Here is a 50,306-nt window from a genome sequence, read left to right on the forward strand (position 1 = left end):
CTTTGAGAAGAAGGTCGTCAAAAGGGTCTATAGTCTACCCACCGGAAGCGCTTTTTGAGAAGAAGGTCGTCAATCCCCTTTTTCATTCAATCAACCTCTTCATTTTAAAGCTAGGCTATCCCAAGTTAATAAAAAAGTACCTATAGAAAGGATCACTCCCCTCTATAGGTACTAGCTTTTTAATATACCTTTACCAAAACCGGACGACTCTGATTACCCGCTTTATCCATCGCAGAAACATCAAGCGTGGAGCCTGCTGCCTGTGCTTTGATCGCTGCTTTATAGTTACCGTAACTGTCGGCAACCGCTTTTCCTACCAGCGCAGTCCCTTTATAAATATAAACCGTAGCTCCAACCTCCGCTTTCCCTGACACACTGGTGGACCAATATCTCACCGTGTTCACGCTAGGAGCAGCAGGCGGGGTCTTGTCAATCACGGTTACCGAAGTACTGCTTGTATTCCCTAACTTATCGCTGGCATAAATCATCACAACCGTTCCTGCCTTCAGCGTGAATGGCATTTTGATGACAAACGTTCCAGCAGTAGTAGCATAGGTTTGCCCTAACAACGTGCTTCCGGCTTTTACGACGACCTTTGCCCCAGCTTCCGTTTTTCCGATGACCACCGTTTGTTTCTCTTTAAGTGGAGTAGTAAGTACCGGTTTGACAGGAGCAGACTTATCTACTACCGTTACCGTCACAGAACTGCTCTTAAATCCAGCAGCATCCTGGGCATAAATGGTCAGTTTGGTTCCGGCTTTTTGAACCGGGATATTTACCGAAAAGGCTCCAGTACTAGCCGCAGCCGCTTTTCCTAACACGGTCGTTCCGGACATGACAAAGACCGTTGAACCAGCTTCGGCTTTACCAGTTACCGCTGTTTGAGTATCTCCAACCGGATTAACCGTTGGTGCAGCAGGAGGGAGGGTATCTTTAACAGTAATGGATACCGTATTGCTGCTGTTTCCTGCTGCATCCACAGCATAGACAGAAAGAACAGTACCGCCGGATTGTTTAGAGATAGGTACGCTAAAATTACCTGTACCATCAGCAACAGCCGTTCCGATTTGGGTGCTGCCTTTCTTTACAGTAACCGTTGCCGCAGCCGCCGTTTTCCCTGTAACAACAGTATTTTGATCACTAACAGGGTTAACCGTTAAGTCGATCGTATCACCTAAGACCGTATAAGTGATATTTGAATCCTTATCTGTAGGCGCTGTAAATGGTAAATTGGCTACTTTCACCAACGCACCGCCGCCGTGTAAATCGGTGCCTGAACCAGTGTAGATCTTCGGAGTCAGCGCGTTAAACGCAGGGTCACCTTTAAATCCATACAAACCAGTAGGTTGCTTTAACAATAAAGCTTCTCTAAAGGAAGTCATAAACTTTCCAAACGTCATCGAAGGGCCAATATATTTTTGAATCACTGCTTCGACCGCGCGGTAATCATTGTTTGGATTTTCAAGCACTTCCTTAAAGATTTTGTCGCCTTGACCGGTTTGCACTTTGAGATATTGAGCAAACAAATAGGATAACGAATAGTTTGCTAAGACATCACCATAATCATCCCAATACAATAACGAATGGCCTGCTGTAATCGAATCAGAGTAATTGTAATAGTCAATCCGATTAGTTAGTGCTGTGCCTGTATACATCTGTTCAGCTGCCATGGCCAATCCTTCATCTAACCACGTATCCATTTGCGAGGAGCTGCCTTCGATAAAGGCCGTACGGTTAAAGTTCACCATGTGTTGGAATTCATGGGCCAGCGTACTATAGGCCTCTGTCACATCTTTTGTCGAGCCTAATCCCATGGCTGGATACGTATCGATGTAGAAGACCTCCATTTGGTTGGAGTCCGGCTGAGCAAATAAATCGTAGGGCGAGAAATAGCCTGCCACATATCCGCCGCTTCCATTAAATCCATCCTGGATATCGTAGCAAAGAATATTGACTTTCCCATTTCCATCCACATCGGACTCAGGCCCGAAATTGGTATTAACGATCGGTTTAATTTTCGCATCAAACTCCTGGCCTAGTTTTTGAGCATCGGCAGCGGTAATTTGATCATTATAAACCCATACATTGGATTTCGTCCCGCTATAGAGCAATTCAGCGTTAATTTGATAATCGGTATTGGTTTCAATATTGGACACCCAAAAGGCTTTGGTGTCTCCGATGGCAAAGGATTTAAACATCATATTTTTGCGGACTTTACTATTTTTGTATTTTGCAACATTAACAGGTTTGACGTAATCCATTTTATAAGCACTATGCTTTAATTTTTTATTAAGAGTATAGTTCTTATTGTTAATGTTAAAAGAACCCGTGTAGCCTAATCCATCACCGTTGGTGGATTCGTTATTGATAATCACATAGCCCTGGCCTGCAGTTAGAGCATGAGCTTTTTCTACAGAGGAAACAGAGATGATCAGCAGGCTGCATAGGACGATACAAAATAACCGTTTAAATGTATTCATAAGAGCTCCTCTCAAATCTTTATAATCTATCATTTTCGTTAGTAAACGGTTGCCCAAGTAGAACTACTTTGATTTCCGCCCTTATCTATGACCAGCACTTCCAGCTTGATGCCCTGTTTTTGTGCCTTGATGGCCGCTTTATAGTTCCCGTAACTGTCACTTGTGGCCTGTCCGATTAAGGTCGATCCATAGAAAATATACACCCCTGTACCCGCTTCTGCTTTCCCTGTGATCGAAGTAGAGGTATAGGTTACCTTATTGACGGTTGGCGCGCCTGGAGGAGTGACATCGCTGACTGTTACAGCATTTCCTGCACTGCGGTTTCCGGACCTGTCAATTGCATAAAAAGTTAAGACGGTGCCTGCTTTCTTAACGGATGTGAGTTTAATCGTATAGTCACCTGTACTAGAAGCCGTGGTTTGTCCGATTAGTGTAGTGCCTTGTAAAACCTCTACCTTAGCGTAGCCTTCGGTTTTTCCGTTAATAATGGTTTGGTTATCGCTAAGCGAATAAACGGCAGGTTTGCCTGGCGGTGTTCGATCAAGCACCGTAACGGTCGTGCCGATACTTTGGTTGCCAACAGCATCTTTTGCATAAACGGTTAGTTGGGTACCGGCCTTTTGTGTAGGGGTTGCCACAGTAAAATAGCCATTTGAGTTGGCTTTATTCGTCCCAAGAGTAGTACTGCCATTTTTTACGATAATGGTTGAATAAGGTTCGGCTTTCCCGCTGACACCTGTATCATTGTTGTCAACCGAATAGACGGTTGGCTTGGCTGGAGGCGTTCTATCATAGAAGGGGTTTGATACTTTAAATTGGATGACATCTTGGTAGTACAAATCACTAGCATACTCTAAAACACCTATTCTTAAAAATATGTAGGGCTGGTCTTGGAAGAGGGATTTTGGTACATAAGAATTCATCACCCCGTAGGTAGAACCGTATGTATTGAAATTAGTTTCCCCTTGATACTGTAAGGTACCTGCGCTGTTTTTCAAGAATTCAACCGTAATATAGGGGTCTTTTGCGTAGGCATAGTCAGATTGATATAAAATTTGAACATTCATCTGGGTAGATGAATAATTGGAAACGGTCTGAAAGGTTAAGTCGTGATAGGTATAATAACTATCCAACAAATAACCGGCATATGAGTTGTTGCTTTTTAACGGGTAATCCCCTGGATTGACAGATAAGGATTTTCTTATCCCTGCACCAGGTAAACTGCTCGTCGTCATGTTGCTACTAAAGCTTTTTTGCACCGGAATAAGCTCCGCTGCGTGTGCACTGATTGGTACGGCAATCAAACAAAGGAAAACTAGACTTAATACAACCCTCAATTTCTTCAAAGACGATCCACTCCCCTTAATTCACACTTATAATAGTTGTTCTGTAATAAGAAAATTATAAACTATTATTTCAGAAAAAAGAATGAGTTATGGTAAAAATTTGTATTTTCATCAATCGAAAGCACTAAGAATTGTATAGCATTTTAGGAGTGAGTCTGTAAAATCATGTTGGAAAAGGTCAAAAATCAGTTGGTATTTTCTAAAGATGGTTAATAAAGGCCCGAAACCAGTCGATTTCAAGAGTTCCCATTGTAAGAAAAACCAAATCTATATGCGGATGGTGGAAGCAAAAGAACCGTCCCCATGCTTCAAAAATTCTTGTGAAAACTAGGAATATAGGACGAAGCACCCTAGTATATTAGACTCGTATGGTTTTTACATACTAGATTGCTGATGGGAGAGATGGTATGAGGAAGAAGTTGACGGCTTTATTGGTAAGTGCGGGGTTCTTTTTTGCTAGCATTCCTGCATTTGCTGCAGACAATCAATCGGATGGCGGGGCCAAAAATTTTAAAAAAGCTTCAGAGAAGGTCAATCCTGTGATGCAAATCCAGGAACGGAGTCCGCAAAGTAAAAAAATGGCCACTTATAAAAACGATGCGGGTAAAAAGCATAAAGAGGGAGAAGTCATCGTTAAGTATAAGAATGCCTATACAACCGAAAGTCTTGGAGCTCTAGCGGCAAAATTAAGTTTGAAGACAAAAAAGAACTTAGGGAATACGAATACAAAGCTTGTAAGCTTCAATCCGAAGATTCCTATTGAAAATGTATTGAGTGCGTTAAATGCCGCACCTCAAATAGAATATGCAGAGCCAAACTATCTCATTAAGCCAGACGCTGTTTCCGATCCACAGTACGGGCAATTATGGGGAATGAAGAATACGGGCCAGACCATTCAGGGGATAAAAGGGAAAGCGGGCATTGATATCGGTGCAGAAGGTGCTTGGGCGGTAACAAAGGGAAGCTCCAGTGTCATCATTGGTGTCATTGATACCGGAGTAGACATTAACCATCCGGATTTAAAAGCTCAAATCTGGAAAAACCCAGGTGAGATTGCAGGAGACGGCATTGACAATGATAAGAACGGTTATGTAGATGATGTTAATGGATGGGATTTCTATAATCAGGATAACACCGTATTTGATGCCGCCGACGGGGATGAACATGGTACACACGTCTCAGGGACGATTGCCGGAACAGCCAATACCATCGGTGTGATTGGTCTGGCACCTAATGTAAAAATCATGCCGCTCAAATTCCTCGGTCCGGATGGCGGATATACATCTGACGCGATCTTAGCGGTCAATTATGCCAAAGCTAAAGGGGTAAAAATCACCAACAACTCCTGGGGAGGAGGAGGCTTCAGCCAAGCCCTATACGATGCCATAAAAGGGTCTAACTCCCTGTTTTTAGCGGCTGCAGGGAATGATGGAACAAATAATGATTCATCCCCTCACTATCCATCAAACTATGACCTGCCAAATATCCTATCAGTAGCTGCTCTTGATAACACAGGAAATCTAGCGTATTTTTCCAACTACGGAGCCAAAACAGTGGATATTGCGGCGCCTGGCCAGGATATCCTAAGTACCGTTCCAGGGTGGTTTGGAGATTATACCTATGCTTACGATTATTTCAGTGGTACTTCCATGGCGACACCGCATGTTACTGGGGAAGCGGCATTGATCCTCAGCAAGTTCCCAACCTATACTTCTGCGGTCATCAAGGATACCATTCTGAAAAAATCAACCGCTCTTTCTTCGTTAACCGGGAAGGTATTAGCAGGCAGTATGGCAAGAGCAGACAAGGCGCTTGTTGTCATATCGGATGATGACATACCAGGCATAGCGTTTCCGGGCACGAGTGTGACCAATACGCTAAGCTCTACAACGGACTTGGATGATGTTTTCTCTATTAATCTAGTGAAGGGCCAAAAAATCACGGTAACCTTGTCCGGAGCAACTGGTACAGATTTCGACATCTACCTCTATGATAAGAGTGCGACAACGGTAAAAAGCAGTGCTGGCATTCTCGCTTATTCTGAAAAGGCCGCTACTTCAAGTGAGACCTTTACGTATACGGCCGTAGATGATGGCAAATATTATTTGGATGTTTCCGCTTATAAAGGGGCGGGCAGCTATACAGCAACCGTCAAAACAGACGCCATTGCGGGGGCTGGAACGTATGAAAATACGGCCAAACAAATTGGCTACACTTCTACATGGAGTACGCCATCCAATACGAGTGTATCAGGTGGATCGTATGCTTCTACTAACACGGCAGGAGCGAAGGCTCAATTTGTCTTCAACGGAACATCTGTATCGGTGACGGGGTTAAAGAATGCATACCAAGGCATTGTGAAGGTTACGTTGGACGGAGTGAGTACGCAGGTGAGCTTATATTCTGCTTCTACACTCTATAAGCAGACATATTACACCAAAACTGGTCTTGTGTCAGGCAAACACGTATTAACCATTGAATGGACTGGGAAATCTGCGACAGGCGTGAAAAAGACTGCAACCTGGGTGAATCTTGATACGATCGTTGTAAAATAATAAGCCTAATTGTTAGAACCTTACCGGTTTTATATACCGGTAAGGCTCTTTTTTAGGAACACTCTCCTATATGACTGGAAAAATGTCGACAATAATAGGGTCTATCTATCTATTTATCAATAATAAATTTATAATAAGTAGGAAAGAATATCCAATTTATAAAAGGGGAGAAAAAATGGAGAATAATCAAAGGAGTAGAAGAGAAAGATTTGATAGGCACCGGTTCTTTTCTATATTAACATGTGCAATACTATTAATTTTTATTTTTCAATTAATAGGTAATGCTCCTTTTGCCCATGCCGCAACCACAAAATTTACTCAAGGCACTGGTTATAGCAAGGGACTATATGACTCGTATGCGGACCAGCCCATAGCATTGAATTGGAATCGAAATTCGAGGTTCGCTGGAAGCACTGTTCCAGCACTAAAGTGGTCCTATAAAACAGCAGGTGAAATTACAGCCTCTCCGGTTACAGATAAAAATGGAACGGTATACATAGGTTCTAAGGATACTTACCTATATGCGTTCACACAGGACGGGAAACTAAAGTGGAAATATAAAACCGCAGATTCCATCTCGGCCTCTGCCGTTGTGGCATCGGATGGGACAATTTATGTCACATCAGGAATGACCCTTTATGCCGTTACTTCCTTAGGGAAGACCAAATGGACATACAAAATCGCTGCGGAATCCAATTCTTCTTTGTGGCTTAACTCACCCCCGGCCATTGGCCCGGACGGTACCATTTATGTGGGAGTATCAGGATTTTATAAAAATGGTGACACGACGATTGCAAAAGGAAGATTACTAGCCATTTCGAATCTAGGAAAATACAAATGGCAATTGAATACGGCCTCCATAGACAGTACGCCTGCGATTGGAAGCGATGGAACCATTTATATCACAGATGTGTATTACGCTTCTTCAGGTAACTATGTTACCCTTTCAGGAAATGTATATGCCGTAGCATCCACCGGAAAACAAAAATGGAAGTATACGATTGGTTCCTATACTCCGTCTTCTGTCTTAATCGGATCGGATGGGACGTTATATGTGGGTTCTGAAGACAATTATTTTTATGCCATAAATCCAACTACAGGGAAAGCCAAGTGGAAAGTGAAGCTGGATAATGACATTACCGCAACGGCAGCTCTAGATAAAACGGGAAATGCTTATATTGGCACTTCGGGCGGCCGGTTTTATGCCATCGATCCTACGGGGAAAATAAAGTGGGAATATAAAGCAAATGGCGGCATCCAATCTTCTGCGCTTGTGGATGCAGCAGGGGTCATTTATTTTGGAAGTGATGATAATTACCTACATGCCCTTGGTCCAGATGGGAAATTAAAATGGAAGGCAACAACATTAGGGAAAGTGGTTAGTTCTCCTGCCATTAATGAAAAGAGAGATATTATCGTAGGGTCAAGCGATGGAAAGCTCTATGTGTATAACCCTGCGGGTAAAGCAAAATATTCATTTAGTGGTACAGTTTTAAGTAAACAGACAAGAAAACCTCTTGCGGGTGCCACTATTTTTATAGCTGGTCAAAAAATAACAACTAGCAGCATGGGCACCTTCACGATAAAAGATATCCCTTCAAGTCAGTATGCCCTTACTATCAGTAGAAGAGGATACTACACGTATGTAAATGATTTTTACAATATTACTAGTAATCTAACTAATAGAGTCTTCTACCTTGAGACAGGAGGAGCGCTTACTCCTAGCCCAGCAAGCGGGGTGGCCCACACAACTGTTAAAGTAAGTGGCAAGGGCTTTCCCATTGATGAATCCGGGGAAATTTTTATTGATCTTAATTTGAATAAACTACGTGATGATAATGAGACATATGCTTGGGTCAAAACTAGTATAAATGGGGAAATTTCACCTGTCTCCTTAGTCGTTCCGGAACTCAAGGCAACAAAATATGAGATCATGTATACTTCTAAGAGTATAGCTGATGATCCGAATTCAGTTACCCCGGGCCTATTCACCCTTAATCCGTTAAAGGCCACGATTACCAGTAATATAGTGGTGGCGGAACCGCATGTTACCGCAAAACTAAGTGGTTCTGGCTACGCTCTTGGTGAGAGAGGGAAACTGTATTTTGACAAAAATAGAAATGGTAAATTCGAATGGGATGAACCGTACCAGTGGTTCCAAATGCCAAAAGGTACCTTTTCAAATATTTCCTTATTCATTCCAAATGTAACGCCTGGTATCTATCCGATAAGATATGAATCAGATTTAGGTACCTTAACGGTCAGTCCACTCATGTTTACTGTTAATAAGACCTCCGCTAAAATTACTTTAAATAAAACGAGTGGTACGGCACTTACCAAAGTAACCATCACGGGTAGTTCATTTGTAAGTGGAGAATCCGGAACAGTTTACTTTGATGCCAATAGAAATAAGAAACTGGACTATTCAACCGATCCATCCGTATACGTTCAAGCAGACAGCACGGGGAAATTTACAAGTTCACCTCTGACCGTGCCAGATGTTTCAATCGGCAGCTACTATATTTATTTCCAGCCATCGAATGATACCTTAAATGTTACACCAGCTCTATTTAATGTGACAGCGACGCAAGCGAAAATGACCATAACACCGATTCGCGGTGTTCCGTATACGAAAATCAATGTTTCAGGTAGTTTATTTCCAGCGGATGTAAGCGGATATGTCTATTTTGATGTTAATAAAAATGGAAACTTTGAATATACCGAGCCCAATTCTTATCTCACTACGAGCTCTCAAGGGGATTTTCAAAACGTTTCTATTACGGCACCATCTGCAACACCAGGAGTTTATCCCATTCGATTCTCGCCTAGCGGTGGTACACTAGCTGTCCCGAGTGTAACATTTACACTGGATAAGCCGACAGGTACCTTGGCATTGTCGGTAACGAAAGCACTCCCGCATGAGACGGTATCACTAAGCGGTAAGGGGTTCCTTCCTTATGAATCGGGCATGGTTTATTATGATATCAATAATAATGGGAAACGAGACTACGATGTTCCAGGAGAAATCGTACAGTACGTGACGGCGAATAGTACAGGAGAATTTAATCTTCTAGATTTAGGCGTACCTGATGTCCAAACCGCAGCAACCTATAAAATACGGTATGAATCGAATTTTGGACCGTTAGATATTCCGCCTGCATCACTGTGGATTTCAAAAACTCCGGCGAAGATAACGGCAGCAGCTAGTGTTTCTAGAACCGGGACCTTAACCGTTAGTGGAACTCAATTCCCGATAAATGAATCTGGTTATGTCTATATTGATTTAAACAATAATGAAACAAGAGACTACTGGCCAAATGAACCCCAAGGGTATGTTAGTACGGATAGTACCGGAAAGATCCAAGTAAATCTTAGTATTCCAGCTGATACTCCAGTAGGAACGTATAAAATTAGATTTGACTCATACTCCAGTCTCGGGGAGTTATCCGTGCCGCCAATTTCTGTAACGATTAATTAAGAACTTAAAGGAAACAGCCACCACATTCAGGTGGCTGTTTTTAGTGTCCAATTATTTGACAGTGCCATTCGAGGAAATCTATAATTCTACATCCTTATCAGTATGGTAAAATATATAAATTAGGGGAGTGGTAGGAAAATAATGTAGAAAATTGAAAGGGGAATTGGATGAAGAAGCTGTTAGTGATTGCTATAATTGCTTTTATGTTTTTAGGATTTATGCCAAATCAGGGCGCAGCTGTGGGGAAAGAGCCCCAGTTGCAAGTAAAGCTAGTTAATTATTTAGCTAACAAAACTAGTATCCCTCTAAAGGTAACAGGAACTTACTACCTAAATGGGACAACCTATCGTTTAAATCCAGCTAAGACTTATACGTTAAAGGTAGTAACCCAAAAAGACAAATATGGGAGAATAAAGCCATACATAAGCTTATATGATGGTTCAACAAGACTTTCCATCAGAGATAACATAACCATCAAATCAAGTAATCGAAAAGATACGGCAAAATTAAATAACCACTCCTACTTAGGGAATTTTACTTTTACTGTGGACAATGGCCGATATGTAAGTGTGACCAATGCCATTCTTCTAGAAGATTACGTAAAGTGTGTCGTTCCAGCTGAAATGTATCCTTCTTGGAATCGAGAAGCGCTGAAAGCACAGGCCGTAGCGGCAAGAACCTATGCCTATAATCGTTTAAACAAAGTAATTAATGATACAACTACGTATCAATACTACGTCGGAACCGCTAGATTGTATACTAATACGACCGCAGCAACTCAAGAAACAGCCGGTCAAATTCTCACTTATAATGGAAAAGTCATTGATACCTTATTTTACGCATCCGATGGCGGGATGACAGAGAGCAATTATAATGAGTTCGGAAGCCCTCCACTCCCTTACTATCCGATTCAAAGAGATACATATGATACAAAAATAAGGTGGAGCCCTGTTATACATAAACAACAAATCAATACCACTCGTTTAGATCTCCGGAATCCCGGAAATTGGTGGGATAGAACATTTGAAGCAGATCAAACCGTCACTAAAAATATCAAGGTTTGGTTATCCCAGAATGGGTATCGTAATAAACAAATAAAGATTGTCGCCATCCCTAAATTAGCTTTTTACGACAAAACGAAAAGCGGCCGGGTAATCAGAGGCGACATTCAGCTTCAGTTTTATGTAAAGGATAAAAAGGATTCCACTGGGAAGCTTCAGTTGCAGACGATCAGCTATTCTCGTGTGATTGCCGATAAAGTGCGAAACATACTTGGAAGAAATGTCATTCCAAGTACGTTAATATCTAAAATGACTCAAACCAGTTCTGCTTATACTATTACAGGATCAGGCAGCGGTCATGGGGTGGGGATGAGCCAACACGGTGCCAATAACCGTGCGAATGCAGGGTTTAAATACAAGAATATCATGGCCTTTTATTATCCACGTACAGTTGTTTCTAAGGTATATTGATTTAATCGCCTTTAATTAAATTCTAGTAGTCATTAAAAAAATATCCTTATCTTCTTAAAGATGAGGATATTTTGTCGTATAATTAGATGAATTAGGTAAGAAAGTAGTAAATTCGGTTGAAATTTTGTATAAAAATGTCGAATTTTGTTGTAAAAAAAGATATTTTGTCATATTATCTTTCGGCAAAATTCTTCCCTATATGATAAAATAAATGAAGCGTTTTTCCTAAATTTTACGATATTTGTCAATTGAATATTAGAAAAATAGGTCTTTTGGTTTAATTGGTAATTGATTGTAAAATCACTGGAAGTCTTTTAATTATTTTCGTAAAGTTATATTATTGTATATGTGTTTGACATTAAATTACAAACTAATTGCTTTTTACTTGTCCCTTAAAGCCATTTATGCTCTAATATATTGGGATTTTGTAAAAATAAATAACGGCAACTTTTAAATAAGGGGAAAAAGAATGGCGAATTATTTGTTTTTAAGAGGCAACAGAAATAAAAAATTTTTTACTAATGTTGCTAAAGAATTGAATAAATTAGGCCATCAAAGTTATTTAATAAAATTTGAGTTAGGAGACCTTTTACTTAAGAGCGGAGAAATACAATCCGTTTTTGCTCCGTTTAAGGTCAATAAAAATGAATATGCAATCTCCAATGAAGCATTATTGGGAATGGAAATCTATAATGTCACATATACAGAAAGAATCCTTCATAAGAAGGTTTCCTCAAAGACCTTAAGTATATACAAAAGGTATATGTACTTCATTGATCAATATATAGATGAAAACAAAATTGATGTTATTTGTTTATTTAATGGATACCATTGGATAGATCAAATAACGAAGTATCTAGCTGATAAGAAGGGCTTAAGAGTCGTTTATTTTGAAGATGGACTTTTTCGTCCATATACCGTTACATGCGATCCTACTGGGATAAATGCTGCATCCTCCATAAGCCGTGATCCTCATTTTTATGAAGCAGTTAACTTTGATCAGAACAGGTTGAACAGCTTCCTATATAAACCAGAACATCCCTTGTTTTTAAAGAGTAAAAAGGAAAATCTGTTTAAGGTTGCTTTAGTAAAGTCCCTTTCCATGTTTGGTGCGCTTATTGGGCTGCATCCAAATTATTATGTCCATATCAACTTATGGCAGGCGATTAAGTACTTTATATTTAAAATCATGTTTTCACGGCGGAAAAATGATGTATTTACCTTGCCGGAAGAATACGTATTTGTTCCTTTTCAGGTATCAAGGGATACACAGATCTTTTATAACTCGCCAAGAATTAAGAATATGGAAGAGTTTTTAGATTATGTATACCAAGCAGTTGTAAGGTTTAATAAAGAAAATAATCGCAATCTAAAGCTCATTGTTAAGGAACATCCTGAAGATATGTCTAGAAATAACTATAAAGATCTTAAGAATAGATATAAGGAAATTAATGACGTTCTATTCGTAGAGAAATGTAATATGAAAAAGGTCATTGAAAATGCTGAAGCCGTGATTACCATTAATTCTACGGTTGGTATTGAAGCCTTAACAAAAAATCAACGGGTCCTTACATTAGGAGAAGCCCTTTATAATATCGAAGGGGTTGTCCATGCAGTAAAAAACCCAAATAAACTGCATGAGGATTTAAAAATGGCTTTATCTACTCCAATTAACACAGAAAGAATAAAAAAATTCATCTACTATTTAAGATTCTCTTATCAAGTGGAAGGGACCATTAGCATCCCTAATGAACAAACGGCAAAAAATGTAGCCCAAAGACTTAATCAATTAATTTAGATGAGGTGTTCTATATGAAAGCAATTGGTGTCATTCCAGCGCGTTATGGGTCAACAAGATTTCCAGGCAAGCCATTAGCCTTAATACACAATAAACCAATGATTCAACATGTGTATGAGCAAGTGAGTAAGAGTAAGGAATTAGATTTAGTAGTTGTCGCTACGGATCATGAATTAATCAAAGCAGCAGTTGAATCTTTTGGCGGCAAGGCTGTTCTAACTAGTGCAGACCATGAAACAGGTTCAGACCGTATTGCTGAAGTAGCGTCTAAAATTGAGGGAGATTTTTACGTGAATATCCAAGGGGACGAGCCTTTAATCAAGGCGGAATTAATTGATTCCCTCGTACAAGCAGCAAAAGAATCACCTGAGTCTGTTGTCACAGCAAAAACAGAGATTCATAGTGAAGAAGATATTGATAATCCTAATGTAGTAAAGGTAGTAACGAATCAATCAGGAAGTGCCCTTTACTTTTCACGCTCAGCTATCCCATTTAATCGTGCTAAAAAAGAGCATACTTATTATAAGCATTTAGGGATTTATTTATACCCAAAAGAGATACTAAAAGAATTCGTTAATCTGCCTCAATCATCTTTAGAGGAAGTTGAAATGTTAGAACAGCTTCGTTTATTAGAAAATGGGTTTGATATAAAGGTTGTAGAGACAAATTATGAAGTAGTGGGTGTGGATACACCTGAAGATATTCAAAAAGTTGAAGAAATCCTAGGAGGTTTAAAACAATATGTCTAACGTAATTACTCTTAATGAAAACATTAAATTTGGTGGGAACAATCCATTTGTATTAATCGCAGGTCCATGTATGCTCGAAAGTGAACAACTAGTAATGGAAACAGCAGAGAAAATCAAAGAAGTGACAACAAAATTAAATGTTCCGTTTGTATTCAAAGGCTCTTTTGATAAAGCAAACCGTTCATCTATCTATTCTCACAGAGGACCAGGGATTGAAAAAGGATTAGAGCTTTTAGCAAAAGTGAAAGAAACTTTTGATTTACCGGTTACTTCTGATATTCACGAATCTTATCAAGCAGAACTTGCTGGACAAGTATTAGATATCATCCAAATCCCAGCATTTCTATGCCGTCAAACGGATCTATTAGTTGCATCTGGTAAAACAAACAAGATCGTCAATGTGAAAAAAGGACAATTCTTAGCTCCATGGGATATGAAGAATGTGGTGACAAAATTACAAGAAACAGGTAATGATCAAATTCTTTTAACTGAAAGAGGAACAACATTCGGTTATAACAACCTTGTTGTTGATATGCGTTCCCTTATCACAATGCGTGAAATGGGTGTTCCTGTGGTATTTGATGCTACTCACAGTGTTCAAATTCCAGGTGGAAATGGTACTACAACTGGCGGTAAGCGTGAATTTGTTCCATATTTATCAAGAGCAGCAGCGGCAGTAGGTATTGATTCCATCTTCATGGAAGTACACCCTGATCCAGATAATGCCCTATCAGATGGCCCAAACATGGTGAAGCTTGATAACTTAGAAGAAGTATTAAAGCCAATCATTGAAATTGATCGTTTAGTTAAACAATTATAAAAATATAAAAAAACATAAAAATTAAAAAAGGGGAGAAGTACATGTTAGATGTCAAAGTTGATTTTACTGCAAGTGTGATTAACGTACTCGAAAAAGAAGCACAAGGGATTCTAAGTTTAAAGGAAGTCATTGGCGAATCAATTAATGATGCCTTAAATATGATTCTTGAATGTAAAGGCAGAGTGGTTATTACCGGCATCGGTAAATCTGGAATTATCGGCAGAAAAATCAACGCGACAATGGCAAGTACGGGTACCCCTTCTCTATTTTTACATCCTTCTGAAGGCCTTCATGGCGATTTAGGAATGGTCACCAAACATGATGTCGTAATTGCGATTTCCAATAGTGGAGAAAGCGATGAAGTGCTGCATCTTATCCCTTCGATCAAGCGGATTGGGGCCAAAATGATTGCGATTGTTAAGAATCCAAATTCTACATTAGCATTAAAATCAGATGTGGTCTTAAGTATTGGGAATGTCCAAGAAGCTTGCCCGTTAGGTCTTGCTCCCACAACTAGCACAACGGTTACACTTGCTCTGGGGGACGCCCTAGCAATCGCCCTATTAGAAGCAAGGGATTTTCAACCTGAAGATTTTGCCGTGTTTCATCCAGCAGGTTCACTAGGAAGAAAGTTATTATTAACCGTAAATAATGTCGTCAAGACGACGAGGAAAAATCCGATCATTTTAGGTGATTCTTCTGTCAAAGAAGCGTTGTTTTTAATGACGGCGCAAGGTTTAGGGGCAACAAGTGTAGTAGATGAGGAAGGTCACATGGTTGGCATTTTAACTGATGGTGATATTAGACGTGCATTTGCGTTAGAACAGGATATTTTATTTAAGAACGTTAGCGATCTTTGTAATTATCAGCCTATAGTGATCCGAGATGATATGCTGGCAGCGGAAGCCTTCCGTTTGATGGAAGAAAAGAAAGTGAATGTATTACCTGTGGTCGGTGAAAACTTTAAGCCGATTGGTATGATTCATATACATGACTTAATGAACTTAGGACTTTAAGGATAAAAAAAATGAAAAATATAAAATTAATTGTTTTCGATGTAGATGGTGTTTTGACAGATGGGAAGCTTTATATTGGTTCGGATGGACATGAATATAAAGCCTTTCACACCCAGGACGGAATGGGGATTAGCCTCGCACATTATGCAGGCATTAAAACAGCGATTATCACCGGGAGAACGTCAGAAGCTGTGGCTAAGCGTGCGAAGGAATTAAAAATCAATTATGTGTTCCAAGGAATTCATCATAAGTTGGAAGTCCTTCAACAAATGATCAGTGAGATGAAAATTAGCTTGGATGAGGTTTGTTATGTAGGGGATGACATTAATGATTTACCGATTCTAAAGGTTTGCGGCTTTGGTGCGGTTCCAAACAATGCTGTTCCGCTAGTAAGAGAACAAGTGCAATTTGTTTCTCAACATAATGGCGGAGAAGGAGCGGTACGGGACATTATTGAACATATCCTGCAGCAATCCAATGAATATCCAACATTAATAGAGGATTTTTTGAACGGAAAAGTGAGAGTAATCCAATAGGAGTGGACCAGATGACTGAATGTCCAATTTGTGAAAAGCACAAACAACTAGTAAATCCAATTTTTGAAGATGAAGATTGGATTGTCAACCCTGGTCCTCTTTCTTCCCAAATTCTCGGCTACATGTACATTGAGCCTAAGAGACATGTTGAAAATTGGTCGGAATTAACGGATGAAGAAATGGGCAAGGTCGGACTTTTAATCAAACGTCTAGAGCAGGCATTAAAAAGAGAACGATCAGTTAATCGTGTGTATGTTGTGACCATTAGTGAAGCCGTTAGACATCTTCATTTTCATATCATTCCTCGTGCCGAAGGAATGACGACTAAAGGTTTGGATTTAATTGAACAAGCTACGCAGCAAAAGGTTAAGGGGCAATCAAGTGTAAGCGAAGAAAGTTATATGCAATTCCTCGAAACCCTCAGAAAACATTTTTATTAATTCCGCAGGCACTAGTTAGGTTAGAACTAGTGCTTTTAGACTTTATAAACTATCATATTCCAATGAATATTAGGTGAAATGATGAAGAAAAGGGTAAAGAAAGTAGTAAAAAAAATGGTTGGCAGGGATAATTTTCTGAGAATTGCCATAATGTATAAGCGATTTATGCCGAAAATGGAAACAGAAAAGACCATTGCCTTCTTATTTGGGGTCAGTAAGTGGAAGCACTCTTTTATACGTGATTATTTACATGAGTATGAAGTTGTGTTTATAGAAGATAGAGAAAGTATCCCAGCTATTATTAACAAAGCAGAAAAATATAAAGATAAAGTTTTTATGGTATGGGGCTATAAAGAAAGACCTGCCTTGTTGAGATTTGCTAAAAAGAATCAAATACCGTTTTACCGAATAGAAGATGGATTTATTCGCTCCGTTCAGCTGGGGGCTTCAAAGAGCACACCGATTTCCTTAGTTGTGGATTCACAAGCGCTCTATTATGATTCATCCACTCCAAGTGATTTGGAGGATATCTTAGGCCAATATGACTTTCAATCCGATCAGGAGTTATTAAATCGGGCCGTAAACTGTATCAAAACCCTTAAAGAAGAAAACATTAGTAAATACAACCATGTTGGAGCGAAGGATATTGACGCTATTTATGGAAAAAAGGAAAAAAAGAGAATATTAGTCATTGGTCAAGTAGAAGATGATGAGTCCATTAAACGAGGCAGTTCACGCCCAATTACGAATAATGAGCTAGTCATCCTGGCAGCCATGGAAAATCCAGAGGCGGAAATTATTTATAAACCACATCCTGACGTATTATTTGGAAAACGGCCAATGCAGTCCAATCCAACGGAAGTGATGCATATGGCCAAAGTGATCACGGAACCACTTAGTCTAACAGACTCTTTCCAAACGATTGATCATGTGTATACGATCACCTCACTTTCTGGTTTTGAAGCATTATTAAGAGGAATCCCAGTAACAACTTTTGGTGCTCCTTTTTATTCAGGATGGGGACTAACGGATGATCGTCAAAAGGTGAATCGCCGAAACAGGAATTTAACCATTGAAGAGATTTTTGCAGCAGCCTATATCTTGTATCCAAAATATGTGCATCCCATCACAAGGGAAAGGATTACCATTGAAGAAGCCCTGTCATTTATCGGCTATATGAAGGATTATGAAGCCAATAAACAAAATGCGAACCAGAAAAAATCTCAGCTGTTACAACCTGAATCGATCATCAAGAATGAAGTCGGTGGGAAGATTGGGATTCTTTCAAAGGGGATTAAAGAAATTCCCCACATCGAATCGTTCTTTGTATCAGAATTAGAGTTTAATCCTAATGAGGATCCAAAAAGTCTAACCTATGTTGCTGGCTGGGGTATGAAGCCAAGTGCTAAAAAGGCGATTGCCTTAGCTGAAAAATTCAATATTCCCTATTTAGGATTAGAAGATGGATTTTTGCGTTCCATTGGTTTAGGGGTAGACGGTGCGCCACCCTATTCGATTTGTGTGGATGATGTAGGAATCTATTATGATGCGACTCGGCCGTCAAGGCTTGAAAATATCCTTAATGAGAGCGGATGGGAAAGAGAAGACCTGTTAAAAGATGCGGATCAAGCCATTACACTCATTCGAGAGAATTATTTAAGCAAATATAACCATGCACCAATGATAGACGCTGCTATTTTCCCGAATAATGGGAAAGAAAGAGTATTGATTGTGGATCAAACGTTTGGGGATATGTCCATTACCCTAGGTTTAGCGAATACAGAGCGTTTCAAAGAAATGTATGAAGCGGCAGTTAAAGAGAATCCTAATGCTGATATCTATATTAAGACCCACCCTGATGTTATTTCTGGTAAAAAAGAAGGGAATTTAACACCTAAGGATGTAGGTAAAAACGCCGTTTTTATTTATGATGACTGTAATCCATTGTCATTAGTAGAACAGTTTGATAAGGTTTATGTTGTCACATCCCAGCTTGGTTTTGAAGCACTTCTATTAGGGAAAGAAGTGCATTGCTTTGGTATGCCTTTCTACGCAGGATGGGGAATTACCCGAGACCGGTTAACTGTAGATAGAAGAAGAAGGTCTAGAAACCTTCTAGAAGTATTTACTGCCGCTTACCTTCTTTATACACGGTACTTAAATCCAGCAACGAACGAACTTGGTAACATTTTTGATGTTATTCATTATTTATCACAAAACAAATACAACCATTAAAATAAAGGAATTTTTATTTAGTTATGAAAAAAAAACTAAAAAAGATAGTTAAATTTTCCTTGCTGATCGTAAATATCGTGAAATGGTACTTCACAATGAATCGTAAAAAACAAAGTACTATTGCTTTCGTATTTAATGTTTCAAAGTGGAAGCGGCCATATATTCAAAATTTGTTACATGAATATGAAATCATGTTTGTTCCATCAGAAAAAAGGCTCTTTTTACTATCACCGCTCCTTAAGAAATTAGACAAAAGGGTATTTATTATTTGGGGATTCCCTGAAGATGAAGAGATATGCCGTTATGCTGACAGAAAAGGGGTCCCAGTCTATCGGATGGAAGATGGCTTTGTTCGATCGGTGGGATTGGGCTCCATGCATACACCCCCGTATTCGATATGTTTTGATAAAAAAGGAATGTATTTTGACTCCACCCAGCCAAGTGATCTTGAGATCCTTCTTAATGGATACGATTTTGATTCAAATCCTGAACTTCTTCAACAATCAAAAAACTGTATCGAAATGCTAAACAAATTAGGCATTAGTAAGTACAATCATATAGGTTCGAAGAGCGTTCATGAGATATACGGTCAAAAAACGAAAAAAAGAATCCTTGTGATTGGTCAGGTAGAGGATGATGCGTCTATCCTAAAAGGATGCAGTAAAAGATTCACCAATAATGACCTAGTAAGATTAGCAAGTAAAGAAAATCCAGATGCAGAAATTATCTATAAGCCGCATCCTGATGTATTAACAGGACGCAGACCCAAACAATCGAATCCGAATGAAGTTTCTCAAATAGCAAAAGTAATTGAAGAACCATTAAGCCTCGTTGATTCATTTAAAACGATTGATCATGTTTATACCATTACATCCCTGTCAGGGTTCGAAGCACTCCTAAGAGGAATTCCGGTAACGACAGTAGGGGCTCCTTTCTATTCAGGATGGGGAGTTACTGATGACCGGCAGATAACAGATCGCCGAAAAAGAAAATTATCGGTAGAAGAAATTTTTGCCGGAGCGTATCTCCTATACCCAAGATATGCAGACCCGTTGACAGGAGAACAGTTATCACTGGAAGAAACGATTCATCGGATTGCATCTAATTTATAAACGAACTTTGGTTAATTTAGGTGTTAGATGAAAAAATTTATCCTTAAACAGGGTTCAGTAAAAAGATATAATGAAAATCAGTGAACGGATAATCCTAACGACATAAGATAGGAAGCTTAAAGATATGATTCAAATTATACAAGTATTAAAAGAACAGTTACTAAATTTAAATTTAATATTTCGACTTGCCTTTTATGATATTAAGGGAAAATATTTAATGCATTATTTGGGTGTCCTTTGGCAGTTCTTAAATCCTATTGTACAAATCTTTGTATATTGGTTTGTTTTTGGATTAGGTATACGTGGAGGCCAGCCGATTGATGGGATACCTTACTTTGTTTGGCTAATTTCAGGACTTATCCCTTGGTTCTTTATCAATCCTTCAATTACACAAGGTGCAAATAGTGTTTATTCGAAACTAAATCTTGTATCAAAAATGAAATTTCCAGTAAGTATCTTACCATCAGTATCCATTATTAGTAATAGCTTTCAATTTATCGCGATGCTAGTAATGCTGCTATTGATATTAATGATAAATGGTATATACCCAAATGTTTATTATATTCAGATAATCTATTATCTAATTTGTCTTTATGTATTTTTATATTCCATTTCCTTGTTCTTTTCAACATTTACTACGATTGTGCGTGATTTTCAGTCTTTATTACAAACATCTATGAAGATGCTGTTTTTCGTAACTCCAATCGTTTGGAATACAGACAAACTGCCTGAGCAATTGCAACATTTGTTAATGTTAAATCCTATTTATTACTTGGTTGAGGGGTTCCGCAATTCCCTTTTATTTGATACTTGGTTTTTTGAAGATGCGGCCTACACTTTATACTTTTGGGCACTAACCTTAATAATCTTATTTACTGGAGCGGCATTACATTTGAAATTTAGAAAAAATTTCTTTGATTATATGTAAAATGGAGGCTTGATTTGATGGAGCCTATAGTTAAATTCCATAATGTTTATAAAACATTTAGCTTTTATAAAAATCAGACAGAAAAATTGATGGATATCCTTTCCATTAAAAAGAAGAAAAAAAGCTTTTCAGCGCTACGAGGAATATCCTTTGAAGTTTTTAAGGGGGAGAGTATCGGAGTAATTGGTATTAATGGTTCCGGTAAATCAACTTTATCCAATTTGCTTGCCCAAATAGGTGTGCCCTCCTCTGGTAACATTACTTTAAAAGGGGAGTCTTCCTTAATTGCGATTGCAGCCGGGTTAAATAATAACTTGAGCGGCTTCGAAAATATCCATCTAAAGTGTCTAATGATGGGGCTTAAAAATGAGGAAATTAAAAAGATTACACCACAGATAATGGAATTTGCAGATATTGGAGACTTCATTTATCAACCGGTTAAGAACTATTCAAGTGGGATGAAATCCAGGCTAGGTTTTGCTATTTCTATTCATACGAATCCAGATATTCTGATCATCGATGAAGCATTATCAGTAGGGGACCAAACCTTCTATGAAAAGTGTATTAAAAAGATGGAAGAATTTAAAAGTGTAGGGAAGACGATATTCTTTATTAGTCATTCAATATCCCAAGTTAGGAACTTTTGTGACAGAGTTTTATGGCTGCATTTCGGGGAGATAAAAACATTTGGCAATAAAGATGAAGTTCTAAAAGAATATAAAGAATTTATCGATTGGTATAATCAGTTAACTGATGCTGAAAAAAAACAATATAAAGCTGGAATGCTAAATGAACAATTTGATAATAAAAATATGCAGTCCAGAAGTGGGAACAGAACAAAAAAAAGACCGAAAGGCATGATTAAAAGAGTCTCATTCCTGGGTCAGCTCATTATTTTATTAACTTTGTTATTGATTTCAACAATCTTTTTAACAAAAGGAAAACACCCAAGTTCTACTTTAAGTATAGAATCGAATGACACTAGTAAATCAATCATTCAAAAGAAAGTAAATAATACCCCAGTAAAGATTATGAAAGAACCTATAAACAAAAAAGGTTACCTGCTTAAAGAAAAAGTCGATATCTATTCAGACTCAAAATTAAAACACAAAATAGTAACGTTACCTTTTGCCACTCCTATAAGCATTCAAGAGAAACGGAATGATAGTTACAAGGTAACGTATGACGGAAAAACCGGTTATATCAACACAACGGATGCCACAATCAGTGAACAAGAAACTCAACCGTTAAATCTAAGTATAGATAATTTACAAGACTCACTTCCTTCTGCATTTTCCAGGTCATATGAATTTTACTTAGCCTATTTGGGAGCTGATTATAATAACATAAAAAGCGATATTCGAGGGCTAACAGAGGAAACGACCGATTCATTAGGAAATAAGGTTCAAGTATATCGTTCTGTTTCTTATACTTTTAATCAAAATAATATTGCTGACATGATAACCGTTTTGGATATTGATTCTAGTGATGAAATCATACAAAGAATGAAGGAAAATGCCTCAATAAAAAACGATGAGGACCAACTATATTTTGTAGATATCAATGGTTATCAAACCATATTAAACCTCCAAAAAAATACGGTTTCCTTTAAATTATCAAATCAACAGTAGTAAGACAGCCGCTTGGATAACTTAAAGTCAAAAACTATTTCTAAAGGAGCTTTTGCATTGAAATATTTAATAATAAATCCTTATTATAACGAAACCAATGGAATTGAAAACTCTATAAAAAACACGCTAGCAGCATTAGACGGCAAAATGGATGTTGAACTATTTGCAAATACAAAAAATCTAAATAAGAAACAATTCCAAAAGGCTGTTTATAACTATGTTACTTCTAAATTTGGAACCGAAGAAGTGATCATTGAAGCTCCTGAAGCAAGGGCGTCAACATTACTGTTACCAAAGGAATATAATGTCCATTTAAGATTGCATTGTCCTCTTGCAGTGGCACAAAAATATGATGGTTTTAAACCAGATGAGACGATCTATTCTGAAGAGCTTCGAGTTATTCATAAAGCTAAAGCTGTTTCCTCTCCATCATATGGACTTCTAAAAGAAATGAAAAATGAAATTGATTCCGATAATATCTTTGTCTTTAAGAATCAATATAATAAAAATATTAAATTGTACGAATCTGAAGAAAAAGAATATGATGTTGTTTTTATGGGGAGATTCCAGAAGTTAAAAGGGATCGAATATCTAAATCCAATTTTAGAAAGATTACCTGAAAACTATAAGGTTTTATTATTTGGTAAAAACTCAAGTAAATTTAAATTTAGCCCCAATATAAAGTGCTCTATCACAGTGAAGGAGCATATTGCAAATGATGAACGATTTGAGCTTGTGGGCAAAGCTAAAACATTGATGATGCTAAGTCGTTTTGAAAATTGTTCAATGGTTATTTTAGAGGCGCTTGCGGCTGGAACAGTTGTTACTTGTTGGGATGTCGGAGGGAATTCTGAGATTGCCTCTCCAGATGTTATGCAAGTCATTCCATTTGAGGATATAGAAAAGTTGGTATCCGAAGTGATGGATATTTGTGAAACAAATCATTACCCATCCACAGAAAAATTTATGGATGCTCTATCAAAAATCGATCAAGATTTTGCCTCTGGAGTAGTGAGCGTAGTAGATCATCTTCTTTCTAATGAGGGTGAGGAAAAGAAAATCTATAAAGGATTAAATTGCTCTTCTCAACATCAATTTGATTATTCGAAAGAATTTAAAACAGCCAATAATGAGTTTTTAGAAAACCCTTTTGGAAAACGAGTACTAGGATTTACGATCAGTAATGAACATATTGAGGAAATGTGGGTGCCTGTTGTCCAAAAATTAGGTCTTGAGGCAAGGTACGTTTGTAGAAGACCGTTAGGGTTCCATACAGTATTTAAAAACCCATTCCCTGTTGAACCAAAAGAGTTTACTCAATATGATTGGATTGAAAATCCGACAAGATTAATTAAAAATATCAACAATTATAAACCGAATAAACTTTTATTTCACAATGGCTTACATCCGATGTATCAAGATGTATTAGATGAAGTGAAGAAACTGGGTATTCCTTTTATTTATTCAGAACTAGGATGGTTCCCGCAAAAAGACCATGTATATTTTGATCGGTGGGGAACGAATGGCCAATCCTATTTAGCCTCATTAAGTGCAGAAGCGTTTTGCAGAAAATCGATAAATGATGAAGGGCTAAAGGCAAAAAAGGTTAAAGGAGATCATGTGCTGGTTGTAACACAACTCGAAAATGATACGAATTTAATTGTTAACTCGCCTCTGTTTAAAAAGAATTACGCGTTTATTAAACATGTTTTAAAAGAGATACCGGCAGCTGAAAAGGTTATTATCAAAGTACATCCACTTGATAAGCATTGGGAACAGTTAAAGGACTTTGAAAGTGATAGAGTAACTGTTATTAAGGAAGGTAATTTGGAAGAACTTCTTTCAAAATCAAAGGCGGTAATAGGAATTAATTCAACCGTCCTAATCCAGGCTCTTGAATATGATATTAATATTTACAGCTATGGCTATGGTCTATTAGATAACAAAGGTGCGACCATTAGCTGCTTGGAAGCTCCGTTATCTAAACAATGGAAGAACGAATTAGTAGGTTCAAGAAAAAGAAGAGATATGCTGATTGAGGGCTTTAAGAGCAGACAAATTAATATAAGGGAACTAGAGAATCTTTCACCAGAAAGTCTAGTTAATAATATTGCATTTGAACCATTCTTATTTGCAAATCAAGAAGACTTTTCGAAGTTAAATGCATATGTCAAAAAAATGGAACAAGTAAACAATGACAGCAAAAAATCAACGGAAAAAGAGAAAGCTGTCACAAATAAAAGCAAGGCAGATAAAGAAAAAAGTACAAAGCCAACAACCAATAAAACGAACACTAGCACTGGTAAAAATGATATACTTAAAGAGAAAACAGCGAGTAAGAACACGACAGGATCTCAAGCTTCAAATAAGCCAAAGGCTCCGAATAAAAATACGGCTGTTGCAGCAAAAAAATTACAAAATGCACCGAAGAAAACATTTACACAATTATGGTCTCGTAGATTTACAAAGTTTAGAAAAAACCCTAAAATAGTAATTACATTTCTATTAAAAAAACTGCAGTAACATTTTTTTAAAATTCCTTTCCATTTTAAAGGAGTCAATTTATGAAGAATATTATTACATTTGGAAGCTGTCTATCTGCTACTGTTGCCAATCAACTTGAAGTAATGGGAGATTTTTATCGAGTTAGTAGTGTTCAACATAATAGGATAGATCAATTCATGGAGAATTATGTTTATAAAACAAGCTCTCCCCTTAAAGAAGAAGATATGGGTTTGAAAGTAAAGGAAAACTTTCAATATGTTAACGTATTTAGAAATCAGTTTGATCATTTAGAATTAGGAAAAGCATTGCCATTTAAGAGGGAACAAAACTCATTAATGCATCCGATAAATGCCATCAATGATGGGAATATCAAGCTCTTATTAATAGATAATTATCCCGATATGTTCTTTAAGGTATATAAACACAAGACAATAGGATCAAAGTTTTTTATTAATAAAGGTTATCTGGAAGAAGAGCCATCAAGTATGGAATTTGTTAATAAGCTGCTTGATCCAAAAGAGGCTTCTGAATTATATAATGATTTGATAAGTTATTGCGAGTCAAAGAATGATAATTTAATTACCGTTTTTATGCATTTTCCGGTGAATTTGAAAATGAATGATGCAATAAATAAAAGAGAAAAAGATTTTATTGCATCGATAGAAGGATTAAAAGAAAAGCATGATCAATTTTTTGTAATTTCACCGAAAGAAATAACCATAGAGGACTTATCTAATCCTAAGGATCCTTATCATTATAAAGATGAGACCTATAAAAAGTATGCTCTAGAAATTAAAGAATTACTAAGGCAAAATGAGTTAATTCTTGGATAAATACTAAAAAGCCACAGACCCTATCCGCATGTATAAGGTCTGTGGCTTTTTAGGTTTTAATTCTTAATGTAGGATCCATCCTTACTTGTTATATTAAGAGGCGGCTCAAACGTAGACGGGCCAACATAACCGCTGACAAGGATATTAGACATATCCAAAGCATAGATGTCCTTAATGGAGTTCCCAGATGTATTTACATTGGAAGCGGTGATATGGGAACCTGTCTGTGCAACTAAACCGTATTTTTTGTTGAATTTAGTGATTAATCCAACGGCCCTGGCCTTTCCGCCATTGTAAACCCAAAGGCCATTTTCGCCGTTATTATTAGCCACTAGACTATTAGCATTCATCGTAGAACCTATTGATACGGCTCCTGAATAAAGATTCCCCAGCGCTTTTCCTAGATCGCTATTCACAGTACCATTACCAGAAGCGACAAATCCATGTCGATGGTTTCCTATCGATAACGCGGTTTTCGCGAAAGCAAATGAATTATCCTGCGCAACAATTCCATCCAGCAGATTCCCAGATGCAATCGCACCGACTACTTGAATACTTGCGCCGGAAGAAGCACCAAAGCCCACTCTGCCTGAGGAAGATGATACTGATTCTTTCGCATCGATATGGGCACTTTGTGTAGCATAGACATTAGAACCACTAAAGGAACTAATGGCAAAATTGGAGCCTAAGGTAACTTCTGAACCATTCCTGGCAATGATCCCGGTTACTCCGCCATGGCCGCCAACCATATCCCAGCCTTTCACACTTCTTCTAGTGGATTGATCCTTTTCTGGTCTCCCAGTCCCAACAAAGACAACATTATTAATGGATCCTAAACTAGTATTGTGATCGGCTAATAAAGCAGTTGTATTCTTTGTCCATCGTATGACGGTTTTTGGAATGGTCATCGCAGCCTTAACCTCCTTGGGAGGTAAAGAGTTGCCCGTATACAGGACGGTGATTCGCTTATTTTTGGAATCAACATCTGTAATTTCCCAAGCTCCCTGATGATAGTAGTGGTTTGCTGCTCCAGAGGTATTCTTTATAATAACAAACTGCCCTGGAGTGATCCCAACAACGCTTGAGACATTATAGGTGATATCGTAATAGTTTAAGTTCTTATAGTCATTCGCATAATATTCAATTTTAAATGTATGATGGGAGATGGCATGAACACCTGATGAAGTAATCTTAATGGGTTCTTGGCCTTTAATATCTACTAAAGAAGCATTAAGTCCGTCTGCTAGCAACTGCTCTTTGTAATCGTAAATTCCCGGTTTGAGAGAGATTTCTATCTTTGAACCTCTTTCCACCTTTTTTAATTTAAGATCGTCTAATGCCGTTTGAATGGTTGGATAATTCTTGCTAGGAACATTTATAAAGAGCCTATTCCCTGATGGTATAGTTAATGGTTTACCAAAAGAATGGTCTAATGCTTCTTGGGCATTTGAATAGTCAGATACATGGATCTTTTCTGTTTCTTTACTAGGCACCTCCTTCTTTATAACCTTATTTTTTGAATCCTTAGAAGCTGAGCTAGATGAGAAATGGTTGATCGTAAAAGCAACTATAATAAAGACTGTTAGGAATGCGGCAAATAATTTTATGATCTTCACTTTCTACTCCTCTGTTGAATCTTTTTTTAGTAATCACTGAATGTAAGAGCATATATCATATTTTCATTGAAAAATGAAGAATATGCAAATTTGGGGGAAATAAAAAAACTGATTGCAATGGCTCCAATCAGTTTAGTTATCACATAATACCTTAACAACAGCCTTCTTAATAAATTGAGGCTCATCCACACATAATGTCGGCATATGACCGTCTTCAGGTGTGAAAATCGCAAAATAGCCTTGTCCAACTTTCAATAAATCACCCGTACCCTCTAAGAACATAAGGTCCCTATCTTCGTTTTGTTCCACGATTTCTAGTTCCTTTACATTCGCGTAACCCATACGTTCCTCGCCACGAATCATATATTGAATATCCGTGTATTGATAATGGGATTCCCAACGTCCTTTTTCAGTCGGAATGGTTTCATATTCTTGAATGGTCACGAAAATATGGGTGCCGTCAATTTCATATTTACCCGGAGCTAATGAATTTAAATCATTTTCCATTAAAAACTCAAGGCCCTTTCTAATTCGAGGATGTAAATCAAAATAAAGTTTTGCGTTAGAAAGTTTATCTAAAATCAAAAAAATCCCTCTTTTATGTATTAGTGTTGTACTCAGATTATACCACAAAATGGATGATTAAAAATGGAGCTGAAGTCATTAAAAAAGCTGATAAGGTAAAATTCCTTATCAGCTTCATAAAACTATTTCAGTTCAAGTTGAGTTCTTAATTCCGTTTGCAATCTTTGTCTTTCTTGATCAGAAACTAGACCGTAATAAATTCCGCCTATTTTAGTTCCTGTTTCTTTTATTTCCATTTGAGTTAGGTTAGATGCAGCAGATTTATAATTCTTTTGAATATCAACCATTTGGTCAAAAGTAAGATTTGTTTTTACATTTTTACCAATGGCTGCAAAAATGTCAGAGTAGTTGGCTAAACTAGAAACACTTGCTCCTTCATTAAGGACAGCCTGAATTACTTGTCTCTGTCTTGTTTGGCGGCCAAAATCGCCTCTTGGATCTTCTTTTCTCATTCTTACGAATTTCAGTGCATCGTTACCATTTAGATTAATATTACCTTTTGCAAAATGAATGCCACCGTAGGAGAAATCAAGGGTATTATTAACAGTAACGCCGCCAACGGCATCAACGATATCCTTAAAGCCTTGCATGTTGACCTTCATATAATAGTCAATCGGGATATTAAGGAAGTTTTCGACTGTATTCATGGACATCTCTACTCCGCCAAAGGCGTAAGCATGGTTAATTTTATCGACAGTTCCTTTTCCAATGATCTCTGTACGAGTGTCACGTGGAATACTTAGCATCTTAACAGAATTATTGTTTGGATTAACGGTTAACACAATCATCGTATCAGAGCGGCCTCTATCGCCTTTTCTCTCATCGACACCAAGCATTAAGACTGAAAATGGATCTTTATCGGTTAATGCTACTGGTTTCTCACGCTTTTCAGATTGTTTTTGAACAACGGGTTCATGCATGGTTTCGACAGCAGTTTTTAACGAACTATATACATTATAAGCGTAAACTCCTACACCAATAACGAGGAGAAGAAGAATAATACCTGTGATTTTCAACCAAGTTCTCTTTTTCTTTTTTTGAGACCTCATTCGATAATACCTCCAAAAAATTGACAAATATTTTGCACTGCTATTAGGATACCAAAAAAGTAGGAAAATAGATATAAAAAAAATATGGGAGTTTTTTGGAAGTTTTTATGGTGGTTATTGTTACAAAACGCTTATTTTTTTCTTATGTTCTATCTTTATAGAAGAACGATTATAGTCTAATATTTTATACTTTTTTATAGAAGATTGATAAATTTTATAGCCAATAGCTGTTCCTAATGTATTTAATAGGACATCATCAATATCTGTCATCCGATACGCATAAATAATTTGAGCCATCTCTATAAAAATGGAAAACAATGAACCTATGAGGACAGCTTTATAGATCGTATTCACTTTACTCCATCGTAAAGGTAATAAAAAACCAAATGGAAGAAAGAGAATGACATTACCAATCATATTTTTCAGAATAACAAATAAAGATTTATGCATGATAATATAAGTGATCGTATGTAACGGAATGAAGTTGTAGACGTGTGCTCTTGTTCTTGTAGGGTCTGCAATAAGGGTTAAACTAAGGATAAAGAGCACAGCGAACAAAAATAAACGTTTGATTAGCTTCTTCTTAATAAGCATACTTTACTCCTAGAAAATTAGATTAGTAGTATCTTACCATATTTTCAGAAGGAGCATCTGAAAATAGCCTTCCAGGGTTCATGTTGCTGTTGCAGAAACCACCTATTTATCATTTGGGACTTATTTCCCTAAATTGTAAAAAAGAAGGGAATTCCTCTGAATACGTCGAAATTATAGCAATATGATTTCAATAAAGGGAGAGGACCCCAATGAGAAGTAGCAGACCCTATAAATCCCCTAATGCCGCTATGTTCTGGTCCGTTGTGATGCCAGGCTTTGGACAAATATATAACAGGGATTATTTTATTGGTATGGTATTACTGGGATTAGAATTTTTAATCAACTTGAATTCACATCTAAATCTAGTCCTGTTCACCACCTTCCAGGGGGATCTTCTGCGTGCTCATGATTCGGTTAATTATAGCTGGGGGCTATTCTATCCGTCCATCTATGGCTTTGCTATCTGGCAGGCGTATAATTCGGCTAAGGCCAATAACAATAAACTTGAGGGGAAATCAGTTGAAAAACGAACCTTTTTTTCCGGGTTCTTTATTGGACTGGTGATCGGAATGGATTTCGGGCTGTTTTGGCATGATGGAAGCCTACTGAAGACGATCCCTCTATTAGATTATCCTGTTTTTAATGGAGTGTTATTTGGACTAGTCTTTGGCTTCCTTGGCAACCTTGCGGAAAATAAATGGTATCGAAGATGGACAAGGAAGACACGGATAATGGAGGAATAATGAGGGCTTACTCTTAAACGGGTAAGCCCTTTTCTACGAAATTTCGACTCTTTCTACTATTTTTCCACATATTAGTACTGGGAATCTATTTACATCTGAAGCAACCTCTAGTAAAATCAATAATTAGTTATATTTACTAAGGGGGGAATTAGGAGATTGAAGCAGGACGCTAAGGAAATAAATCAGAAAGTTGTCGATTTTTCGGAAATTGTGAAAAAGGCATATGAAAAAGGCGTTAATGAAAACGAGATTACATTGGAAAAGCTGATTGAAGATATCGAAGCAGATCTAAGACAATTAGTTATCTAACCATATTATATAAATCCGGCTGCTGAGGCATTCCTTGCGGCCTTTTTTAATGAACTCTTAATAAAATTACCCGAGTTTCTTCTATTATATAGTAATTGCATACTGTAAGTGTTTACATTAAAAACTCCTGCCAGGTGATATTTTTTTTGGTATAATAACCCACAATCTTCAAATTGCTCCCTTTTAATTATTCTCTCCATACATCCAATGTTAGATTGCTTTTTCAAAGAATATCCAACGCACCCATGGGAAATTAATCCAAACGGAAATTCCCCCTTCAATTTTCTTACAATTTGGTGTTTAATAGAATCTGTGTAATATATTTGTTAAGTTTAAAAAATAAGTGTAATAGAATTGTCGGAATGTGAAATATTCATGGCAAAATATGTTATAATACACTATGTTTGTATTTATGTTTTTAGGAGGACGAAATGGAAGAGACAATTAGTTTAAAAGAACTATTCGAGACATTGAAAAAACGATTATGGTTAATCGTGTCGATAACAGTCATTGCTGCCTTAGTAAGTGGAATCATCAGTTATTTTTACTTAACCCCGATTTACCAAGCATCTACACAAATTCTTGTAAACCAGACGAAAAATGAACAAAGCGTATACAGTTCCAATGAAGTACAAACCAACCTGCAGCTGATCAATACATATAACGTCATCATCACGAGCCCGGCGATTTTAGATATTGTGATCATCCAACTTGGTTTGGATATGTCAGCTGACCAATTAAAAAGCAAGATTACGGTAGGCAGTGAAAAGGATTCACAGGTGGTTAACTTATCAGTTCAAGATCCAGATCCGAAAGTGGCCGCTGAGATTGCGAACAAAACGGCGGAAGTGTTTAAAAGCCAAATTCCGAACATTATGAAAGTCGATAACGTTAGTATTTTAGCGAAAGCAGATGTTACTCAGAATCCATCCCCAATTAAACCTAGACCATTACTAAACGTCGCGATTGCGATCGTTGTCGGCTTAATGGCAGGTGTGGGCTTATCCTTCTTACTTGAGTATTTAAACAACACAATTAAAAACGAGCAGGATATTGAAAGGATTTTAGAGCTTCCCATCTTGGGCGTCATCGCAACCATTGATGATGAGCAGATAGAAGAATTGAAACTACGCCGAGGGGCAAGAAAATCAACAGTAAGAGGTGAGACACTTGGCTCTTAAAAAGAAAAAGACAACATCGAACCCAAGCAGGAAGTTAATTACAGCGGTCGCACCGAAAAACGCGATTTCTGAACAATACCGTACGATTCGGACCAATATCCAGTATTCCTCCGTGGATGAAGAAGTCAGAGCGATTATGGTCACTTCATCTGGCCCATCAGAGGGGAAATCAACAACGGCAGCCAACTTAGCTGTAACCTTTTCACAGCTTGGGAAGAAGGTATTATTAGTGGATGCCGACTTACGGAAACCAACCGTTCACCATACCTTCCAAGTGAACAACATTTTTGGTTTTACAACCGTGTTAACCAAACAGGCAACACTTGAAAAGACAGTCATTAAAACAGAAGAAGATGATTTGTATATCTTAACTTGTGGACCCATCCCGCCGAATCCTGCGGAATTATTAAGCTCGAAATCCATGGAGCAATTTATTATAGATGCAAAAGAAATGTTTGATTACGTCATCTTTGATACTCCGCCATTATTGGCCGTAGCCGATCCACAAATCTTGGCTAATCAGTGTGATGGGACCATCTTAGTGGTTTACAGTGAAAAGACAGAGATTGATCAGGCGAAAAAGAGTAAAGAGTTGTTGCAAAATGCACAAGGGAAGCTGCTCGGTGTCGTGTTAAACCATAAAGAAATCAAAAAGAATGATTATTACTATTATTATGGGACTTATGGCTCAAAATAACCCTTTCGACAAAGTTCGTCCCTTTACTAGGACTTTCGACGGTGGTAGGATTAAAAAGTAATATTTTAGTAGAAATGGGTGTGACTCCTATGATTGACCTGCATTGTCATATACTGCCCGGAATCGATGACGGGGCAAAGGATTTAGCAGAAAGCCTTCAAATGGCCCGTAAGGCGGTAGAACAAGGGATTCACACCATTGTAGCCACCCCGCATCATTTAAATAATCAGTTCGAAAATCCCAAGCAACAAATTCTAACTAAAGTAGAAGAATTAAACCGAGTACTGCGGGATGAAAAAATCGATTTAAAGATTCTGCCTGGTCAGGAAACACGAGTCTATGGGGAATTGGTTCATGATTACGAGCTAGGGGAGATCCTCCCTGTGAACAATACTCCCTATGTACTGGTGGAATTCTCCTCCAGCCATGTCCCGAGATACACGGAGAGGTTGTTTTACGAGCTGCAGACGAAAGGACTTGTTCCAGTCATCGTCCATCCGGAACGAAACCAGGAAATCATCGAGCAGCCTGATCTCCTTTACAATCTAGTGAAAAATGGGGCTCTCACACAAGTGACCGCAGCAAGTGTCTGCGGGGACTTTGGGAAGAAAATTAAGAACTTTACTTTGCAGTTAATCGAGGCAAATTTAACCCACTTGATTGCATCGGATGCACATAATACGAGCACTCGTACTTTTAAGATGAGAGAGGCGCACGATCTCGTTCATGAAAAGTACGGAAATGAATGGGTCTATCTGTTTGATGATAATGCCGTATTAATGTTAGAAGGAAGTCATGTGTATAAAGAAGTACCAGAAAAAATCAAAAAGAAGAAGTTCTTTAAAATTTTTTAAGTAAATAATTGTATGGTGCAACAAATTTCAGGTTTATACCTGAACGGCGAGGCCTCTCTGTCCGTTATCCATGGGGGCACTCGGTCATACTGTGGGTCCAATGCGTGACCTTAGACGCGTGTCGTCAGTAGTAGGATGTGAGGACGGGTTAGATGCCCATTTAAAAAATAAATGAATAAATATCTAATGAAAGAATAAGCGTGAATGCGCTTGCAATTCCATTAGATATTTATTTTTTTGCCCGAGTACTTTAGTAGGGGAAAGAGTTTAGTTGATAAACAAAATAAAAATAGGGGGAAGTATCTTGAAAAAGGTAAGAAAAGCGATTATCCCAGCAGCCGGATTGGGAACTAGATTTTTACCAGCAACGAAAGCAATGCCAAAAGAAATGTTGCCCATCGTAGATAAGCCAACGATTCAATACATAGTAGAAGAAGCCGTGGCTTCAGGAATTGAAGACATCATTATTGTAACAGGTAAGGGCAAACGTGCGATTGAAGACCATTTTGATATGGCAATGGAGCTAGAAGAAAACCTTATCGAAAAGGAAAAATTTGATCTATTAGAAAAGGTACAGTTCGCTACGAATCTAGCAGATATCCATTATATCCGTCAAAAAGAACCAAAAGGACTTGGACATGCGGTTTGGTGTGCAAGAAACTTTATTGGGAATGAACCATTTGCCGTTCTTTTAGGGGATGACATTGTACAAGGTGAAACCCCTTGCTTGCGTCAGTTAATTAATCATTATGAAGAAACCTACTCTTCCGTGATTGGCGTTCAAACGGTCCCTGATCAAGACACACATCGTTATGGAATCATCGATCCTGCCACGCAGGACGGAAGATTGTATCAGGTGAATAACTTTGTCGAAAAACCAAAACCAGGTACAGCGCCATCCAATTTAGCGATTATGGGCCGCTATATCTTGACGCCAGAAATCTTCATGTTTCTGGATCAGCAAGAAAAAGGGGCTGGAGGAGAAATTCAGTTAACAGATGCGATTCAAAAACTAAATCAAATTCAACGGGTATTTGCTTGCGATTTTGAAGGACAACGATATGACGTGGGTGAAAAGTTCGGCTTTGTCAAAACAACGGTAGAATTTGCCTTGCAGCATGAAGACCTCCATGATGACATGATCGATTACTTAAAAAATCTTGTTTCTAGTTTAGAAATTGAAAAGATATTGTAATAGATAGAGAAAGAAGGGGTCTGGGTTGTCTGATATAGCGAATCAAGATGTTGATTATTTAGATAAAAAAGATAGTACTATTCAAGTAAATGAGCGGAAAATATATTTAATCTTCAAGAGAATGATCGATATCATCGGTGCTTTATGTGGACTTGTTTTTTTGAGTCTTCTATTTATAGTTATCGGCATATTGATTAAACTTGAAGACCCTAAAGGAAAAGTTTTTTTCGCACAAAAGCGTGTAGGATTAAATGGGAAAGAATTTAAAATGTATAAATTCCGTTCCATGGTGTTTAATGCAGAAGAAAAACTTGCAGAATTATTGAAATATAATGAAGTAAGTGGTGCGATGTTTAAGATGAAAGATGATCCTCGTATCACGAAAGTGGGTAAATTTATTCGGAAAACAAGTATTGATGAATTACCCCAACTATTTAATGTTTTAAGAGGAGAAATGAGTTTAGTCGGTCCTCGACCGCCTCTGCCCAGAGAAGTAGCTGTCTATAGTAGATATCATAAACAAAGATTACTAGTAACACCTGGTTGTACTGGTCTATGGCAAGCAACGGCTAGAAATAGTGTAGGTTTCGAGGAAATGGTAGAGCTTGACCTAGAATATATTCGGAAACAATCTTTACTGTTTGATATAAAAATCATATTAAAAACGGTTAGTGTATTATTTGGTTCAAAAGATGCTTTTTAATAGATAGGATTACTTGAGGAAAACATTCCACTTATCCTATTCTATGAAGTGAATGAATACTCTAGTAAAGGTGTGAGTTGGTGAATATATTAAATAAACCGATTTCTTATAAAAATATTCTATTTATTCCTTTTTTTATTATTACTGCACTATCAATAGGTTTTGCTTCAACTCAAACCTCTATTGTTAATTACTTGAACTTTCTTGTACTGTTTTTTTTACTCTTGGCGATTACTTTAAGATTTAAATATAATGTATTCCCTGTTTTAGTAATTTATTTAATTTTTTTAGGTCTGATTAGACGCCTATTGATTCCAGTAACAGGCTGGCCAGAATATGACCTTTTATTAATAGTGGTACCCTTAATTACTCTAATTCTATTTATTTACACCCTATTTAATAGAAAGTATGTGAATGTCTTTCAAAAAAATCTCCTCACAAAAATAATGTATATAATTTTACTAGTAGGAGTATTACAAATTTTTAATCCCTTAGGAGGGAGTTTGTTATCGGGGATTATGGGGAGTATATTTTTAATTATTCCATGGTGCTGGTATTTTATTTCTTATTACTATTTTGATGAACAAAAAATCTTAAAGGTATTTAAAATAATAGAAATAATTGGGTTTAGCGTGGCGTGCTACGGTTTATATCAAACATTCTATGGATATTTACCATTTGAAAAGGTTTGGTTTGATATTGCAGGGTACCAAGCATTATATATTGGTCAGTCTTTGAGAGCGATAGGAACCTTTCCAAGTGCAATGGAATATACAGTGTTTTGTATGATTACATTCATAATTTCATTTTCGCATTTAATTTTAAAAAGTAAGTTGAAATATTTTCATATATTAACATGTATTGTATCCTTTATGGCAATAATATTTGAGAGTACAAGAACAATAATAATAACAACGATATTTGCTTCGATTTCAATGTATATTTTCTCAAAAAATAAGAAGTCAACAAAGTTAATAATTACCTTTTTTGCATTTATTCTATTAGTGTTTTTTGTAAATTCTTTAAGATATATTCCTACACAAATATTCGGAGACCAAGCAAATAATATTGAACACATTATTTCTGGGTTAACTAACCCTTTGGCCGAGGATGATACTGGTTCACTTCATATAGAAAGAGTATTTAGTGGAATAATTACCCCACTAAAAAATCCTGTTGGATATGGGTTAGGTACAATAACTACAGGCGCTACAAAATCGGGCTCAAACTTATCTACTGAGTTTGATATTTCTAATATTCTTGTAGGATTTGGTTTAATTGGTTTTATTTATTTAATAGCATATATCTTAGTATTTCGTAATGCATTAAAATATATTAATTTAAAAAAAGACACTATTTCGTTAGCAATTTTCGGAATATTGATAGGCGGTATTGGTCAGTGGTCTGGAGGAGGTACTTATCTTGTTAGCATTATCTTCTGGACATTAATAGGCTTTATCAGCAAACAAGATATTGGAAAAAAGGAAACTAATGATGTAAAGAGTTAAAAAAGACAAAAAGATTAGATAACTTCAAAAGAGATAAGGTCTTATGAAGATTCCTTTTCTCTTTTTTTGAACAACAAAAATATTATTTTAAGAAAATTGTGAGTTTAATCAACTATCTTCTAATAATTAATATACTAAAAAGGAATGAACAAAATGATATCAGTAGTAATTCCTACTTATAATCGAGCTAAGGACTTAAGTAGATGTCTAAATGCTTTAAATTTACAATTAAGGAAACCAGATGAAATTGTTTTGGTAGTTAGAGATACCGATATAGAGACAATAAGATTAATAAAAAAATTCAATTCTAAAATAAATATTAATATTGTATACATTAAAGAACATGGGCAAGTTGCTGCCTTGAATAAAGGAATTAGAAATGCAAAAGGAGATATAGTCTCTATTACAGATGATGATACTGAACCATTACCAGATTGGTTAGAAAGAATTGAAGGCCATTTCAAACGTGATTTAAGCATAGGGGGAGTTGGTGGGCGAGATTGGGTTTTTCATGGTCAACATAAAGAAATAGGAAATAAAAAGATAGTAGGGAAAATACAGTGGTTCGGAAGAGTGATTGGCAACCATCATTTAGGATATGGTGAAGCTAGAGAAGTTGACGTCTTAAAAGGCGCTAATATGAGCTACAGAATGACTGCAATTAAGGGATTAAGTTTTAATACCAATCTAAAAGGTAGTGGGGCTCAAGTTTATAATGATATGGATTTTAGTCTAAGTGTAAAAAAAAATGGTTGGAAGCTAATGTATGATCCTGCAGTTGCTGTAAATCATTATCCTGGAGTTAGATCAGACGAAGATAAAAGAAATTTATTTAACAGTGAAGCATTTTATAATGCTGTCCATAATGAGACATATATTCTGCATAATAATTTTAAAAAAATAAATAGATGTATATATTTTGTATGGAGTTTATTTATAGGAACAACTGCTAATCCTGGTTTACTACAATTTATAAGGTATTTTCCAAAAGAAGGGAAAATTTCTTATACAAAATTAATAACTTCATATAAAGCAAGATATAGTGGGTTAAAGACATTAAAATCAGTGAAAAAGAATATATCTACACCCTTATAGGAGAAATAACATTGAATACAAATATTGAACAAAGTATCAAAAAAAAAAGAATAGCAATAGTCGCTCATAAAATTAGTAATGACGGTGGGACAGATCGTTGTGTATTAGAATTAGTTACTAGGCTAGCCAAAGAACCTGATGTTGAACTTTTTATTTTAGCTAATTCTTTAGATATTGATGAAAACAATAATATAAGATATTTTCATATTCCTATGTTATTTAAACCATTTCCTTTAAGATATAATATATTTTTAATATATGCTTCTTTACTGTTAAAAAAATTAGACGTGGATATTTTACACACTACTGGAGCAATTATATTAAATCATTCTGAAGTATCAACGATCCATCTTTGTCATAAATCTTATGTGAAAATGACCGGTAATAGTAGGGTAAAACATAATAATTCTTACATTAAAAAAATAAATGCTTGGATATCAACGAAAATTTCCCTCTTATTTGAAAATTATTGTATAAAAGAAAGGAATACAACTAATTTAATAGCAGTCTCAAATGCTGTTAAAAATGAAATTATTGCAAATTATAATTATAGTCCAAATAAAATCCATGTTATACCAAATGGAGTTGAAAGCAGTAAATTTAATAAATTTAGTACTAATGAAAGATTTAGATTAAGAGAAGGACTAGAACTTCCGATAAAAGGTAATTTTATTTTATTTATGGGAGGCGACTGGCCTTTAAAAGGACTAGATTTTGTAATTGAGGCTTTTAATAAAATAGGGGAGAAGTACTCCGATTTGTATCTATTAGTAGTGGGTTCGGGTAACGTTAATAAATATAAAAGTAAAATTAAAAAACAATTAAATAAAAAAGTGTTTTTTATGGGCTTTCAAAAAAATCCTGAAACTTATTTCGGTATATCAGATATTTTTGTTTTTCCCTCTAGTTATGAAACCTTTTCATTAGTTGTTCATGAAGCCGCTGCAAGTGGCCTAGCAATTCTATCTACAAAGGTTGGTGGAGTAGAAGATCTTATAGATGATAATGAAAATGGTTTATTTATAAAAAGGGATAGCGGTGATATATCCAAAAAGTTAGAATACTTACTTGAGAATCCAATGCTTATTTCTGATTTTGGCTTAAAGGCAAGGGAAAAAGTTCTGAATTTAACTTGGGAAAGGAATTTTAATTCTACGATCGATTTATATAATAAGATTCTCAATGAGAAAAGTTCAAAAAGAAAAATTGTTGAGGTGCCAAATGAGTAGCTTTAATTTGTCTGTTTGTATTTGTACGAGAAATAGACCTTCAGATTTAAAAAATGCCTTAAATTCACTTTATCTATCAACTAAACAAGTGTTTGAGGTTATTGTATCTGATGATAGTACAAATAATGAAACTATGAATTTAGTAAAATCTTTTCCAAATGTCAAGTATGTGAAAGGGCCGAAGAAAGGATTGGGTTCTAATAGAAATAACGCTCTTAAATATGTTAATGGAACTCATGTTTTATTTATAGATGATGATGTTGTTTTAGGTGAAAAATTTGTAGAAACAATATTTTCAAATATTCTTCAATTCAATGAAAAGGGTAAACAAATATTTACTGGCATTGAAAATAATAGGGGGCATTTAGTGATCCCAAATGATACAAATTTTTTAGGTTATCAGAATGTAAGATATAATGATTTTTCAAACCTCAGAACAATTGTAATTAATAGTACTATTTTTCCAAAAAATCTATTTAACTATGTGTCCTTTGATGAGCAATTGATATATGGCTATGATGAAGTAGATATAGCAAAGAATGCAATTAAGTTGGGTTACAAAATAATAATATGTAAGGATGCTGTAAACTACCATTTTCCTTCCATAGAAAATAGAGACTACTATAGTCCCTTTAAAGAAGCTTCAAGAATATACGTAACATATAAGCATTATTATTATTTGGAAAAAAAATACTTATATGCTTTTGCATTTCTTATAGTTAGCAGAATGCACAATCTGTACCACTTAATAAGAAAAGAAGGAATAAATGGAGTAATTTCTTTTATTAGAACATTAAATTTAACAAGAAATTATATTAGAAATTTTAAGAAAAAGGTCTTAGTAAATAATTAACTATTGGAATCATAATTAAGGGGATTTTTTTGTGAAAAAGATTGCTATAATAATAAATTCTAACAGAGGTAGCGCACTTTGCCAACGAGCAAAAGGATTATTTTCAAATTTAGAAAATGAATATTCAATTTACTATCTCTATCGAAATGGTAATAGATTACAAAGTATTTATTCTTTTTTAAAAGAACTTTATGAGTTAAAACCCGATATAATGTACGTTCTTGATACAGCTATTCCAGGTGCAACTTCTGCAATAATTTATAAGCTGTTTTTTAATACTTCATATATTATTGACACAGGGGATCTAGGCTATGAATTAGCAGTCACAAGAGGACGTCCATCTTGGATAGGAAGGAAGATTATTAAGTTTGTTGAAGATAAGGTAATTAAGTTATCAGACAGGATAGTTGTCCGGGGAACTTTTCATAAGTCGTTACTAAATTCTTTAGGTTATAAAAATGTAAACGTAATAAGGGATGGAATCAATATTAGCTCATCTAAACCAGAGGATGTGGGTTTTTTAAGAAATGATTTAGGGTTAGAAAATTCTCTATGTGTAGGTTTAATTGGGACTCTAAGATATAATAAACGATACCAAATGTGTTATGGATGGGATTTAATTGAGTCAATGTCTTTTATTAATAAAAACATTCCTGTTAGAGGAGTTATCATTGGGGATGGAGATGGCCTAGATTTCTTAAAGAAAAGGGTACAAGAGCTTAATATTAAGGATAGGATTGTTTTTCTGGGAAGGGTTCCTTACGAGAGCCTAAATAAATACACAAATTTACTCGATATTGCAATCTCTACTCAAACTAATAATAATGTAGGAAACGTCCGCACCACAGGAAAACTTGCTGAATATATGGCTGCGGGACGTTTTATTATTTCAACAGATGTTGGAGAAGCCAAGGTATTATTACCCCAGGAAATGAGGCTTCCATATAACGGAATTAAGGATAAGGATTATCCAAAAAGATTGGCAAAAAAAATTGAAGATTTATATTATCAAGGAATGAATACAATCTATGAGATGGGAAACAAGAATATTAAAATTGCTCAGAAGGAGTTAGATTATAAATTCTTATCAAGCCAAGTCCAAGTAATATTAAATAACTTTAAACTATAATCTATTTACAAAAAATACGAGTAATCCCATAGTAATTAAATTTTGGTGTATTTTTACTTTTCTGAGAAGAATAAGAATCTCAATTGTTATTTTTACTTGATTCTTATAAATTGAGGGAACAAAAAACATCAAACTTATTAAGGTGGAAATATGAATCTAATATATAAAATAAAAACTTTTAATAAAGTTAATAGTAATATGTCCAATGCTATAAAAGTTTTAATTACAAATATATTTATAATTGGAATAAATTTGATTACCGGTGTTCTTACTGCAAGGTATCTTGGTGTTCAAGGTAGAGGAGAACAAGCTGCAATGATCATGTGGCCACAATTGATTTCTTATTCTTTAACAATAGGGTTACCAGCATCAATAATTTATAATATGAAAAAAAATAAAATGAATAGCAATGGTTTGTATACAGCTTGTCTAATCTTAGCCCTTATACTAAGTTTTTTTGCTTTTCTTATAGGGTATATTGGAATTCCATTCTGGCTTGATAATTATAACCAAAAGGTTATACATTTATCCCAATTTTTTATGTTTTTGACACCATTCAGTCTATTAAGTGTTGTTTCACTTCCAGTATTAAAATTAAGAAATGATTATTTTATCTTTAATAGATTATTATATTTAATACCACTTAGTACATTATTTATCCTAATGATTTTAATAGTATTTCATTTAAATTCTCCCTATACATTTGCATTTGCATATTTAATGCCAAATGTTCCTGTTACTCTCTACTTGATATTCAAATTATTAAACAGTTATAAACCATCGTTCCATGGTTTAAAACAAAATATTAATAATCTTTTATCCTATGGAGTCAGGGCATATGGGATGGATTTATTAAATACTATAAGTCAGAACGTCAATCAAATCCTGATAGCTGCATATTTATCGGCATCTAGTATGGGATTATTTGTGGTTGCTTTTAGTATTTCCAAAATGGTAAATATTTTTCAGAATGCTATAGTTGATGTTTTATTTCCAATGATAGCTGGTGAGGAAAATAATTCTGTAATCGAATTAACTTCTAAAACCACGAGAATTGCTGGCTTCATTATTAGTATTTTTGGTCTTATCCTTTTTATCTTAGCTCCATTTTTATTAAAAATACTATATGGAGAAGAATTCAGTGGTGCATTGTTATTACTCCGCATATTAATTATTTCAACTATATTAAATTCAATAAGTTGGATTCTTTCACAAGCTTTTATGTCATTAAATAGGCCTGGAGTAGTTACCTTACTTCAATTATTTAATCTTATTTTATTTATACCCGTTTGTATGTTTTTTGCAAATTCCCTTGGTCTAAATGGTGTTGGTACTGCATTTTTAATTTCAAGTTGTTCAAGAATATTATTAGTTCTAATCTGTTTTCCATTAATTTTAAAAGTTTCTGTTCCTAAATTATTTATTCTTAAAGAAGATTTCTTACACATTAAAAATAGAGTACTAAAATTTATTAAATAGTGATTTTTTGTTTAAGAGGTGAGTATATTGAAGATTTTATCAACAGGAATGGGTTGGTTTGACCATGTTCCAGGCGGTTTAAACCGCTATTTTGCGGATTATTTAAACGTAATGTCAAGAGTCCATGATATAGAAGCAATTGTAACAACGGACAGTAGAAAAATTGAAACACAACTAAACGTTTCAAATGTTACAGAAGGTGATTCTAACCCTTCAATTATCAATAGAACCCAATCATTTAGAAAGCTAGTTCAAAAAAAGATGTCAAAAAATAATTATGATGTCTTTAATCCACATTTTGCTTTATATTCATCACTTGTAACAAGAGGAATCCTACCTAAGCATGTTCCAATAGTAACACATTTCCATGGCCCTTGGGCACAAGAAGGTATTGCTGAGGATAAACACAAAAATATAATTGATAGAATCAAAAATGAATCAAAGGAAATGGTTGAAAATATTGCTTATAAAAGATCTGATAAGTTTATAGTTTTGAGTTCTTATTTTCAAGAGATATTGTGTAACGACTATAATATAGATAAAGAAAAAATTTATATTGTCCCAGGTGCAGTAGATACTGAAGTATTTAAGCCTTCAACAAAAAGAAATATTCTTAGACAGAAATTAGGTATATTAGAAGACCAAACATTTATTTTTTGCGCAAGAAGGTTAATGCGTCGAATGGGTATCGGTAATCTAATACAAGCAATGAAAGATGTTATTAATCAATTTCCTGATACAAGGTTGTTTATTGCTGGTCAGGGTCCTCTTGAAGCAGAATTAAAGTCCTTAATAAAAGAATGTGGATTAGAGGATTACGTAAGCATGGTTGGGAGACTATCTGATGAAGATTTAGTTAGCTATTATCAAGCGGCAGATTTTTCCATAGTCCCTACAGTTACATTGGAAGGGTTTGGTTTGGTGACTGTGGAATCTCTTGCGTGTGGTACTCCAGTATTAGGAACACCTTATGGTGGTACAAAAGAAATACTTGAATCTTTTGATAGAAATCTTTTGTTCAATGATAGTTCTCCGGAATCCATATCAACTAAGTTGATTTCCATTTTAAACAAAGAAACAACTATCCCAAATCGTGAAGAATGTAGAAAATATGTTATGGATAACTATACGTGGAAACATGTAGAAACATCTGTAACCAATATATTTAAAATAGCAATCAAAGAGAAAATGGATATGATAAAAAAATGAGAGTAGGATTTTATAATCATACAAGTGAGATTAGTGGTGCAGAAATAAGTATGTTACTTACAGCTAAGAACCTTAGTGTAACAACTCCTGTTATATTTGCCCCAGAAGGAGAATTAATAGATAGAGCAATTAAGTCAAAAATCCAAGTTGTTAAAATTAAGAGTTACCGGGCTAGATTATCAAAGAATCCTTTTCAGATATTAAAGGGTATTTTGGGCACAATTTATGGGGGATATCAAGTTTCTAAAGCCATAAAGACAAACAAGATTGACCTAGTTCATGCAAATTCATTGAGAGCAGGGATAATGGCATCAATTTTTATTTTCTATCACAAAGTTCCTGTAATTTGGCATGTCAGGGATATACCTCCTAAGGGATTAGTAGGGAAATTAATAACCTTTCTTGGAGAAAAAACTATTAAAGCTTTAATAGGAATTTCTCAGCCTGTTATTGAAGGAATTAGTAGTATTTCACTTAAGAATAAGTCTTATTTAATCCATAATGGAGTCAAAATAGAAAAAAAGGAAGAGGTAGAAAAAGAAAGATTACGTAAAAAAATTAGAAATGAATTTAATACTCCATTAAATAGTAAAGTAATTGTTGTTGTGGGACAAATAGCACCTTGGAAAAGGCAAGAGGATGCTATTAAATCAGCTAAAACATTATTTGATAAAGGAGAAGATGTATATCTATGGGTTGTTGGAGAAGCCAAGTTTAGAGATGAAAATGTTTTGTATAAGGATAATTTAGTTAACCTTGTACAAAAATTAGGTCTAAAAAATCGAGTAGTTTTCACAGGGTTTCGTAATGATGTAATAGATATATGCTGTGCTTCTGACATTTTATTACTATGTTCAAATAATGAACCGTTTGGGCGAGTAATTATAGAGGGAATGTCACAAGGGGTTCCAGTTATCGCAACAAACTCTGGAGGAGTTCCAGAAATAATAAAGGATAAATATAATGGTTTATTATATGAAGTGGGAGATGTTAAAACTTTAAGTGATAATATTTTGCACCTCCTTAAAGATCAGTTTTTGTGTCAAAATATTATTATTAATGCTGAGAACAGTGTAAAACAGTCATTTACGATTCAAAGGACATCACAAAAGGTAGAAGAAGTGTACAGAATTGTTACTTCAATGTGATTTAAATGACATTAGACATAAACAAAGTGAGGGCTGACATTGAAAATAGCAATAGTACATGATTGGTTAGTAACCTATGCAGGGGCTGAGAAGGTTTTAGAACAAATGTTAGACCTATATCCTGATGCTGATTTATTTAGTGTTGTAGATTTTATTGAACCTGAGAAAAGGGGGTTTTTAAAAAATAAAAAGGTAAAAACAACTTTTATACAGAATCTCCCTATGGCAAAGAGGAAATATAGGAGCTACTTACCTTTAATGCCGTTTGCAATTGAGCAGCTGGATTTATCTAAATTTGATGTTGTTATTTCAAGTTCACATGCAGTTGCAAAAGGAGTAATAACAGGACCTGACCAACTGCATATTTCTTATGTTCATTCACCTATTAGATATGCATGGGACCTTCAACATCAGTATTTGAGGGACTCAAACTTAACAAAAGGAATAAAAGGGCTTGCTGCAAAGTTACTTCTTTATAAAATGAGAGATTGGGATTACCGTACAGCTAATGGTGTTGATTTATTTCTGTCCAATTCTAATTTTATATCTAGGAGAATCTGGAAGGTTTACAGGCGTAAAGCAGAAGTAATATACCCTCCAGTTAATGTTTCGAGTTTTACTTTAAACAGGAATAAATCAGATTTTTATTTGACCGCTTCCCGTATGGTGCCCTATAAGAAAATAGATATAATTGTTGATGCCTTTAGTAGAATGCCAGACAAAGAGTTAGTTGTTATTGGTGACGGACCTGATTTTAATAAAATAAAACAAAAGGCTGGTAAAAATATTAAATTACTTGGATATCAACCATTTGATATTTTAAAAGATTATATGCAGAAAGCTAAAGCATTTGTTTTTGCTGCAGAAGAGGATTTTGGAATTACACCTGTTGAAGCTCAGGCTTGTGGTACACCTGTAATTGCATATGGAAAAGGGGGGGCTCTGGAAACAGTAAAAGGTATGGGTTCTTGTAAACAGCCTACTGGATTACACTTTAATCAACAGACTGCCGAAAGTATTATAGAATCTGTACTAGAATTTGAGAAAAATATTTATTTGTTTGATTCGGAAATTTGCCGAAAAAATGCATTAAGATTCTCTGAAAATTCTTTTAAGAAAAAACTACAAGAAATTGTGGAATTTGAATTTAGAAAGAAAGTTAATGAAATAAACTTGAACTAATTTGGAAAGTTACTAAAGATATAAGTAACTTATTTTTTTGTTTATTAGTGTGGGAAAGCTGTCAGCCATTTCTTTCTTAATAGAAGTTTTGTATATATTATTTAAGATGAAAATCTTTATAATATTTGTTCATTTATTATCAGTATTGAAAAGCAGCTAATTATATTTTGATTAGAGTAAAATTTTTATATATACAATTGAATTATTTATTGGGAGGAACTATGAAACTAGTTTTATTATCTGGCGGGTCTGGGAGAAGACTATGGCCATTATCAAATGATGCACGGTCAAAACAGTTTTTGAAAGTCTTGCGTGAAGAACAAAACGGATTGGAATCTATGATCCAAAGAGTCTGGAGACAATTAGATAGATTAGGTTTATCTGAAAATGCAGTTATTGCTACAAGTAAAACTCAGGTAGAAATGTTACAAAGTCAGATTGGTAAAAATGTTTCTATTATTGTGGAACCGGAAAGAAGAGACACATTTCCAGCAATAGCTCTAGCTGCATCTTACTTATATTCCATCGATGGTACAGACCGAGAGGAAGTGGTTGGAGTCTTACCAGTTGACCCATTTGTTGAAGATGAATTTTTTGCAAGATTACTAGATTTGGAAGACATTTTAAAATCATCTACAAACGATCTTGCTCTAATCGGGGTTCAGCCAACGTATCCATCAGAAAAATACGGATATATTGTACCGGAAGGAGAGAAGTTAAATAATAATGTAATTAAAGTTAGTCATTTTAAAGAAAAACCAAAGTCAGAAGATGCTAAATTGCTAATAGAGCGAAAAGCTCTATGGAATTGTGGGGTCTTTGCTTTAAAATTAAATAAAATAATTTCCTTGTTAGAAGAAAAAGGGTTACCAACTGATTACGAGGAGCTTTTAGTAAAATATTCTCTTCTTCCAAAAATAAGCTTTGACTATGAAGTAGTAGAGAAAACAAGAAATATTATTGCCATACCATATGATGGGGATTGGAAGGACTTAGGTACATGGAATACATTAACAGAAGAAATGAGGACTGAAATTATTGGGAGAGCTAATAAAAGTTGGGACTCTCATAATACACATATAATAAATGAATTGGATATACCGGTTTCAGTACTAGGATTATCCAATATAATTGTCGCCGTTAGTCCTGATGGTATTTTAGTTTCAGATAAGGAAGCAAGTCCTCGTGTTAAAGAAGTAGTTGGAAACTTGGAACAAAGACCGATGTATGAAGAACGTCGATGGGGGTGGTATAGAGTACTTGATTATACAAAATATGACGATCAAACAGAAGTGTTAACAAAAAGAATAAACATTTCAGCAGGTCAAAATTTGAGTTATCAATATCATAACCAACGTAGAGAAGTATGGACTATCGTGAAGGGAGAAGGGGTTCTTCTTCTAAATGATGTGTTTAGGGTAATTAGGCCTGGAGATATAGTAGAAATCTCTGTTGGAATAAAGCATGCAGTAAAAGCTGTAAAAGACTTGGAGTTTATTGAAGTACAAACTGGAAAACAATTAGTTGAAGAAGATAATCATCGTATTTTTTTAACATGGGATGAAATTGAAGAATCAATTTTTATAAAAAGTAAATAGTACTTCCAAAAAGTTCTAGAATGTTTAAACAAAAAGATAATGAGTTTGATTTATTACCGACTTGGCTAGGATTCTTTAGGCAATATTTAAATGTATTACAACATGAGGTGAAATAATGACCAGAAAAAAGATTCTTGTAACTGGTGGAGCAGGTTTTATTGGTGGAAATTTTGTTCAGTATATGGTTAATAAATACCCCCAATTTGACATATATAATTTAGACTTGTTAACATATGCGGGGGACCTAACGAAACATCGAGATATTGAAAGTAAAGGAAATTATTTTTTTGTAAAAGGAGATATTGCTGACCGGGATATTATTATGTCTCTTTTTGAAAAAGAAAAGTTCGATTATGTCGCTCATTTTGCAGCCGAAAGTCATGTGGACCGTTCTATTAATGAACCCGAAATCTTTGTCCGTACGAATGTGCTAGGGACACAGGTGTTACTTGATGCAGCAAAAAAAATAGGTGTAACTAAATTTGTCCATGTTTCAACAGATGAGGTATATGGTGAATTAGATTTTGATCCAACTACATTCTTTACGGAGGAATCTCCTTTACAACCAAATAGCCCTTATAGTGCAAGTAAGGCATCCTCTGACTTCATGGTAAGATCATATCATGAAACATTCGGGTTACCGGTGAATATTACTCGTTGTTCAAACAACTATGGGCCGTTTCATTTTCCAGAGAAGTTAATTCCTCTAACAATTTCACGTGTGTTAAATGATGAAAAGGTGCCTGTTTATGGGGTTGGAAAAAACGTAAGAGATTGGTTACATGTTCTAGACCACTGTGCAGCAATAGACCTCGTCTTACATGAAGGAGTTAATGGAGAAGTATATAATGTTGGCGGTCACAATGAGAGAACAAATTTAGATGTTGTTAAAACTATTATTAGCACTCTAGGCAAGTCAGAAGAGTTAATTGAATTTGTTACAGATCGTCTAGGTCATGATAAGAGGTACGCAATTGACCCTACTAAACTAGAGAGGCTAGGGTGGAAACCTACCTATACCTTTGAAACTGGAATTGCTCAAACTATTCAATGGTATTTAGATAACAAGTGGTGGTGGGAGAAAATCATAAGTGGAGATTATCCAAACTACTTTAAGAAACAATATTCCTTATTAAAATTCTAAGGGAATAGTGACCTTAAACTCTCTATTAATTGAGGACACATAAAAACTCCTGTAAATATTAGGTTGTGTTTGGTTTTTGTGGAAGGGGATTTCTTTTATATACCTCGCTTTCCACTACTGTTTTCCAGCTCGGTTCTACCAAAGGAAAGTTCGTGTGGTATTTTCCAATTAAGAAAGAATTATACGAATATTTAATGTATAAACTGTTCATTTGGCTGTGTTTTAATTATTTAAGAATAAGAACCACTTATTGGTTATAATTTACTCATTATATTTTAGGAGAATTGATATGAGTATATTCGCAATGAATTGGAACGCAATTCGTTTGTTCCGTCTTTCAAACAAACTTTATAACATAGGTTTTGTTAAAGTTGCTAATTTTATATCGGCTTTAAATAGGGTTATTACTGGTGTTGAAATTGCCCCCCAGGCTATAATAGGAAAAAATTTTTTTATAGCACATGGAGATGGAATTGTTATAGGTGCAGGAGTAATTATTGGTGATAACTGCATTATCTATCATCAGGTAACAATCGGGGTAGGAAGGGACAGCAAATTTAATAAAAATGGTGCTGCTGATGATAAATACCCTCGGATAGGTAATAATGTAACAATTTATGCAGGGGCTAAAGTAGTAGGAGACATAAATGTTGGAGATAATTGCGAAATCGGCGCAAACGCAGCTTTAACTAAAGATGTTCCCTCCAATGTAATTGTAGGAGGAATTCCAGCTAAGGTATTAAAAATAAAATGCAATAATAATTAGGAACTTTAGTGATTTGATCTGTAGCAATATCATTCAGGAAAGTTGGGAATTTTCAATCTAATTGCTGCTATTTTTTTGAATATTGCCATGACTAAGTATCACTACCAAAGTAAGCGCCACTGTTGCATTGTGAAGAAATGGAAATATATGAAACTCTTCTGACGACATTTTTCCGTAATTTATCAGATATGCTTGTATCAACCGCAAGCGGCCGGTAGAAGGTTTATTGCAGAAGATGAATATGCGTTGTGTTCAACCCTGTAGAATAATATCCTTCTCTCCACAGTAGAATTGAAATTGGTGGCCGAGTTGCAAATCGAATGGAATAAAGATCTTTGAATTTGTTGCCTGCGTTTGTCTACGAATTTACGAATGTTGGTGTAATTTTTCAAAGTATTTTAGTGATAACCATATTGAATATGAAACTTTTCTTATGATAGTATTTGATGAAATAATAGAAGATAGCATCACGCTTTCTTCTTACTTTTTTTCTAAATAAACATTTC

At 35.7% G+C, this 50,306-nt stretch carries 40 protein-coding genes; 34 read left to right on the forward strand and 6 right to left on the reverse strand.

Annotation, left to right across the window (positions count from 1 at the left end; translation table 11 throughout):
• Window positions 1-179: 179 nt before the first annotated feature.
• Window positions 180-2,480 (reverse strand): Ig-like domain-containing protein, encoded by a 2,301-nt coding sequence (locus CVD27_RS24765; protein ID WP_101651468.1) that lies wholly within the window; start codon window positions 2,478-2,480, stop codon window positions 180-182.
• Window positions 2,481-2,518: 38 nt separating this feature from the next.
• A complete protein-coding gene (locus tag CVD27_RS24770) occupies window positions 2,519-3,826 on the reverse strand; it encodes an Ig-like domain-containing protein (protein ID WP_101651470.1) in 1,308 nt (435 codons plus the stop codon).
• Window positions 3,827-4,233: 407 nt separating this feature from the next.
• On the opposite strand from CVD27_RS24770, the gene CVD27_RS24775 reads away from it, so the two are divergent.
• The 15 genes from CVD27_RS24775 (at window position 4,234) to CVD27_RS24845 (ending at window position 25,934) form a co-directional block, all read left to right on the forward strand.
• The gene (locus CVD27_RS24775; protein ID WP_101651472.1) at window positions 4,234-6,381 is read left to right on the forward strand and encodes a S8 family serine peptidase; all 2,148 of its coding nucleotides are present in this window, start codon (window positions 4,234-4,236) and stop codon (window positions 6,379-6,381) included.
• A 175-nt stretch (window positions 6,382-6,556) separates the two neighbouring features.
• Window positions 6,557-9,859, forward strand: a complete 3,303-nt coding sequence (locus tag CVD27_RS24780; protein WP_180960435.1) for an outer membrane protein assembly factor BamB family protein — start codon at window positions 6,557-6,559, stop codon at window positions 9,857-9,859.
• A gap of 167 nt (window positions 9,860-10,026) precedes the next feature.
• On the forward strand, window positions 10,027-11,331 hold the full coding sequence (locus CVD27_RS24785) for a SpoIID/LytB domain-containing protein (protein ID WP_101651476.1): 1,305 nt from the start codon (window positions 10,027-10,029) through the stop codon (window positions 11,329-11,331).
• A gap of 469 nt (window positions 11,332-11,800) precedes the next feature.
• On the forward strand, window positions 11,801-13,129 hold the full coding sequence (locus CVD27_RS24790) for a capsular polysaccharide export protein, LipB/KpsS family (RefSeq protein ID WP_101651478.1): 1,329 nt from the start codon (window positions 11,801-11,803) through the stop codon (window positions 13,127-13,129).
• A gap of 14 nt (window positions 13,130-13,143) precedes the next feature.
• Window positions 13,144-13,878, forward strand: a complete 735-nt coding sequence (gene kdsB, locus CVD27_RS24795) for a 3-deoxy-manno-octulosonate cytidylyltransferase (protein WP_101651480.1) — start codon at window positions 13,144-13,146, stop codon at window positions 13,876-13,878.
• Window positions 13,871-14,698, forward strand: coding sequence for a 3-deoxy-8-phosphooctulonate synthase (gene kdsA, locus CVD27_RS24800; protein WP_101651482.1), 828 nt, complete (start codon window positions 13,871-13,873; stop codon window positions 14,696-14,698). The genes kdsB and kdsA overlap by 8 nt, the downstream gene beginning before the upstream one ends.
• A gap of 41 nt (window positions 14,699-14,739) precedes the next feature.
• Complete coding sequence (locus tag CVD27_RS24805) at window positions 14,740-15,714, forward strand: KpsF/GutQ family sugar-phosphate isomerase (RefSeq protein ID WP_101651484.1); 975 nt, start codon at window positions 14,740-14,742, stop codon at window positions 15,712-15,714.
• Window positions 15,715-15,725: 11 nt separating this feature from the next.
• On the forward strand, window positions 15,726-16,250 hold the full coding sequence (locus CVD27_RS24810; RefSeq protein WP_101651486.1) for a KdsC family phosphatase: 525 nt from the start codon (window positions 15,726-15,728) through the stop codon (window positions 16,248-16,250).
• Window positions 16,251-16,261: 11 nt separating this feature from the next.
• A complete protein-coding gene (locus CVD27_RS24815) occupies window positions 16,262-16,690 on the forward strand; it encodes an HIT family protein (protein ID WP_101651488.1) in 429 nt (142 codons plus the stop codon).
• An 81-nt stretch (window positions 16,691-16,771) separates the two neighbouring features.
• Window positions 16,772-18,925: a capsular polysaccharide export protein, LipB/KpsS family gene (locus CVD27_RS24820; RefSeq protein ID WP_101651490.1), complete on the forward strand. Its 2,154-nt coding sequence runs from the start codon at window positions 16,772-16,774 to the stop codon at window positions 18,923-18,925.
• A gap of 23 nt (window positions 18,926-18,948) precedes the next feature.
• Window positions 18,949-20,037: a capsular polysaccharide export protein, LipB/KpsS family gene (locus tag CVD27_RS24825; protein ID WP_180960436.1), complete on the forward strand. Its 1,089-nt coding sequence runs from the start codon at window positions 18,949-18,951 to the stop codon at window positions 20,035-20,037.
• A 124-nt stretch (window positions 20,038-20,161) separates the two neighbouring features.
• Complete coding sequence (locus CVD27_RS24830) at window positions 20,162-20,965, forward strand: ABC transporter permease (RefSeq protein ID WP_101651492.1); 804 nt, start codon at window positions 20,162-20,164, stop codon at window positions 20,963-20,965.
• Window positions 20,966-20,982: 17 nt separating this feature from the next.
• Window positions 20,983-22,596 carry an ATP-binding cassette domain-containing protein gene (locus tag CVD27_RS24835; RefSeq protein WP_101651494.1) on the forward strand — a complete coding sequence of 538 codons (1,614 nt, stop codon included), beginning with the start codon at window positions 20,983-20,985 and terminating at the stop codon, window positions 22,594-22,596.
• 57 nt (window positions 22,597-22,653) lie between these two features.
• Window positions 22,654-25,119: a glycosyltransferase gene (locus tag CVD27_RS24840; protein ID WP_101651496.1), complete on the forward strand. Its 2,466-nt coding sequence runs from the start codon at window positions 22,654-22,656 to the stop codon at window positions 25,117-25,119.
• Between the two features lie 41 nt (window positions 25,120-25,160).
• A complete protein-coding gene (locus CVD27_RS24845; RefSeq protein ID WP_101651497.1) occupies window positions 25,161-25,934 on the forward strand; it encodes a hypothetical protein in 774 nt (257 codons plus the stop codon).
• Window positions 25,935-25,990: 56 nt separating this feature from the next.
• Here CVD27_RS24845 and CVD27_RS24850 read toward each other — a convergent pair whose 3' ends face one another.
• From CVD27_RS24850 to CVD27_RS24865, 4 genes are all read right to left on the reverse strand, one after another.
• Window positions 25,991-27,550: a hypothetical protein gene (locus tag CVD27_RS24850; RefSeq protein WP_101651499.1), complete on the reverse strand. Its 1,560-nt coding sequence runs from the start codon at window positions 27,548-27,550 to the stop codon at window positions 25,991-25,993.
• Between the two features lie 132 nt (window positions 27,551-27,682).
• On the reverse strand, window positions 27,683-28,135 hold the full coding sequence (locus CVD27_RS24855; RefSeq protein ID WP_180960437.1) for a YhcH/YjgK/YiaL family protein: 453 nt from the start codon (window positions 28,133-28,135) through the stop codon (window positions 27,683-27,685).
• Window positions 28,136-28,257: 122 nt separating this feature from the next.
• Complete coding sequence (gene tagU, locus CVD27_RS24860; protein ID WP_101651503.1) at window positions 28,258-29,184, reverse strand: polyisoprenyl-teichoic acid--peptidoglycan teichoic acid transferase TagU; 927 nt, start codon at window positions 29,182-29,184, stop codon at window positions 28,258-28,260.
• Between the two features lie 120 nt (window positions 29,185-29,304).
• On the reverse strand, window positions 29,305-29,778 hold the full coding sequence (locus tag CVD27_RS24865; RefSeq protein WP_101651505.1) for a VanZ family protein: 474 nt from the start codon (window positions 29,776-29,778) through the stop codon (window positions 29,305-29,307).
• Between the two features lie 209 nt (window positions 29,779-29,987).
• On the opposite strand from CVD27_RS24865, the gene CVD27_RS24870 reads away from it, so the two are divergent.
• The 19 genes from CVD27_RS24870 (at window position 29,988) to CVD27_RS24955 (ending at window position 49,800) form a co-directional block, all read left to right on the forward strand.
• Window positions 29,988-30,521, forward strand: coding sequence for a DUF5683 domain-containing protein (locus CVD27_RS24870; RefSeq protein WP_101651507.1), 534 nt, complete (start codon window positions 29,988-29,990; stop codon window positions 30,519-30,521).
• Between the two features lie 156 nt (window positions 30,522-30,677).
• On the forward strand, window positions 30,678-30,830 hold the full coding sequence (locus CVD27_RS28410; protein WP_180960438.1) for a hypothetical protein: 153 nt from the start codon (window positions 30,678-30,680) through the stop codon (window positions 30,828-30,830).
• A 431-nt stretch (window positions 30,831-31,261) separates the two neighbouring features.
• A complete protein-coding gene (locus CVD27_RS24875; protein ID WP_101651509.1) occupies window positions 31,262-32,011 on the forward strand; it encodes a YveK family protein in 750 nt (249 codons plus the stop codon).
• Complete coding sequence (locus CVD27_RS24880; protein WP_101651511.1) at window positions 32,001-32,708, forward strand: CpsD/CapB family tyrosine-protein kinase; 708 nt, start codon at window positions 32,001-32,003, stop codon at window positions 32,706-32,708. The genes CVD27_RS24875 and CVD27_RS24880 overlap by 11 nt, the downstream gene beginning before the upstream one ends.
• Before the next feature lie 89 nt (window positions 32,709-32,797).
• Complete coding sequence (locus tag CVD27_RS24885) at window positions 32,798-33,562, forward strand: tyrosine-protein phosphatase (RefSeq protein WP_101651513.1); 765 nt, start codon at window positions 32,798-32,800, stop codon at window positions 33,560-33,562.
• A gap of 304 nt (window positions 33,563-33,866) precedes the next feature.
• On the forward strand, window positions 33,867-34,757 hold the full coding sequence (gene galU / locus CVD27_RS24890) for a UTP--glucose-1-phosphate uridylyltransferase GalU (protein WP_101651515.1): 891 nt from the start codon (window positions 33,867-33,869) through the stop codon (window positions 34,755-34,757).
• A gap of 25 nt (window positions 34,758-34,782) precedes the next feature.
• Window positions 34,783-35,460 (forward strand): sugar transferase, encoded by a 678-nt coding sequence (locus tag CVD27_RS24895; RefSeq protein ID WP_308301830.1) that lies wholly within the window; start codon window positions 34,783-34,785, stop codon window positions 35,458-35,460.
• Between the two features lie 80 nt (window positions 35,461-35,540).
• The gene (locus CVD27_RS24900; RefSeq protein ID WP_101651517.1) at window positions 35,541-36,968 is read left to right on the forward strand and encodes a hypothetical protein; all 1,428 of its coding nucleotides are present in this window, start codon (window positions 35,541-35,543) and stop codon (window positions 36,966-36,968) included.
• Between the two features lie 153 nt (window positions 36,969-37,121).
• Entirely contained in the window at window positions 37,122-38,063 is a 942-nt protein-coding gene (locus CVD27_RS24905) for a glycosyltransferase family 2 protein (protein ID WP_101651519.1), read from the forward strand.
• 11 nt (window positions 38,064-38,074) lie between these two features.
• Window positions 38,075-39,292 (forward strand): glycosyltransferase family 4 protein, encoded by a 1,218-nt coding sequence (locus CVD27_RS24910; protein ID WP_101651521.1) that lies wholly within the window; start codon window positions 38,075-38,077, stop codon window positions 39,290-39,292.
• Complete coding sequence (locus CVD27_RS24915) at window positions 39,285-40,145, forward strand: glycosyltransferase family 2 protein (protein WP_101651523.1); 861 nt, start codon at window positions 39,285-39,287, stop codon at window positions 40,143-40,145. Before CVD27_RS24910 ends, CVD27_RS24915 begins: the two co-directional genes overlap by 8 nt.
• A 31-nt stretch (window positions 40,146-40,176) precedes the next feature.
• Window positions 40,177-41,274 (forward strand): glycosyltransferase, encoded by a 1,098-nt coding sequence (locus tag CVD27_RS24920; protein WP_101651525.1) that lies wholly within the window; start codon window positions 40,177-40,179, stop codon window positions 41,272-41,274.
• A 150-nt stretch (window positions 41,275-41,424) separates the two neighbouring features.
• Complete coding sequence (locus CVD27_RS24925) at window positions 41,425-42,753, forward strand: lipopolysaccharide biosynthesis protein (RefSeq protein ID WP_101651527.1); 1,329 nt, start codon at window positions 41,425-41,427, stop codon at window positions 42,751-42,753.
• 27 nt (window positions 42,754-42,780) lie between these two features.
• The gene (locus CVD27_RS24930) at window positions 42,781-43,962 is read left to right on the forward strand and encodes a glycosyltransferase family 4 protein (protein WP_101651529.1); all 1,182 of its coding nucleotides are present in this window, start codon (window positions 42,781-42,783) and stop codon (window positions 43,960-43,962) included.
• Window positions 43,959-45,110 carry a glycosyltransferase family 4 protein gene (locus CVD27_RS24935; RefSeq protein ID WP_101651531.1) on the forward strand — a complete coding sequence of 384 codons (1,152 nt, stop codon included), beginning with the start codon at window positions 43,959-43,961 and terminating at the stop codon, window positions 45,108-45,110. Before CVD27_RS24930 ends, CVD27_RS24935 begins: the two co-directional genes overlap by 4 nt.
• A 39-nt stretch (window positions 45,111-45,149) precedes the next feature.
• On the forward strand, window positions 45,150-46,292 hold the full coding sequence (locus tag CVD27_RS24940; protein WP_180960439.1) for a glycosyltransferase family 4 protein: 1,143 nt from the start codon (window positions 45,150-45,152) through the stop codon (window positions 46,290-46,292).
• A 221-nt stretch (window positions 46,293-46,513) separates the two neighbouring features.
• The gene (locus CVD27_RS24945) at window positions 46,514-47,890 is read left to right on the forward strand and encodes a sugar phosphate nucleotidyltransferase (protein WP_101651532.1); all 1,377 of its coding nucleotides are present in this window, start codon (window positions 46,514-46,516) and stop codon (window positions 47,888-47,890) included.
• A gap of 115 nt (window positions 47,891-48,005) precedes the next feature.
• Window positions 48,006-49,034: a dTDP-glucose 4,6-dehydratase gene (gene rfbB, locus CVD27_RS24950; protein ID WP_101651534.1), complete on the forward strand. Its 1,029-nt coding sequence runs from the start codon at window positions 48,006-48,008 to the stop codon at window positions 49,032-49,034.
• 289 nt (window positions 49,035-49,323) lie between these two features.
• Window positions 49,324-49,800, forward strand: coding sequence for a serine O-acetyltransferase (locus CVD27_RS24955; RefSeq protein WP_101651536.1), 477 nt, complete (start codon window positions 49,324-49,326; stop codon window positions 49,798-49,800).
• Window positions 49,801-50,306 lie beyond the last annotated feature (506 nt).

Origin of the sequence: Neobacillus cucumis (genome assembly GCF_002860255.1) — a bacterium.
In the GTDB taxonomy this organism is placed as follows: Bacteria; Bacillota; Bacilli; order Bacillales; family Cytobacillaceae; genus Neobacillus; species Neobacillus cucumis_A.

Bases quoted from the DNA above. Each gene is read 5' to 3' on its own strand.
- CVD27_RS24955 (WP_101651536.1), top strand. From the start codon at position 49,324: ATGAGTATATTCGCAATGAATTGGAACGCAATTCGTTTGTTCCGTCTT.
- CVD27_RS24915 (WP_101651523.1), top strand. From the start codon at position 39,285: ATGAGTAGCTTTAATTTGTCTGTTTGTATTTGTACGAGAAATAGACCT.
- CVD27_RS24815 (WP_101651488.1), top strand. From the start codon at position 16,262: ATGACTGAATGTCCAATTTGTGAAAAGCACAAACAACTAGTAAATCCA.
- CVD27_RS24875 (WP_101651509.1), top strand. From the start codon at position 31,262: ATGGAAGAGACAATTAGTTTAAAAGAACTATTCGAGACATTGAAAAAA.
- CVD27_RS24905 (WP_101651519.1), top strand. From the start codon at position 37,122: ATGATATCAGTAGTAATTCCTACTTATAATCGAGCTAAGGACTTAAGT.
- rfbB (WP_101651534.1), top strand. From the start codon at position 48,006: ATGACCAGAAAAAAGATTCTTGTAACTGGTGGAGCAGGTTTTATTGGT.
- CVD27_RS24885 (WP_101651513.1), top strand. From the start codon at position 32,798: ATGATTGACCTGCATTGTCATATACTGCCCGGAATCGATGACGGGGCA.
- CVD27_RS24790 (WP_101651478.1), top strand. From the start codon at position 11,801: ATGGCGAATTATTTGTTTTTAAGAGGCAACAGAAATAAAAAATTTTTT.
- CVD27_RS24785 (WP_101651476.1), top strand. From the start codon at position 10,027: ATGAAGAAGCTGTTAGTGATTGCTATAATTGCTTTTATGTTTTTAGGA.
- CVD27_RS24830 (WP_101651492.1), top strand. From the start codon at position 20,162: ATGATTCAAATTATACAAGTATTAAAAGAACAGTTACTAAATTTAAAT.
- CVD27_RS24925 (WP_101651527.1), top strand. From the start codon at position 41,425: ATGAATCTAATATATAAAATAAAAACTTTTAATAAAGTTAATAGTAAT.
- CVD27_RS24845 (WP_101651497.1), top strand. From the start codon at position 25,161: ATGAAGAATATTATTACATTTGGAAGCTGTCTATCTGCTACTGTTGCC.
- CVD27_RS24945 (WP_101651532.1), top strand. From the start codon at position 46,514: ATGAAACTAGTTTTATTATCTGGCGGGTCTGGGAGAAGACTATGGCCA.
- CVD27_RS24870 (WP_101651507.1), top strand. From the start codon at position 29,988: ATGAGAAGTAGCAGACCCTATAAATCCCCTAATGCCGCTATGTTCTGG.
- kdsA (WP_101651482.1), top strand. From the start codon at position 13,871: ATGTCTAACGTAATTACTCTTAATGAAAACATTAAATTTGGTGGGAAC.
- CVD27_RS24765 (WP_101651468.1), bottom strand. From the start codon at position 2,480: ATGAATACATTTAAACGGTTATTTTGTATCGTCCTATGCAGCCTGCTG.
- kdsB (WP_101651480.1), top strand. From the start codon at position 13,144: ATGAAAGCAATTGGTGTCATTCCAGCGCGTTATGGGTCAACAAGATTT.
- tagU (WP_101651503.1), bottom strand. From the start codon at position 29,184: ATGAGGTCTCAAAAAAAGAAAAAGAGAACTTGGTTGAAAATCACAGGT.
- CVD27_RS24835 (WP_101651494.1), top strand. From the start codon at position 20,983: ATGGAGCCTATAGTTAAATTCCATAATGTTTATAAAACATTTAGCTTT.
- CVD27_RS24825 (WP_180960436.1), top strand. From the start codon at position 18,949: ATGAAAAAAAAACTAAAAAAGATAGTTAAATTTTCCTTGCTGATCGTA.
- CVD27_RS24775 (WP_101651472.1), top strand. From the start codon at position 4,234: ATGAGGAAGAAGTTGACGGCTTTATTGGTAAGTGCGGGGTTCTTTTTT.
- CVD27_RS24805 (WP_101651484.1), top strand. From the start codon at position 14,740: ATGTTAGATGTCAAAGTTGATTTTACTGCAAGTGTGATTAACGTACTC.
- CVD27_RS24810 (WP_101651486.1), top strand. From the start codon at position 15,726: ATGAAAAATATAAAATTAATTGTTTTCGATGTAGATGGTGTTTTGACA.
- CVD27_RS24935 (WP_101651531.1), top strand. From the start codon at position 43,959: ATGAGAGTAGGATTTTATAATCATACAAGTGAGATTAGTGGTGCAGAA.
- CVD27_RS24820 (WP_101651490.1), top strand. From the start codon at position 16,772: ATGAAGAAAAGGGTAAAGAAAGTAGTAAAAAAAATGGTTGGCAGGGAT.
- CVD27_RS24865 (WP_101651505.1), bottom strand. From the start codon at position 29,778: ATGCTTATTAAGAAGAAGCTAATCAAACGTTTATTTTTGTTCGCTGTG.
- CVD27_RS24780 (WP_180960435.1), top strand. From the start codon at position 6,557: ATGGAGAATAATCAAAGGAGTAGAAGAGAAAGATTTGATAGGCACCGG.